At 73.3% G+C, this 57,671-nt stretch carries 44 protein-coding genes, 1 tRNA gene, 1 other RNA gene and 1 pseudogene (2 of these 47 cut by a window edge); 27 read left to right on the top strand and 20 right to left on the bottom strand.

Annotated elements, in window-relative coordinates; all coding sequences use genetic code 11:
- From IF20_RS22970 to IF20_RS22950, 5 genes are all read right to left on the bottom strand, one after another.
- Nucleotides 1-1,396, bottom strand: the 5' portion of a protein-coding gene (locus IF20_RS22970; protein WP_052867130.1) for a bifunctional glycosyltransferase/CDP-glycerol:glycerophosphate glycerophosphotransferase. It extends 947 nt beyond the left edge of the window; only the first 1,396 of its 2,343 coding nucleotides appear in the window; its start codon is at nucleotides 1,394-1,396; the stop codon falls past the left edge of the window.
- Between the two features lie 151 nt (nucleotides 1,397-1,547).
- The gene (locus tag IF20_RS22965; protein ID WP_052867129.1) at nucleotides 1,548-2,432 is read right to left on the bottom strand and encodes a carbohydrate ABC transporter permease; all 885 of its coding nucleotides are present in this window, start codon (nucleotides 2,430-2,432) and stop codon (nucleotides 1,548-1,550) included.
- Complete coding sequence (locus IF20_RS22960; protein WP_052867128.1) at nucleotides 2,429-3,778, bottom strand: carbohydrate ABC transporter permease; 1,350 nt, start codon at nucleotides 3,776-3,778, stop codon at nucleotides 2,429-2,431. Before IF20_RS22960 ends, IF20_RS22965 begins: the two co-directional genes overlap by 4 nt.
- Nucleotides 3,779-3,782: 4 nt before the next feature.
- Complete coding sequence (locus tag IF20_RS22955) at nucleotides 3,783-5,123, bottom strand: ABC transporter substrate-binding protein (protein ID WP_052867127.1); 1,341 nt, start codon at nucleotides 5,121-5,123, stop codon at nucleotides 3,783-3,785.
- Nucleotides 5,124-5,306: 183 nt separating this feature from the next.
- Nucleotides 5,307-9,461: an FHA domain-containing protein gene (locus IF20_RS22950; RefSeq protein WP_052867126.1), complete on the bottom strand. Its 4,155-nt coding sequence runs from the start codon at nucleotides 9,459-9,461 to the stop codon at nucleotides 5,307-5,309.
- Between the two features lie 538 nt (nucleotides 9,462-9,999).
- Here IF20_RS22950 and IF20_RS22945 point away from each other — a divergent pair.
- The 4 genes from IF20_RS22945 to IF20_RS22930 all read left to right on the top strand — a co-directional run bounded on the left by IF20_RS22945 (nucleotide 10,000) and on the right by IF20_RS22930 (nucleotide 15,703).
- On the top strand, nucleotides 10,000-11,721 hold the full coding sequence (locus tag IF20_RS22945; RefSeq protein ID WP_052867125.1) for a serine/threonine-protein kinase: 1,722 nt from the start codon (nucleotides 10,000-10,002) through the stop codon (nucleotides 11,719-11,721).
- 251 nt (nucleotides 11,722-11,972) lie between these two features.
- Complete coding sequence (locus IF20_RS22940) at nucleotides 11,973-13,247, top strand: serine/threonine-protein kinase (RefSeq protein WP_052867124.1); 1,275 nt, start codon at nucleotides 11,973-11,975, stop codon at nucleotides 13,245-13,247.
- Between the two features lie 149 nt (nucleotides 13,248-13,396).
- Nucleotides 13,397-14,509, top strand: coding sequence for a peptide chain release factor 2 (prfB, locus tag IF20_RS22935; RefSeq protein ID WP_052867123.1), 1,113 nt, complete (start codon nucleotides 13,397-13,399; stop codon nucleotides 14,507-14,509).
- Nucleotides 14,510-14,848: 339 nt separating this feature from the next.
- Entirely contained in the window at nucleotides 14,849-15,703 is an 855-nt protein-coding gene (locus tag IF20_RS22930) for a hypothetical protein (RefSeq protein ID WP_324605590.1), read from the top strand.
- A gap of 157 nt (nucleotides 15,704-15,860) precedes the next feature.
- On the opposite strand, the gene IF20_RS22925 is transcribed toward IF20_RS22930, so the two are convergent.
- Complete coding sequence (locus IF20_RS22925) at nucleotides 15,861-16,061, bottom strand: hypothetical protein (protein ID WP_052867121.1); 201 nt, start codon at nucleotides 16,059-16,061, stop codon at nucleotides 15,861-15,863.
- A 307-nt stretch (nucleotides 16,062-16,368) separates the two neighbouring features.
- Between IF20_RS22925 and ftsE the strand changes: the two genes are divergently transcribed.
- From ftsE to IF20_RS22900, 6 genes are all read left to right on the top strand, one after another.
- On the top strand, nucleotides 16,369-17,058 hold the full coding sequence (gene ftsE / locus IF20_RS22920; protein WP_030614506.1) for a cell division ATP-binding protein FtsE: 690 nt from the start codon (nucleotides 16,369-16,371) through the stop codon (nucleotides 17,056-17,058).
- Between the two features lie 32 nt (nucleotides 17,059-17,090).
- Complete coding sequence (gene ftsX, locus IF20_RS22915; protein ID WP_052867120.1) at nucleotides 17,091-18,002, top strand: permease-like cell division protein FtsX; 912 nt, start codon at nucleotides 17,091-17,093, stop codon at nucleotides 18,000-18,002.
- A gap of 67 nt (nucleotides 18,003-18,069) precedes the next feature.
- Nucleotides 18,070-19,293 carry a S41 family peptidase gene (locus IF20_RS22910; RefSeq protein ID WP_052867119.1) on the top strand — a complete coding sequence of 408 codons (1,224 nt, stop codon included), beginning with the start codon at nucleotides 18,070-18,072 and terminating at the stop codon, nucleotides 19,291-19,293.
- Nucleotides 19,294-19,311: 18 nt separating this feature from the next.
- A complete protein-coding gene (smpB, locus tag IF20_RS22905; protein WP_052867118.1) occupies nucleotides 19,312-19,827 on the top strand; it encodes an SsrA-binding protein SmpB in 516 nt (171 codons plus the stop codon).
- A 156-nt stretch (nucleotides 19,828-19,983) separates the two neighbouring features.
- Nucleotides 19,984-20,354: a transfer-messenger RNA gene (gene ssrA / locus IF20_RS38075) on the top strand.
- 155 nt (nucleotides 20,355-20,509) lie between these two features.
- Nucleotides 20,510-21,502, top strand: a complete 993-nt coding sequence (locus IF20_RS22900; protein WP_052867117.1) for an extracellular catalytic domain type 1 short-chain-length polyhydroxyalkanoate depolymerase — start codon at nucleotides 20,510-20,512, stop codon at nucleotides 21,500-21,502.
- A 40-nt stretch (nucleotides 21,503-21,542) separates the two neighbouring features.
- Here the strand turns inward: IF20_RS22900 and IF20_RS22895 are convergent, their stop codons facing one another.
- Both IF20_RS22895 and IF20_RS22890 read right to left on the bottom strand, forming a co-directional pair.
- Nucleotides 21,543-22,721 carry an epoxide hydrolase family protein gene (locus IF20_RS22895; RefSeq protein WP_052867116.1) on the bottom strand — a complete coding sequence of 393 codons (1,179 nt, stop codon included), beginning with the start codon at nucleotides 22,719-22,721 and terminating at the stop codon, nucleotides 21,543-21,545.
- Nucleotides 22,722-22,884: 163 nt separating this feature from the next.
- A complete protein-coding gene (locus IF20_RS22890) occupies nucleotides 22,885-24,174 on the bottom strand; it encodes an MFS transporter (protein ID WP_407702544.1) in 1,290 nt (429 codons plus the stop codon).
- Between the two features lie 131 nt (nucleotides 24,175-24,305).
- On the opposite strand from IF20_RS22890, the gene IF20_RS22885 reads away from it, so the two are divergent.
- The 7 genes from IF20_RS22885 to IF20_RS22855 all read left to right on the top strand — a co-directional run bounded on the left by IF20_RS22885 (nucleotide 24,306) and on the right by IF20_RS22855 (nucleotide 32,792).
- A complete protein-coding gene (locus IF20_RS22885; RefSeq protein ID WP_052867114.1) occupies nucleotides 24,306-25,274 on the top strand; it encodes a LysR family transcriptional regulator in 969 nt (322 codons plus the stop codon).
- Between the two features lie 147 nt (nucleotides 25,275-25,421).
- The gene (locus tag IF20_RS22880; RefSeq protein WP_052867113.1) at nucleotides 25,422-26,783 is read left to right on the top strand and encodes a nitrate/nitrite transporter; all 1,362 of its coding nucleotides are present in this window, start codon (nucleotides 25,422-25,424) and stop codon (nucleotides 26,781-26,783) included.
- A 213-nt stretch (nucleotides 26,784-26,996) separates the two neighbouring features.
- Nucleotides 26,997-28,190: a uroporphyrinogen-III synthase gene (locus IF20_RS22875; RefSeq protein ID WP_052867112.1), complete on the top strand. Its 1,194-nt coding sequence runs from the start codon at nucleotides 26,997-26,999 to the stop codon at nucleotides 28,188-28,190.
- Between the two features lie 114 nt (nucleotides 28,191-28,304).
- Entirely contained in the window at nucleotides 28,305-28,898 is a 594-nt protein-coding gene (locus tag IF20_RS22870) for a CGNR zinc finger domain-containing protein (RefSeq protein ID WP_052867111.1), read from the top strand.
- Between the two features lie 80 nt (nucleotides 28,899-28,978).
- The gene (locus tag IF20_RS22865; RefSeq protein WP_110944436.1) at nucleotides 28,979-29,518 is read left to right on the top strand and encodes a sigma-70 family RNA polymerase sigma factor; all 540 of its coding nucleotides are present in this window, start codon (nucleotides 28,979-28,981) and stop codon (nucleotides 29,516-29,518) included.
- Nucleotides 29,515-30,276, top strand: coding sequence for a zf-HC2 domain-containing protein (locus tag IF20_RS22860; RefSeq protein ID WP_052867109.1), 762 nt, complete (start codon nucleotides 29,515-29,517; stop codon nucleotides 30,274-30,276). Before IF20_RS22865 ends, IF20_RS22860 begins: the two co-directional genes overlap by 4 nt.
- Nucleotides 30,277-30,365: 89 nt before the next feature.
- Nucleotides 30,366-32,792: a HelD family protein gene (locus tag IF20_RS22855; RefSeq protein ID WP_110944435.1), complete on the top strand. Its 2,427-nt coding sequence runs from the start codon at nucleotides 30,366-30,368 to the stop codon at nucleotides 32,790-32,792.
- Between the two features lie 245 nt (nucleotides 32,793-33,037).
- Here IF20_RS22855 and IF20_RS22850 read toward each other — a convergent pair whose 3' ends face one another.
- Nucleotides 33,038-33,244, bottom strand: coding sequence for a cold-shock protein (locus IF20_RS22850; RefSeq protein WP_030250355.1), 207 nt, complete (start codon nucleotides 33,242-33,244; stop codon nucleotides 33,038-33,040).
- Between the two features lie 269 nt (nucleotides 33,245-33,513).
- Between IF20_RS22850 and IF20_RS22845 the strand changes: the two genes are divergently transcribed.
- Together IF20_RS22845 and IF20_RS22840 are read left to right on the top strand one after the other, a co-directional pair.
- Nucleotides 33,514-34,947, top strand: coding sequence for an NAD-dependent malic enzyme (locus tag IF20_RS22845; protein ID WP_052867108.1), 1,434 nt, complete (start codon nucleotides 33,514-33,516; stop codon nucleotides 34,945-34,947).
- Nucleotides 34,948-35,289: 342 nt separating this feature from the next.
- Entirely contained in the window at nucleotides 35,290-35,571 is a 282-nt protein-coding gene (locus IF20_RS22840; protein WP_004571953.1) for an HU family DNA-binding protein, read from the top strand.
- Nucleotides 35,572-35,804: 233 nt separating this feature from the next.
- Here the strand turns inward: IF20_RS22840 and murA are convergent, their stop codons facing one another.
- The gene (murA, locus tag IF20_RS22835) at nucleotides 35,805-37,142 is read right to left on the bottom strand and encodes a UDP-N-acetylglucosamine 1-carboxyvinyltransferase (RefSeq protein ID WP_052867107.1); all 1,338 of its coding nucleotides are present in this window, start codon (nucleotides 37,140-37,142) and stop codon (nucleotides 35,805-35,807) included.
- Between the two features lie 264 nt (nucleotides 37,143-37,406).
- On the opposite strand from murA, the gene IF20_RS22830 reads away from it, so the two are divergent.
- Nucleotides 37,407-38,018 carry a YqgE/AlgH family protein gene (locus IF20_RS22830; protein WP_052867106.1) on the top strand — a complete coding sequence of 204 codons (612 nt, stop codon included), beginning with the start codon at nucleotides 37,407-37,409 and terminating at the stop codon, nucleotides 38,016-38,018.
- A 130-nt stretch (nucleotides 38,019-38,148) separates the two neighbouring features.
- Entirely contained in the window at nucleotides 38,149-38,442 is a 294-nt protein-coding gene (locus tag IF20_RS22825) for a DUF3039 domain-containing protein (RefSeq protein ID WP_052867105.1), read from the top strand.
- Nucleotides 38,443-38,531: 89 nt separating this feature from the next.
- Here the strand turns inward: IF20_RS22825 and IF20_RS22820 are convergent, their stop codons facing one another.
- Nucleotides 38,532-38,993, bottom strand: a complete 462-nt coding sequence (locus IF20_RS22820; RefSeq protein WP_052867104.1) for an SSI family serine proteinase inhibitor — start codon at nucleotides 38,991-38,993, stop codon at nucleotides 38,532-38,534.
- A 783-nt stretch (nucleotides 38,994-39,776) separates the two neighbouring features.
- On the opposite strand from IF20_RS22820, the gene IF20_RS22815 reads away from it, so the two are divergent.
- The 3 genes and pseudogenes from IF20_RS22815 to IF20_RS22805 all read left to right on the top strand — a co-directional run bounded on the left by IF20_RS22815 (nucleotide 39,777) and on the right by IF20_RS22805 (nucleotide 46,907).
- Nucleotides 39,777-40,673 carry an FAD binding domain-containing protein gene (locus IF20_RS22815; RefSeq protein WP_052867103.1) on the top strand — a complete coding sequence of 299 codons (897 nt, stop codon included), beginning with the start codon at nucleotides 39,777-39,779 and terminating at the stop codon, nucleotides 40,671-40,673.
- A gap of 2,233 nt (nucleotides 40,674-42,906) precedes the next feature.
- Nucleotides 42,907-43,770, top strand: a pseudogene (locus tag IF20_RS40925) ((2Fe-2S)-binding protein); the annotation flags it as partial.
- Between the two features lie 800 nt (nucleotides 43,771-44,570).
- Complete coding sequence (locus IF20_RS22805) at nucleotides 44,571-46,907, top strand: xanthine dehydrogenase family protein molybdopterin-binding subunit (RefSeq protein ID WP_052867101.1); 2,337 nt, start codon at nucleotides 44,571-44,573, stop codon at nucleotides 46,905-46,907.
- A gap of 9 nt (nucleotides 46,908-46,916) precedes the next feature.
- On the opposite strand, the gene IF20_RS22800 is transcribed toward IF20_RS22805, so the two are convergent.
- The 5 genes from IF20_RS22800 to IF20_RS22780 all read right to left on the bottom strand — a co-directional run bounded on the left by IF20_RS22800 (nucleotide 46,917) and on the right by IF20_RS22780 (nucleotide 49,970).
- Complete coding sequence (locus tag IF20_RS22800) at nucleotides 46,917-47,108, bottom strand: hypothetical protein (protein WP_052867100.1); 192 nt, start codon at nucleotides 47,106-47,108, stop codon at nucleotides 46,917-46,919.
- Nucleotides 47,109-47,345: 237 nt separating this feature from the next.
- A tRNA-Cys gene (locus IF20_RS22795) sits at nucleotides 47,346-47,417 on the bottom strand.
- 125 nt (nucleotides 47,418-47,542) lie between these two features.
- Nucleotides 47,543-47,881 (bottom strand): hypothetical protein, encoded by a 339-nt coding sequence (locus IF20_RS22790; RefSeq protein WP_234426775.1) that lies wholly within the window; start codon nucleotides 47,879-47,881, stop codon nucleotides 47,543-47,545.
- Nucleotides 47,882-48,214: 333 nt separating this feature from the next.
- The gene (locus IF20_RS22785) at nucleotides 48,215-49,093 is read right to left on the bottom strand and encodes an alpha/beta fold hydrolase (RefSeq protein ID WP_052867098.1); all 879 of its coding nucleotides are present in this window, start codon (nucleotides 49,091-49,093) and stop codon (nucleotides 48,215-48,217) included.
- A gap of 97 nt (nucleotides 49,094-49,190) precedes the next feature.
- Nucleotides 49,191-49,970 carry a helix-turn-helix domain-containing protein gene (locus tag IF20_RS22780; protein WP_052867097.1) on the bottom strand — a complete coding sequence of 260 codons (780 nt, stop codon included), beginning with the start codon at nucleotides 49,968-49,970 and terminating at the stop codon, nucleotides 49,191-49,193.
- A 592-nt stretch (nucleotides 49,971-50,562) separates the two neighbouring features.
- Between IF20_RS22780 and IF20_RS22775 the strand changes: the two genes are divergently transcribed.
- From IF20_RS22775 to IF20_RS22765, 3 genes are all read left to right on the top strand, one after another.
- The gene (locus IF20_RS22775) at nucleotides 50,563-52,338 is read left to right on the top strand and encodes a DEAD/DEAH box helicase (protein WP_052867096.1); all 1,776 of its coding nucleotides are present in this window, start codon (nucleotides 50,563-50,565) and stop codon (nucleotides 52,336-52,338) included.
- A gap of 327 nt (nucleotides 52,339-52,665) precedes the next feature.
- Entirely contained in the window at nucleotides 52,666-53,307 is a 642-nt protein-coding gene (locus IF20_RS22770) for an IclR family transcriptional regulator (RefSeq protein ID WP_052867095.1), read from the top strand.
- A gap of 78 nt (nucleotides 53,308-53,385) precedes the next feature.
- Complete coding sequence (locus IF20_RS22765; protein ID WP_052867094.1) at nucleotides 53,386-54,165, top strand: YlbL family protein; 780 nt, start codon at nucleotides 53,386-53,388, stop codon at nucleotides 54,163-54,165.
- A 121-nt stretch (nucleotides 54,166-54,286) separates the two neighbouring features.
- Here IF20_RS22765 and IF20_RS22760 read toward each other — a convergent pair whose 3' ends face one another.
- The 4 genes in view from IF20_RS22760 to IF20_RS22745 are tightly spaced (each overlapping or abutting the next) and all read right to left on the bottom strand, a layout consistent with a single transcriptional unit that may run on beyond the window.
- Nucleotides 54,287-55,288: a glycine betaine ABC transporter substrate-binding protein gene (locus IF20_RS22760; protein ID WP_052867093.1), complete on the bottom strand. Its 1,002-nt coding sequence runs from the start codon at nucleotides 55,286-55,288 to the stop codon at nucleotides 54,287-54,289.
- Complete coding sequence (locus IF20_RS22755; RefSeq protein WP_052867092.1) at nucleotides 55,288-56,163, bottom strand: ABC transporter permease; 876 nt, start codon at nucleotides 56,161-56,163, stop codon at nucleotides 55,288-55,290. Before IF20_RS22755 ends, IF20_RS22760 begins: the two co-directional genes overlap by 1 nt.
- The gene (locus IF20_RS22750; RefSeq protein WP_052867091.1) at nucleotides 56,160-57,404 is read right to left on the bottom strand and encodes an ABC transporter ATP-binding protein; all 1,245 of its coding nucleotides are present in this window, start codon (nucleotides 57,402-57,404) and stop codon (nucleotides 56,160-56,162) included. The genes IF20_RS22755 and IF20_RS22750 overlap by 4 nt, the downstream gene beginning before the upstream one ends.
- A protein-coding gene (locus tag IF20_RS22745; RefSeq protein ID WP_052867090.1) for an ABC transporter permease crosses the window boundary here: on the bottom strand, nucleotides 57,397-57,671 show its 3' portion. 373 nt of this gene lie beyond the right edge of the window; 275 of the gene's 648 nt are visible here — the last part of the coding sequence; its start codon lies beyond the right edge, outside the window; it ends in the stop codon at nucleotides 57,397-57,399. The genes IF20_RS22750 and IF20_RS22745 overlap by 8 nt, the downstream gene beginning before the upstream one ends.

Here is a 57,671-nt window from a genome sequence, read left to right as displayed (position 1 = left end):
GGCCCATGTGCTTGAGCGGCGTGCCGCGGTGGGTCTGCAGCAGGACCTGGCCGGGCCGCTTGACCAGCCGTGGGTCGAAGTTCACGTTGTTGACCAGGTATTTCGAACGGGCCAGCGCGGTCCAGTAGGCGGCGGAGCCGGGCCGCAGCCACCGGACCCCCGGCGGCACGGTCTCCTCGTACCCGGGAGCCGCCACCCACGCCGTACGCATCTGCGGCCGCAGCTCGCGCAGCTTGGCCTCGATGGCGGCGGGGTCGCCGGCGTACTCGCGGTGCCAGTGCGCGGCGAACACCGCGTGATCGGGCCTGACCGGCAGTCGCCGCTGGAGCCCGTAGTGGAGGCCGAGCGCGGCCCGCGTGCCCTGCCGCAGCAGTCCGCGGGCCGCCCGGCCCACCGTCCGGCGCAGCCGCTGCGCCCCCGCCAGCAGCCGGAAGGGGCGGTGCCAGCCCAGCCGTACCAGGGCGTGCCGGACCCGGATGCCGAGCCGTGGCGGGGGGCCGCCGGGCTCCGCGGCCGGCGCGGGACAGCGGTACCGGCGGCAGTGCGCGGCGGCCCGCCGGAAGAACTCGGCCCGGCTGTCCCGCGGCAGCCGCCCCGGCGCCGTGTAGACGGCCGTGAGGTGGTCGGTCATCCGGCGGACCATGAGCGGCCGCCAGCGGGCCAGGTCGGCGCGGGAGTCCAGGAACGCGAAGACCCGGTCGTACTGGTCGAAGATGTCGAAGTGGCCGCGGCCCGTGGTGCGCAGGATGCTGCCCCGGCGGCGCTGCCGGTAGTGCACGCAGACCCGGTCCAGCACGGCGAGCGTCTCCGCGGTGGCCAGTGCCGGGAACGTCCAGGGCAGGTCCTCGTAGTAGCCGGGCGGAAAGGTGAGCTGCTGCCGCTGGACGAAGTCGCGGCGGTAGGCCTTGTTCCACACCACCATCAGCAGCCGCAGCAGTGCGGGCCGGTCGGTGAGGGGGAAGACCTCCGGGCCGCGCTGCGCGAGGAGGTGCGCGTACTGGTTGCGGGTGGCGGTGCCGGACCAGGAGGTGCGGGCGTAGTCGTAGACGAGGACGTCCGGGGCGCCGGTCGCGGCGAGCCGGGCGGCGATCGCGCTCAGCGCGCCCGGGGTGAGGGTGTCGTCGCCGTCCAGGAAGAGCAGGTAGTCGCCGCGGGCGCGGGCGATCCCGGCGTTCCGGGCCGGGCCGAGGCCGGTGTTGACGGGCAGGTGCACCGGCCGTACCCGGTCGTCGCGGCGGGCCGCGTCCCGGATGAGGTCGCCGCAGCCGTCCGGCGAACCGTCGTCCACCGCGATCAGCTCTAAGTCCGTCCAGTCCTGGCCGAGGACGGACTCCAGGCACTCCGGCAGGTAGGCCTGGACCTGGTAGGCGGGGACGATGACGCTGAACCGTGGCAAGAGAGGGCACATCCATAGATCGGCGACCTGCTGCGCTGTCGGTCAGCGATCGTTCCCGGCTCCGCCGCGCCGGCATGCGGCGCGGCGGCCGGTTGCGCCCGGGTGGCTGAGGAGACGCACTCGTACGAGTGAGTGCGGCCCGTGCGGTGGACTACTTCACCGCGCCCGCCATCACGCCGGACACGAACTGCCGCTGGAAGGCGAAGAAGACCGCCAGCGGAATGATCATCGAGATGAAGGCGCCGGGCGCGAGGACGTCGATGTTGTTGCCGAACTGGCGTACCTCCTGCTGGAGCGCCACGGTGATCGGCGGCTTGCCGCTGTCCGCGAAGATCAGCGCGATGAGCAGGTCGTTCCACACCCACAGGAACTGGAAGATGCCCAGCGACGCGATGGCCGGGCCGCCCAGCGGCAGCACCACCCGGGTGAACAGCCGCAGCTCGCCCGCGCCGTCCAGCCGGGCCGCCTCCAGCAGCTCGCGCGGGATCTCGGCGAAGAAGTTCCGCAGCAGGAAGACGGCGAACGGCAGGCCGAAGGCGGTGTGGAAGAGCACCACGCCGGCCGTGGTCTCGAAGAGCCCGACCGCGCCGAAGAGCTTGGCCACCGGGATCAGCGCGACCTGTACCGGGACCACCAGCAGGCCCACCACGACCATGAACCAGACGTCCCGCCCGGGGAAGTCCAGCCACGCGAACGCGTAGCCGGCCAGCGAGCCGATGACCACCACCAGTACCGTCGCCGGGACCGTGATCAGTGCGGTGGTCAGCAGCGAGTCCATGATCTTGGCGTTGCCCAGCAGGTTCCCGTACCCCGTCAGGGTCAGCTGGGCCGGCTTGGCGAACACCTCCCACCAGCCGCTCTCCGCGACGTCCGCCGGATCGCGCAGCGAGGAGATCAGCAGGCCGACCGTCGGCATCAGCCAGAACAGTCCGACCAGGATCAGGAAGACCCGCAGCGCGCCGCCGCCGGTACGGGCCGCGAGCCGCGCGGCCAGGGACTGCCGGGCGCGTACCGCCCCGTCGGCCACCGCCGTCATCGCTGCCGCTCCTTCCGCAGGCGCCGGATATTGACGATCAGTACCGGTGAGACGAGGACCAGCAGGAACACCGCGATCGCGGAGCCGATGCCCTGGTTCACGTCCGTGCCGAAGGACGACTGGTACAGCTGGAGGGCGAGTACGTTCGCCTCGTCCTGGCTGGCGCCCGGCGCGATGATGTAGACGAGGTCGAAGATCTTCAGCACGTTGATCATCAGGGTGACGAGGACGACCACCAGGACCGGCGCCAGCAGCGGCACCGTCACCCGGCGGAAGACCTGCCACTCGTTCGCGCCGTCCACCCGGGCCGCCTCCAGCAGTTCCCGGGGCACGCTGGCCAGGCCCGCGGCGATCAGCACCATGGCGAAGCCGGCCCACATCCATACGTAGCTGCCGATGATCGCGGGCGTGACCAGCGTCGGGCCGAGCCAGTCGACGCCGTTGTACGCCTCGGCGAAGTTCGCGGCGGGCAGCCGCAGGTGTGCTCCCTCGGCGCGGGCGGGCAGCGCGTAGGTGCCGTCCGCCGCGGTGGTCGCCGTGGCGACGACCTTGCCGTCCTTGACCGCCTGGACCGTCAGGCCGGCCAGCGCCTTCTCCTGCTCGTCGATCTTGTCGGGAGTGCCGCCGCCCCCGCGCGTGAAGTCCAGCCAGGCGGTGCCGGTGATCTGCCCGGGGCGCGGCGTCGCCGGCTTCGCCCGCTGTGCCGACCTCACGTCGTCCGGCTGTACGGCCACCAGCGGCAGGCCCACGGCGGTGCCGGTCCTGACCGTCGTCTTCGTGGTGAACGACCCGCCGCCGGAGGCCTTGAGATCGGCGTTGGGCCGCGGGTTGGCCCCCGGGTACGGCGCCGGCTCGGCGAAGGTGTCGTGCACGCTCACCCACACCGCGTTGGCCACCCCGCGCTCCGGGTCCTGCTCGTAGACCAGCCGGAAGATGATGCCGGCGGCCAGCATGGAGATCGCCATGGGCATGAAGACGATCAGCTTGAACGCGGTGCCCCAGCGGACCCGCTCGGTCAGCACGGCGAAGATCAGGCCCAGCGCGGTGGCCACGGTCGGCGCGACCACCACCCAGATGACGTTGTTCTTCAGCGCCGTACGGATCCGCTCGTCGGCGAAGAGCTCCCCGTAGTTGTCCAGCCCCACGAAGCCGCTGCCCGGCGCGTCGAAGAGGCTGCGCCAGACGGAGTATCCGATCGGGTAGACCACCAGCGCGCCGAGCAGCAGCAGCGCCGGGAGGAGGAACGCGCCCGCGATCCACGGGCGCGTCCCCGTCACGCTCTTGCCCGGCTTCTGCGCGCTCCCGCCGGACGCCTGCGCGGCGGCCGCGGTGCCTCCGGAGGCCATGGCGTCAGTTCCCGAACGATTTGGCGGCGTCCTTCTCCAACTGGGCCTGCGTTCCCGCGATGTCCTTCGGGTTCTTCAGGAAGTCCTGCAGGGCCTTCCACTCGCCCTGCCCCGGCTTGCCGCCGAAGGACGCCGGGGCCTGGTCGGACATGTCGAAGCGGAAGTCGTCACCGGCAGCCACCAGCGCCTTGCCGATCTCCTTGAACACCGCATTCGGGTACACCGAGGGGTCCAGCTTCTTGTTGGCGGAGACGAACCCGCCCTGCGCCGCCCAGATCCGGGCCGCGTCCGGTGAGGCCAGGAACGTCAGCAGCGCCTGCGAGGCCTTGTTGTCCTTCAGCGCCACCGCCACGTCCCCGCCCGTCACGACCGGGGACTCCTTGCCCACGGCCGGGAAGGGGAAGACCTTGGCGTCCGTGCCGACCTTCGCCTTGGTCTGGCCGATGTTGGCCGCGGCGAAGTCGGCCGAGGAGACCATCGCGGCCTTCGGCTCGTCCTTGAACGTCTCCGTCACCGACTGCGGGAACGCCGTCTGCAGCGCGCCCGCGTTGCCGCCCGCGAGGAGGCCCTTGGCGCCGAAGAGCGAGCCGAGGGTGGTGAGCGCCTGCTTCACCGACGGGTCGGTCCACTTGATCTCGTGCTTGGCCAGCTGGTCGTACTTCTCCGGCCCGGCCTGCGAGAGGTAGACGTTCTCGAACCAGTCGGTGAGCGTCCAGCCGTCCGCGCCGCCCACCGAGACCGGCTCGACGCCGGAGTCCGCGAGCGTGCGCGCGGTCTTCAGGAAGCCCTTCCAGTCCTTGGGCTCGGACACCCCCGCGTTCTCGAACGCCTTGGTGTTGTACCAGACCAGCGACTTGTTGCTGGCCTTGAAGTACACGCCGTAGCTCTTGCCGCCGTAACTCCCCAGGTCCTGCCAGCCCTTGGAAAAGTTCTTCGACAGCTCCTTCTTCGCGGCCGGGCCGAGCGGCTTGACCCAGCCCTTCTTCGCGAACTCCTGGAGCACGCCGACCTGCTGGAGCATGGCGACGTCCGGCGCGCCGCCGCCGGCGACCTTGGAGCCGATGAAGCCGGCCATGTCGTCGCCGCTCGGCACGAACTCCACCTTGGCGCCGGTGCGCTTCTCGAACTCGGCCAGGACCTTGGTGAAGTTCTCCCGCTCGGGGCCGGTCCACACGGCGGTGACCTGCAGCGTCTGCCCGTTCAGCTTCGGCAGCGAGACGGTGGGTTTTCTGTTGGTGCTGTGCTCGCCCCCGCTGCCGCCGTCGCTGCCACCCCCGCAGCCGGTCAGTGCCAGCGCGCCCACCGCGACAAGTGCCGTTGCCGTACGAAGCGTTGCGTGACGCATCCGTCGCCCTCCCGTTCGCCGTGCGACAGTCCTACCGGCGCCGGGAAGCCCGAGCAAGAGTGCGTTCGACTGCAACGCACCGTCGTGACCGGGCCGTTACCACGGCGGGTAACCCGCCTTTTCCGTACGGCGACCTATTCGTTGCACGGTTGCACGTGAAGGTGTCCACGGTGGCGCGGGAGGCTACGACACCGACTTCGCCGCCTTCTGCAGCGCGCTCGCCAGCAGGGCCAGGTCGGTCGGGCCGTTGCCCAGCTCGCGCAGCGGGCGGCGGGCCGGTGGGTCGCCCATCCGCTGCCATTCGAGGGGCACGACCGTCGGCCGCAGCGTGGACGTCCGGGGTATCCGGCCCGTCACCCGGCCCGCCTGGAAGGGCGTCGCCGAACCGTCCGCCGCCCGGAACAGCCGGCCGCGCCCCACGGGCAGCGGCTCGGCCGGGTCGACGGTCTCCGTGGACAACTCCACGCGGAGCCCGGCCCGCTCGGCGGTCGCGGTGGCCGCCGTACGGTCCGGATGGCCGGTCGTCGCGATCAGATGGACCCCGAGCGCGGCCCCGTCCCGGGCGACCGCCTCCAGCGCCCGCACCACGGAGCCGGCGGCGGGCCGGCCCGTACTGCCCAGCGCCGGGGCGACCAGCGCGTCGAAGTCGTCGACGAGCACGAAGAGCCGGGTCATCGGCGGTACGGCGGCGAACCCGTCGGCCCTCGGAGCCTCCGCTCCCTCCGTGCCCTGCGTGCCCTGCGTACGCTCCCTCGGGCGCAGCCGCAGCGTGCTGGTGGCCGGCGCGTCGAGCAGCCCCGACCGGTCGGCGCCGCTGTCGTACCCGGTGGCCCCGGCGGCCGCGGCGGGCGCGGCGGAGGTCGCGCCGCCCGCCGTCGCCGTACGGCCCTCGGCGGACCGGCGCGGGCCGATCACCCGGGGTGCCGCGAGGTGCTTCGCACGCCACTCCGCAAAGCCCGTGTCGCCCAGTATCTCCGCGCGCCGTTTCAGCTCCGAGGACAGCGCCTGCGCGAACTCCCGCATCCGCACCGGATCCGAGGCCGCCAGATGCGCCGTGACGTGCGGCAGGTCCGTACAGAGCCGCAGGCCGTCCCCGCGCTCCGTCCCCGCGCCGTCGACCAGCACCAGCGAGAGCCGGTCCGGGCGGTCGGCCGCGGCGAGCGAGGCGGCGATCGAGCGCAGCAGCTCGGTCTTGCCCGTGCCGGGGCCGCCCTCCAGCAGGAAGTGGCAGCCGTCGGCGGCCGGGTCGGCGTGCACCGGGCCATGCGGGCCCGCGCCCAGCACCGCGGGCGCCGAGGGCTCCTCGCTGTCCGCGGTGGCCGCCCAGCGGGCCATCAGGGAGGCGGGCGTGGCCCGGGCGAGCCCCATCTCGTCCAGCAGCCGGGTGGTGTCGGGCAGCGGCACCGCCGTGCGCGCACCGCGGCCGGCGCGCACGGACTCGGCCTCGCGCAGCGGCGCCAGCGCCCGCGCGAACCGCTCGGCCCAGGGCAGCGACACCGCGTCCACGGTCGCGACCGTGCCGTTCGTCCCCGCGCCGTGCGATCCGGCGACGCTCTGCGGGACGCCGTTGACGGCGATGCTGCCGGTCACCGCGGCACCCTGCGCGGCGGGGGCCAGCGGGGCGAGGGGCTGCACGACGCGCAGCGCCGTGGCCACGTCACCGCTGAGCACCGCGACGGCCCCGCACTCCCCGAAGGCGGGGGACGCCGTCCGGGCCGTCTCGTACGTGGCGGCCAGCGGATACACCGGCGACGCCGACGGCGTCTCGGCCAGCGCTAGTACGTGAATGCCGACCGACGGGCCGCCCGCCGCCAGCCGCGCCACGGTCTCCCGCAGCCCGGACGTGCCGGGGTCACCGTCGGCGATCACGAGGGTGTACGGGCCGTGGTGCCGGGTCGCCGCCGCGGCGACCGCCGACCGCTCGGCGCTCGCCCAGCCGGGTCCGAGCGGGCCGTCGTCCAGCCGGCGCACCAGCTCGGTGGTGCGCGCGGCGACCTGGTCCTTGTCGTAGGCCAGCAGCAGCCGGCAGTCCTGGGCGTGCGCCGGGCGGACGTGCGGCAGCCAGCCGAGCCAGGACCACTCCTCCAGGCGCTGCGCGGTGGTGCGCGTACGGTCGGCGGCGAGCAGGACGATCTCCAGCGTGCCCGGCGCGTGCAGCGCGGCGAGCTGGGCGACCGCCGACCGCGCCAGCCCGGCGAGGCGGGGCCGCGGCCCGGCCATGCCCAGCGACCCGGCCGAGCGCAGCCCGACCGTGACCGGCACGGCGGCCCGGCCACCGGCGCGGTCGGCGGTGCCCAGCCGGACGGCCAGCGCGTCCGGATGCTCCGCGTCCCGCTCCCACAGGCGGGGGCCGGGGCCGAGGGCGGTCAGCAGGACCGTGGCCGCGTCCGGCCAGCGTTCGTGCGCGGCCGGATCCCGGGCGTCCGCCGCGAGCGGACCGGGGACGTCGGCGGCCGGGACCTGCGCCGCGGCGCCGTACCCGCCGGCCTCCCGGGCGGCTTCCTCGTCGGCGGCGGACTCCACCGTGCCGCGCCCGCCGGCCAGCCGGCGCGCCCACGCGCTCAGGCCGCCCCGGCGGGTCGCCTTGCGGGACGGGGACGCGCCGGCGTCGGCCTCCGGATCGGCGTCGGGCTGCGCGAACGGGCCCACCAGCTGCTCCCGGCCGCCGTGCGTGGCCGCTGACCGCGGATCGGGAGCGGGGGGTCCGGCCGGGGCCCGGCCCTCGTGCCCTTCGCGTGCCGTCGGCCCGCCGTGGGCGTCCGGGCGCGGGGCCCCGCCGTGGGCGTCCGGGCCTGTGCCGAACCCGGCGGCGGTGGCCGGGGTGCCCCGCACGGGCGTGCCGCGCCGCCCTGCGGCGGGGTTCCGGGGGCCGCTCTGACCGGCGGGGGCGCCGTCGGTGGGGTGGCCGTACGCGTCCCCGGCCGGCTGCCCGGGGTGCGCGCCGTAGGTGTGACCGTGCTGCGCGCCGGGGTGCTGCTGTCCGTGCTGTGGTGCGTGCTGCTCTTCGGGGGCGGTCGGCGCGTACCGGTCCGGATTCGGGCGGCCTGCGGCGCGCGCGTCGGGGGCGTACGCCGGGGTTTCGGCGGCGTAGGCCTCGGCGCCCGGCGTCCCGGCTTCGTACGTCCTGGCCTCGTACGACCCGGGCGCGGGAGTGCTCCCGCGCGGTTCGGTGCCGGGCGTGCTGCCGTACGACCCGGTGCCGGGCGTGCTGCCGTACGACCCGGTGCCGGGCGTGCTGCCGTACGACCCGGTGCCGGGCGTGTTGCCGTACCGCTCGGTCCCTGGAGCGCCGCCGTACGGTCCGGCCGCGTGGCGGTCGTCCGGTCCGGTGGTCGGCTGCCGTGTGCCGTACGGGGCGGCCGTGGCGGAGGGCCGAGCGCCGTAGGCGTCCGCCGGGAACGCGCCGTACGCACCGGCCCCGGCGGTCCCCGCTCTGTACGGGCCCGCCGCGCCGTGGACCTCCTGCGCCGAACCGGAGCCGGCCGCCGGGCCCGCCGCCGGGCCCGCCCCGGAGGGGTACCGCCCGCTGCCGTACGAAGCGCTGGTCGAAGCGGTGTACGGGGCCGCGCTCCGGGCGCCGTGGGAGAGGGCGGAGCCCGCGGCGCCGTACGGGGTCACCGGGCCGCCGGGCGACGGGTGGTGCTCCTCGCCGGACGGGGCGCCGCCGTCCGCCGGGTGGACGCGCAGCCGGCCCTCGCCGTCCGGGGTGGCCGGGAGCGTGGCATCGGGGGAGGCGGGGGAGGGCTGCAGGCGGAGCGCCGACTCGCCGATGCGGAGCAGCGCACCCGGGGGCAGCGGCGCCGGGTGGTCGTCGATCTCGGTGCCGTCGACCGCCGTGCCGTTCGTGGAGTGGAGGTCGGCCACGGTCACCGCGCCGTCCGGAGCCACCGTGACCGAGCAGTGCATCCGGGAGACGTCGGGGTCGTCCAGCGGCACGTCGGCGTCGGCGGAGCGGCCGATGCGGATCTGGCCGCCGTGCAGCAGATGCACGCCGCCCGCGTCCGGGCCCGAGACGACCCGCAGCCGGGCGGGGCCGGCGGGCAGGCCGTGCGCCGGCGCGGGCCCCGGGCTCTGGAGGGAGAGGACCGCGCCGTCTATCAGAGGCGGCTCGCCGAGCGCGGCACGCTGGAGGTCGAGCCGCTCCTGCCCGGCGTAGAGCACGACGGGGCCGCTGCCGGCGCCGGCCCCGCCGACGTCGGCGCCCGCGCCCGCGACGGCCGCGGCGAGGCTGCTGGCCACCGCCGAGAGCGCCGTGCCGGCAGGGGCGGTCACGAGCACGTCGCAGGCCCGAGTGGAGTGGCCGCTGCGCGGCCCGAGGACGGTCAGCCGGATCTGCATCGCCGTCAACGGTCCCTTCCGCCCGGCAATGCGGCGGGGACCGACACCTCCCCCCACCGCGCCCGGACACGTCGGCACGTACAAGTCCAAGTCCGCGTGCATGCGCACGCCGCACGCCGCGGCGCAACGCCCCCGTTTCCCGCCACTGCCGTGCTGGAGAGCATCCTCGCACCTGCCACCGACAACAGGCGGGGCGACTGTCCTTCAGTGATCTTGTTCGGTCACCCATGTGTGCAAAAGTGGCTGCTTGCGACCCATGATCGGCCAAAGATCGTCCACTGAACGGTCAGTGATCGGGGTAGGGAGCAACCATCCGTCCGGAACGGGCGTCTTTCCGAGGAGCCCCGCCGGGTCCCTTACCGGACGACCCGGACGGAACGCCCCGGACCACGGGATCCGCCCGGCAGCGGCCGCGGAACACGGCACTATGGTGGGGCGGACGGGGCCGTCCGGTACACCGGAGTGGCCCACACACCCCACAGACCGACAGACAGCGCAGATCAGGCAGCTGCTCAGTGACGACCAGGGAGCGCATGACGTGCGGCCGGTAGGGAGCAAATACCTGCTCGAGGAGCCGCTCGGACGCGGCGCCACGGGCACCGTCTGGCGTGCCCGCCAGCGGGAGACGGCGGGCGAGGAAGCCGCCGTCGCCGGGCAGCCCGGCGAGACGGTCGCGATCAAGGTCCTCAAGGAGGAGTTGGCGCACGACCCGGATGTGGTGATGCGCTTCCTGCGCGAGCGCTCCGTCCTGCTGCGGCTCACCCACCCGAACATCGTCCGGACCCGTGACCTGGTCGTCGAGGGCGACCTGCTCGCGCTGGTCATGGACCTGGTCGACGGCCCGGACCTGCACCAGTACCTGCGCCGGAACGGCCCGTTCAGCCCGGTGGCGGCCGCGCTGCTGACCGCGCAGATCGCCGACGCGCTGGCCGCCAGCCACGCCGACGGCGTCGTGCACCGCGACCTCAAGCCCGCGAACGTCCTGCTCGCGGGGGCCGACGGGGCCGCCGAGATGCACCCGATGCTGACCGACTTCGGCATCGCGCGCCTCGCGGACTCCCCGGGGCTGACCCGCACCCAGGAGTTCGTCGGCACCCCCGCGTACGTCGCGCCGGAGTCCGCCGAGGGCCGCCCGCAGACCTCCGCCGTGGACATCTACGGCGCGGGCATCCTGCTGTACGAGCTGGTCACGGGCCGGCCGCCGTTCGCCGGCGCGACCGCGCTCGAAGTGCTGCACCGGCACCTCAGCGAGGACCCGCAGCGCCCCGGCAGCATTCCCGAGCCGCTGTGGACCGTCATAGAGCGCTGCCTGCGCAAGCGCCCGGAGGAGCGGCCCAGCGCCGAGAACCTCGCCCGGGGCCTGCGCGTCGTCGCGGCCGGCATCGGCGTGCACGCCTCGCCGGCCGAGGCCGAGGCCGCGCTCGGCGTCGCCGCCCTGCTCGCGCCCGACCCGGCGCCCGCGCCGGTCCCCGACACCGGGGCCGACGGCGGTGGCGGCGGTAACGCCGACCCCACCCAGGTGCTGCCTTCTACCGGCGCCGGCGGCGGTGCGTACGACCCGTCCGCCGCGACCAACGTCCTGCCGACCACCGGCGCCGCCGCGGCCGGTGCCGCCGCGGGCGCCGCTGCCGCCGGCTTCGGCGCCGACTCCGGGCGCGCCCCGGGCGACGGCGACCCGACCCGCGCCATGCCGCCCGTACCGCCGGGTCCGCCCGGCGGCGACCCGCAGCAGCCCGAGGGGCCGCACCCCTGGGAGAACCAGCTGCGCGCCGCCCGGGACCGGAACGAGCAGACCCAGGTCCAGCAGTACCTGAACCCGGACGAGGACCCGCTGCGCCGCCGCCCCCAGCGCCGGCCCGCGCAGCCCCCGCCCCCGCAGTACCAGCAGCAGCCGCAACAGCCCCCGCAGTACCGGCAGCAGCCGCCCCCGTACCAGCAGCAGCCGCAGCCGCAGCGCCGGCAGCCCCCGCCGCAGCGGTACGAACCGCGGCCGCCGGCACCGGAGCCGCGCCGCCGCGAGCGCGAGCCGCGCCGGCGCAGCGCCAACCCGGTGCACATCCCGGGCCTGGGCTGCCTCAAGGGCTGCCTGATCATGATCGTGCTGATCGTGGTCGGCTGCTGGCTCATCTGGGAGCTGACCCCGCTCCAGGAGTGGATCGGCCAGGGCCGCAGCTTCTGGAACCAGATCAGCCAGTGGTGGACCGACATCTCGGACTGGGTGTCGACGATCGGCGAGGCCAAGAAGTCGTTGGGCCAGTAGCCGCCCTCCCGTACGCGGACCCGTTGGCCGCCACGGCTCCTCCGGAAGGGCGCTGTCGTAGATTTGTCGACATCCCGGGAGATTTTCCGGCGGAGAAGTGGCGGTTGACGGCGTCCGGGGCGCCGAAAGCGCCGCGGCCCGCGTAGTTTTGTCGCCAGCATCGGCCCCGCGCACCCCGCGTCCCGGGCCGCGGCCCCCGCGCATCCGCGCCGCGGGCCGTCACCTGTCGGACAAGACCCGTCGGAGCAGTCTTGGCACGGAAGATCGGCAGCCGGTACACCGCCCACCAGATCCTCGGTCGCGGCAGCGCCGGCACGGTGTGGCTGGGCGAGGGCCCCGAAGGGGCCGTGGCGATCAAGCTGCTGCGCGAGGACCTCGCCTCCGACCAGGAGCTGGTCGGCCGCTTCGTGCAGGAGCGCGCCGCGCTGCTCAGCCTGGACCACCCGCACGTGGTCGGCGTCCGCGACCTGGTCGTGGACGGCAACGACCTCGCGCTGGTCATGGACCTCGTCCGGGGCACGGACCTGCGGACCCGCCTCGATGCCCAGCGCCGGCTGGCCCCGGAGGCCGCGGTCGCCATCGTGGCCGACGTCGCCGAGGGGCTGGCCGCCGCGCACGCCGCGCGCATCGTGCACCGCGACGTGAAGCCCGAGAATGTCCTGCTGGACATGGAGGGCCCGCTCGGCCCCGGCGGCGCCCACCCCGCCCTGCTCACCGACTTCGGCATCGCGCGCCTGGTCGACTCCCCGCGCCGCACCCGCTCCACCCGGGTCATCGGCACCCCCGACTACCTCGCCCCTGAAATCATCGAGGGCCTCCCGCCCCGCGCGTCCGTCGACGTGTACGCGCTGGCCACCGTCCTGTACGAGCTGCTCGCCGGCTTCACGCCCTTCGGGGGCGGACACCCCGGAGCGGTGCTCCGCCGGCACGTCACCGAGCGGGTGGCGCCGCTGCCCGGCATCCCGGACGAGCTGTGGCAGCTGCTCCTCCAGTGCCTGGCCAAGGCCCCCGCCTCCCGGCTCCGCGCCCCCGAGCTGGCGGCCCGGCTGCGCGAGATCCAACCGTCCCTGGCGGGCATCCCGCCGCTGGACATCGACGAGCCGGAGAGCGAGGAGGAGGCGGACGAGCCGGCCGCGGCGCCGGAGACGGCGCGCGAGGACGGCGACCCGTACCACCCCGCGCCCGAGGAGGGAGGCCGGGTCCGCGGAGCGGTGCCGCTGGTCCACGGCGCGGCTCCCGACTCCAACCGGGACACGCATACGAGCATGCGGGTGCCGGGCCCGGACGAGCTGGCCGGCGGGGCACACGGCACGGCCCGCGCGCCGCGCGCCGCGGGCGAGCGCCGGGCAGGCTCGGCCCGGCACCGCTCGGGCCCCGAAGCGGTACGCAAGCGCCGGATCCGCCTCGGCGTCGCGGCGGGCGCCCTCGTGGTGGCCGCGGGCCTGGGTACCTGGTTCGCCACCGGCGACGACGCCCCCGACGACGCCCGCCCCGGTACCCAGCAGTCCTCACCCGAGGTGCCGTAGGACACGCGCCCCGAAAGGGGCGCGGGGAACTGTGCGAGCGACCGGGACGGCGCCGCGCGCGCCCACCGTCCGGTCCGCCCGGAGGCTGCGAGAAGAGGCCGGAGACGGCCAGGGCTCAGGTCGGCTCTCCCAGCCGTTAGGCTGGAGTCGTGGCAGTCGTCGATGTATCCGAAGAGCTGAAGTCCCTCGCCTCGACCATGGCGTCGATCGAGGCCGTCCTCGACCTCGACAAGATGAGGGCCGATATCGCTGTGCTCGAGGAGCAGGCAGCGGCCCCCGACCTCTGGGACGACGTGGAGAACGCCCAGAAGGTCACCAGCCGGCTCTCCTACCTCCAGGGCCAGCTGCGCAAGGCCGAGGAGCTGCGCGGTCGGGTCGACGACCTCGAAGTGCTGTTCGAGCTGGCCGCGGACGAGGGTGACGCGGACACCCGCGCCGAGGCGGAGGCCGAGCTGACCGCGGTCCGCAAGGCCGTGGACGAGCTGGAGGTGCGTACCCTCCTGTCCGGCGAGTACGACTCCCGTGAGGCGGTCGTGAACATCCGCGCCGAGGCGGGTGGCGTGGACGCCGCCGACTTCGCCGAGAAGCTGCAGCGCATGTACCTGCGCTGGGCCGAGCGGCACGGCTACAAGACGGAGCTGTACGAGACCTCGTACGCGGAAGAGGCCGGCATCAAGTCGACCACCTTCGCCGTCAACGTGCCGTACGCCTACGGCACGCTCTCCGTGGAGCAGGGCACGCACCGCCTGGTCCGCATCTCCCCCTTCGACAACCAGGGCCGCCGCCAGACGTCGTTCGCCGGCGTCGAGGTGCTCCCGGTCGTCGAGCAGACCGACCACATCGAGATCGACGAGTCGGACCTGCGGGTCGACGTGTACCGCTCCTCGGGCCCCGGCGGCCAGGGCGTGAACACCACGGACTCCGCGGTCCGCCTGACGCACATCCCGACCGGCATCGTGGTCTCCTGCCAGAACGAGCGCTCGCAGATCCAGAACAAGGCCACCGCCATGAACGTCCTCCAGGCGAAGCTGCTGGAGCGGCGCCGCCAGGAGGAGCAGGCCAAGATGGACGCGCTCAAGGGCGACGGCGGCAATTCCTGGGGCAACCAGATGCGTTCGTACGTCCTGCACCCGTACCAGATGGTCAAGGACCTGCGGACCGAGTTCGAGGTCGGCAACCCGCAGTCGGTGCTGGACGGCGACATCGACGGCTTCCTGGAGGCCGGCATCCGCTGGCGCAAGCAGCAGGAGCAGCAGAGCTAGCGCAGCTCGCGCCCGGCACACCAACGAGCAACCGTCGCCCTCGAGGCGGCGGTTGCTTTTCGTTGTGGTGATTTGGTTACAGTCGTACGCCGCCGACCCCCGCAAAGCATGGCAATACGGTCATCCGCTCTTTATTTGACCTTGACGATCCGTTGGGATCTGAGAAGGGTAGGGCGCGGCATGCGTATGTCTGGGGCGCGTGTGAAACGGGGATCTGAGGTAACCGCCTGCGAGAGACGGAGCGGACTCGTGTCCCGCATCGGCCGTTGCCCCGCACAGCGATGCCCCAATGACACATGTAGCTACTGGGGGTAGCACTAGATGACCAAGAAGACGCGCGTGCGTGTGGCACGTGTTGCGGCCAGCGCCGTGATCGCGGTGGGTGCTTCGCTGACGGTGACGGGCGTTGCTTCGGCCGCTCCGGCGGACGGCGAGACCTCGAGCGACGGCGGCATCATCGGTGGCCTGATCGGCGGCATCATCGGCGGCGGTGACGGTGGCCAGGACAACGGCGGCCAGGACGGCGGCCAGGACGCCGGCGGCCAGGACGGCGGCCTGATCGGCGGCGGCGACGGCGGCGAGGACAACGGCGGCGCCATCGGTGGTGGCGACGACAACGGCGGCCAGGACAACGGCGGCGCCATCGGTGGCGGCGACGACAACGGCGGCGCGATCGGCGGTGGCGACGGCGGCGACGGCGGCTCGGACGACGGTGGCGCCATCGGTGGTGGCGACGACAACGGCGGCCAGGACAACGGCGGCCAGGTCGGCGGCGGCGACGGCAACGGTGGCCAGGTCGGCGGCGGTAACGGCGGCGACAACGGCAACGGTGGCCAGGTCGGCGGCGGCAACGGCGGCGACCACGGCAACGGTGGCAACAACGGCGGCGGCGACAACGGTGGCGGCAACGCCGGTGGCTCCGACAACGGCGGCGACACCGGCCCCGGCCCCGACAACGAGGGCCAGACGCCGGTCGAGCAGCCGGGCGACTCCAAGGAGGACATCGCCAACACGCCGGGTCAGGCGCAGGACACCCCGCAGGGTGGCCAGCAGCAGGCCGGTGGCGAGCTGGCCGAAACCGGTTCGTCCGGTACCACGTTCCTGCTCATCGGTGCCGCGACGATGATCGCCGGCGGCGTCGGCTTCCGCATGCTGCCCCGCCTGATCAACAAGGGTGGCGCGGCCGCGGCCTGAGGCCGTGACGTGACTCCGTAGCGAGTCACACAGCGCGACAGCCGCACAGCGCAACAGTCACACAGCGCAAAAACAGCACAAAAACAGCACAAGAGAGGGCCCGGCGCGGATTCCGCGCCGGGCCCTGGTGCGTCCTGCACAAGATCAGTCGGGGACTTCAGGCCACCCGCTCGCACAGCAGGCCCACCGCGACCAGCGCCACCAGCAGCGCTATCAGCGCAGCCGGGGTGACCTGCGCGAGGAGCCCGGTCAGGCCGCTCTGCTGCTGCAGTCGCTCCCTGCTGGCCCGGCACACCGGGCAGCGGCCCTCGCTCACGGGGGCCGCGCAGTTGGCGCACACCAGCCGGTCGTACGTCATGCGACCTCCTTCTCACCAGCTCCAACGCGCGGGCCGGCGCATTGGTTCCCTCTTCTACTGTGCCAGCTCGGCCGGACATCGGCGCGCCTACCGGAATCCTCCCAGCACACGGCGTATTCAGGCCGTCCGTGAGCTCTCGACCGGAGCCGGAATGTGCTCGTTTTGTCCCCGTAGGTGCCGTGAATAAACGCACCAAGACCGGACGCCGACTGCGCCGCGGCTCGTGCTTCGCGTATGGTCACGCTCACCGACGGGAGCCGCAACACGGCAAACCGTGCCCCCTACCCAGGTCGACCGTGGTGCATCAGTGATCCGATTCGACAACGTCTCCAAGACCTACCCGAAGCAGAACCGCCCCGCGCTCCGGGACGTCTCGCTCGAGATCGAACGAGGCGAGTTCGTCTTCCTGGTGGGCTCTTCCGGCTCCGGCAAGTCCACCTTCCTGCGGCTGCTCCTCCGGGAGGAGCGGGCCAGCCACGGTGCGGTGCACGTACTGGGCAAGGACCTCGGGAAGCTCTCCAACTGGAAGGTCCCGCAGATGCGGCGCCAGATCGGGACCGTCTTCCAGGACTTCCGCCTGCTGCCGAACAAGACCGTCGGGCAGAACGTCGCGTTCGCCCTGGAGGTCATCGGCAAGCCGCGCGGCCAGATCCGCAAGACCGTGCCCGAGGTGCTCGACCTCGTCGGGCTCGGCGGCAAGGAGGACCGGATGCCGGGCGAGCTGTCCGGCGGTGAGCAGCAGCGCGTCGCGATCGCCCGGGCGTTCGTCAACCGCCCGATGCTGCTGATCGCCGACGAGCCGACCGGCAACCTCGACCCGCAGACCTCGGTCGGCATCATGAAGCTGCTGGACCGCATCAACCGCACCGGTACGACGGTGGTCATGGCCACCCACGATCAGCAGATCGTCGACCAGATGCGCAAGCGGGTCATGGAACTCGAAAAGGGCCGGCTCGTACGCGACCAGTCGCGCGGCGTGTACGGCTACCAGCACTAAGCGTGTACGGCCCCCAGCACTGAAAGGACGCCATGCGCGCCCAGTTCGTCCTGTCGGAGATCGGCGTCGGTCTCCGCCGAAACCTCACGATGACCTTCGCCGTCATCGTCTCCGTGGCTCTCTCGCTCGGCCTCTTCGGCGCCTCGCTGCTGATGCGCGACCAGGTCAGCACGATGAAGGGCTACTGGTACGACAAGGTCAACGTCTCCATCTTCTTCTGCAACAAGAACGATGCCGACTCCGGTGCCAACTGCGCCAAGGGCGCGGCGACGACGCAGCAGAAGAACGACATCCGCGCCGAGCTGAACCGGCTGCCGATCGTCGAGAAGGTGAGCTACGAGTCCAGCGACCAGGCGTACAAGCACTACAAGGAGCAGTTCGGCGACACGCCCGTCGCGGGCCTCGTCACCCCCGACCAGCTGCCGGAGTCCTTCCGGGTCAAGCTGAAGGACCCGACCAAGTTCGCGGTCATCAAATCGGCCTTCAGTGAACGGCCGGGCGTCCAGGAGGTCCAGGACCAACGGGACACCGTCGAGCCGCTGTTCAACCTGCTCAACGGCATGAACATCGCCGCGCTGTGCGTGATGGGGCTGATGCTGGTCGTTGCGCTGTTGCTGATCGTCAACACCGTCCGGGTGTCGGCGTTCAGCCGAAGGCGCGAGACCGGGATCATGCGCCTGGTGGGCGCGTCCAGCTTCTACATCCAGATGCCGTTCATCCTGGAGGCCGCGATCGCCGGCCTGATCGGCGCCGCGTTCGCGTGCGTCCTGATCGTCGGCGGCAAGTTCGTTCTCGTGAACAACTGGCTGGCGGAGAAGATCCAGGTGATCAACTTCATCGGCTGGGACTCCGTGGTGGCGGTCCTCCCGTTGGTCCTGCTCATCGGTCTTCTGATGCCGGCGCTCGCCGCGTTTTTCGCGCTCCGCAAGTATCTGAAGGTGTGAGTTATGCCAAGAGCGCCGTACGGGCAACTGCCCGTACGGCGCTTCTTTCTGGCCTAGACTCACCGGCATGTCGGGCCGATTGCACTTTGTCCGGCCCCGCCGCATCCGCCGCGGGGCGGCCATGACGTTGGTGATCGCGAGCGTGCTCGGAACCGGCGCAGCGGCCGGCACCTGGAGCGGCGAAGACCCGGAAGGGGCGGCGCAGCGCATACCGGCGCGGACCGTCGCCGACGGCCGGGCCGCGGCGGACGGCACCGCGGACCGCGAGGCCGTCGAGGAGGCCGCCGCCGAGGCCGCCGAGTCCGGCAAGTCCGGTAGCCAGGCCGCCGCCGACGTGGTCAGCCGCAGCGGCGACCGCTGGTCCACGGTCTACACCGCGGGCGAGTACGAGGACTTCCGGCGCGAGCTCGACGGCGAGTACGTCGGCGTCGGCCTGTGGCTGCGCCAGGGAGCGGACGACCGCGTCGTGGTCTCCCGGGTCCGGCCCGACAGCCCCGCCGCACGGGCCGGCATCGCGCCCGGTGACGACCTGCTCGCCGTCGACGGCCGCACCACCCGCCACCGCCCCGTCACGGACGTCGTGGCCGGGCTGCGCGGGGACGCCGGCAGTACGTCGAAGCGCGCGGGCGGCGCGGCAGCGCCCGGCACCCCCGTCGCCCTGAAGCTGCGGCGCGCGGGCCAGGACCGGTCGGTGACGCTGCACCGCGCCCGGCTGCGTACGGCGAACGTCACCGTGGAGCGGCCGGCCGCGCCCGGGGGCATGACCCGGATCAAGGTGGAGGCGTTCGCCAAGGGCACCGGCGAGGAGGTGCGCGAGGCGGTCCGCTCGGCCCCGCCCGGCGGCATCGTGCTGGACCTGCGCGGCAACACCGGCGGCCTGGTCGGGGAGGCGGTCACGGCGGCCGCCGCGTTCCTCGACGGCGGCCTGGTCGCCACGTATGACGTGCGCGGCAGCCAGCGCGCGCTGTACGCCGACCGCGGCCGGGCCACGAAGTCGCCGCTGGCCGTGCTGGTCGACGGCGGCACGATGAGCGCGGGAGAGCTGCTGGCGGGGGCGCTGCAGGACCGCGGCCGGGCGGTGGTGATCGGCTCGCCGACCTTCGGCAAGGGCTCGGTCCAGATGCCCAGCAAGCTCGCGGACGGCTCGGTCGCCGAGCTGACCGTCGGCCACTACCGCACGCCGTCCGGTCGCGGCGTCGACGGCCGGGGCATCAAGCCCGACATTCCCGCCGACGACCGCGCGGAGAGCCGGGCCAGAGCGGTAATGAGTGGCCTCGGAGGCGGGTCGTAGTGCGAAAATGGCCGCACTATGGCTAAGGCGAACGCGAAGACGAAGGCGAAGCGGCAGGCCGCGGAGGCCGGGCGCAAGCTCATCGCGCAGAACAAGAAGGCGCGGCACGACTACCTCATCATCGACACCTACGAGTGCGGCCTCGTGCTCACGGGTACGGAGGTGAAGTCGCTGCGGCAGGGGCGGGCTTCGCTCGTGGACGGTTTCGTCCAGATCGACAACGGCGAGGCCTGGCTGCACAACGTGCACATCCCGGAGTACGCGCAGGGCACGTGGACCAACCACGCGGCGCGCCGGAAGCGGAAGCTGCTGCTGCACCGGGTGGAGATCGACAAGCTGGAGTCCAAGTCGCAGGAGACCGGGCACACGATCGTGCCGCTCCAGCTGTACTTCCTGAAGGGCCGCGCGAAGGTCGAGATCGCGCTCGCCAAGGGCAAGAAGGAGTACGACAAGCGGCAGACGCTCCGTGAGAAGCAGGACCGTCGCGAGGCGGACCGCGCGATCTCGGCGGCGCGCCGCCGGCAGCGGGCCTGACCTGGTGGAAGGACCCGGCCGGGGCCCTCGGGAATATGCTGGCACGGTGCCACGTTGTTCCCGTACGATGGCAGACGTAACCCGCTGGACGGGGTGCACGGTCTCCGCGGAAGCGGCGGCCACCGTTGAGCTGGTTCTTAATTGAATAGAGAACATGGGGATGATCGGTTTCGACAGCGGATGTCGAAGCAGGGGAAGCGTGTCGAGGAAGCGGCAATGATCTCGTTAACCATGTGTCGCAACCAATAATCGCCAACACCAAGCGCGATTCCTTCGCCCTCGCTGCCTAAGTAGCGACCTGCGAAGTGTCAGCCCGGGGATGATCCCGACCCGGATCCTGGCATCAGCTAGGGGTCTTATCCACTGAGCCCGGTCACGGGGTTCTGTGGAGACATCACACAGTGACTGAGCCCGTCGGAGACTTGTCCGCGTGATCTCCGGGGCCGAGAAAATCGCAGCGGACTGCACACGGAGAAGCCCTGATTCCGCACCGTTGGACGCGGGTTCGATTCCCGCCATCTCCACCGACCGGAGGCCCAGGCCCCCGGACATCCCATGTGAGGCAGAGCCCCGCAGCCGTCAGGCAGCGGGGCTCTTGCCGTGCCGTCCCCATGTCGCGGCGGGCGGATGTGGCGGCCCGCGCCATATCAGGGCGTGCCGTCCGCTCCTACCGTCCTCGGGCATGTACAAGACAATCAAAGGTGCGCTGAGCACCCTCCTGGCGGCCCTGCTGGCCGCCCTCTTCCTGCCCGCGAGCACCGCGCAAGCGGCCACCGGTACCCCGCGTGCCACCGGCACCATCGAGGAAGTCACCGGCTTCGGCAGCAATCCGGGTGCGCTGCGGATGTACCGCTACGTGCCCGCCGGGCTGCCCGCCGGCCGCCCAGTGGTCGTCGCGCTGCACGGCTGCACGCAGAACGCCACCACATACGGCACGCAGAGCGGCTGGACCGAACTGGCCGACCGCTGGGGCTTCTCCGTCGTGCTGCCCGGCCAGACCAGCGCCAACAACCTCAGCAACTGCTTCAACTGGTTCCAGGCCGGGGACATCGAGCGCGGCCGCGGCGAGGCGGCCTCCATCCAGCAGATGACCGCGCGCCAGCTCGCCGACACCGGCGGCTCCCGCGCGTACGTCACCGGGCTGTCGGCCGGCGGCGGCATGACGGCGGTCATGATGGCCGCGTACCCGGAGACGTACGCGGCGGGCGGCGTCGTCGCGGGCCTCCCGTACGGTTGCGCCCAGGCCGCGGGCTCCCCGTACGTGTGCATGTACGTCGGCGCCACCCAGACGCCCGCGCAGTGGGGCGACCGGGTGCGCGCCGCCCGGCCCGGCTACACCGGCCCCTGGCCCCGGCTCACGGTCTTCCAGGGCACGTCCGACACGACCGTGAAGCCGGTGAACATGGCCGACCTCGTCGAGCAGTGGACGAACGTGCACGGCACCGATCAGACCGCGGACACCAAGGACACGGTGGGCGGTTACCCGCACGCGGTGTACCGGGACGCGGCGGGCGGCGTGGCCGCCGAGACGTACACGATCACCGGCATGGGCCACGGACAGCCGCTGGACCCCGGCAGCGGCCCCGCCCAGTGCGGCACGGCCGGCGCCTACATGCTCGACGTGAACCTCTGCGCCGCCTACGAGATGGGCAAGAGCTGGGGCCTGGCCGGCTGAGCCACCGGCCCTACCGCCTCACCGGCCGGTCCTGCCCGCCTCACCGGAAGGCCCGGAAGAACTCCCGCAGGTCGTCCAGGAGCAGGTCCGGCACCTCCAGGCCGGGGAAGTGGCCGCCGCGCGGGTACTCCGTCCAGCGCACCACGGCGTCCGACCGGTCCGCGAGATGGCGCACCGGGCGGGCCAGGTCGGCGGGGAGGACCGCGACGGCGGTCGGGGTGGTGGACGGGACGGCGGTGCCACCCCAGCCGGCCCCGGAGTGCATCGTCTCGTAGTACAGCCGCGCCGAGGACGTGGCCGTGCCGGTGAGCCAGTAGAGCATCACGTTGGTCAGGAGGCGGTCGCGGTCGACCGCCTCCTCGGGCGTGTGCCGGGAGTCCGTCCACACCTTGAACTTCTCGGTGATCCAGGCGAGCTGGCCCACGGGGGAGTCGGTGAGCGCGTACCCGAGGGTCTGCGGACGGGTGGACTGCAGGATGCCGTAGCCCATCTCCTCCTTCTGGACGTGCGCACGCTGCTCCAGAGAGGCGTGCACCTCCGCCAGCTGCCCTTCGAGGAGACCCGCGCGCTCCTCTTCAGTGGGCTCGGCCGTGGCCACCGCGGAGGGCAGCAGCGTCAGATGGACCGCGGCCACCGCCTCCGGGTGCTCCCGCCCCCACTCGCGGGCGATCATCGCGCCCCAGTCGCTGCCGTGCAGCCCGTACCGTGCGTAGCCCAGCCGCCGCATCAGCTCGGCGAAGGCGGCGGCGATGCGCTGGATGCCCCAACCGGGCTTCTTCGGCGGCCCGGAGAAGGCGTATCCGGGCAGGGACGGCACGACGACGTCGTACCCCGCCTCGGTGAGCGGCCCGATCAGGTCGAGGAACTCCACGAAGGAGCCCGGCCAGCCGTGCAGCAGCACGAGGGGAAGGGCGTCCGGGGCGCCGGAGCGCACGTGGAGGAAGTGCACGGTCGTGCCGTCGACGGTGGTGGTGAACTGCGGAAAGCGGTTCAGCTCGGCCTCGTGCCGCCGCCAGTCGTAGGTGTCGCGCCAGTGGGCGGTGAGCTCCTTCAGGTACCCGAGCGGCACGCCCTGGCTCCAGCCGACGCCCGGCAGCTCGTCGGGCCACCGGGTCCGGGCCAGCCGGTCGCGCAGGTCGGCGAGGTCGGCGTCGGGGATCTCGATACGGAACGGGGTGACGGCGGTGGCGAACTCGGTGTGCGGTCGGTCGGAGGTCATGGGCCGACCGTAGAGGCCGGTGCGGACGGCGCGGGACCGCGACGCGGGATCGCGCGTACCGGACCGCCGGGCGGTCCCGCGGCACGCGTTGCGGGGCCGCCGCGTCGGCCCCGCGGCCCCTCGTCACGCGCCCCGGGCCGCCGCGTCGGGCCCGCGGCGCCGGTCACCGTGCCCGGACCGCCCGGAGGCGCCCTGACAGCGTCACGGCCGCCGCCAGGGCCGCAGCGGCGGCCGGTACGGCGTACCCGGCGCCGCCGCTGCCGAGGTGGTCCGTGGCCCAGCCGCCCGCGGCGGAGCCGGCCGCGATGCCGGCCAGCAGCGCGGTGACGGCGAGCGTCAGGCCCTCGTTGACCTGCCCGGCAGGGGTCAGGGCCTGCACCCGGCCCATGCCGGTGACCATGGTCGGCGCGGTCGCCATGCCGGCCACCAGCAGGGCGGCCGCCAGCACCGCGAGGCTGCCGCTCACCGCCCCGAGGAGCGGGAGCAGCATCAGGGCCGCCATGGCCGTCACGCAGCCGGCGAAGCGCACGGCGGGCCGGCCCGCGGGCGGCAGCAGTCCGTACAGCAGGCCCGCGGCGCACGAGCCGGCCGCCTGCAGCGCCAGGATGCCGCCCGCCGCCGCCCGTACGCCGTGTCCGTCGGCGAACCCGATGGTGACGACCTCCAGCGAGCCGAAGACCGCGCCCGTGCACACGAAGGTGAGCAGGAGCGGGGGCAGGCCGCGGCGGCGCAGCGGGGAGCGGACCCGGCCCGTACGGGGCGCGGGCGGCGGCTCCGTACGGCGCTGCAAGGCGAACAGCACCATCCCGGTCAGCAGCAGTACGGCCCCGACGAGCGTGCCCGCCTCCGGGAACAGCGCCGTGCACAGGAAGGCCGCGAGCACCGGCCCCAGCATGAAGCACACCTCGTCCGCCGCCTGCTCGAAGGAGTGGGCGGTGTGCAGGGCACGAGGGTCGTCGCGGAAGAGGTGCGCCCAACGGGCCCGGGACATGCCGCCCGTGTTGGGCGTGGTCGCGGTGCACACGTAGGCGGCGAAGAGCGTCCAGGCGGGCGCGTCGAGCCGGACGCACAGCACGAGGGCCAGCGAGCCGGCGACGGCGAGGAGCGCGGCGAGCGGCGCGACCCTGCCCTGTCCGTAGCGGTCGGCCAGTCGTGCCGTCCAGGGCCCGACGACGGCCGTCGCCGCGAGCCCGGCCGCGGTCACGGCCCCGGCCAGCGCGTACGAGCCCCGCGAGCCGGCGATCATGAGCACCGCGCTGACGCTGAACATGCCCATCGGCAGCCGGGCCAGCAGGTTGGCCGCGGTGAAGGCACGGGCGCCGGGCACCGCGAAGATCCGGGCGTACGGGCGGAGGAACGGCAGGCGCGGACCGGCGCCGGCCGGACGGCGGGGGCGGCGCGGGCGGGCAGGGGCGGTCGGTGCGGTCACGGGCCGGGCGGCGAGGAAGAGGATCACCCGTCCACGATCGGGCCGGCGTCCATGGGGCGTCCAACACCTTCCCGTCGCCCATTCACCGCTCACTGTTGTCAATCTGTTCCCATCAGGTCTGGGGTGCGCAGGCCCGGCTTTGTCACCATGGGTACGTGCCCCACGACATAGAGCCTCGATTGCTGCGCGCCTTCATGGCCGTCGCCGACGAGCTCCACTTCACCCGTGCCGCAGCCCGCCTGTACGTAGCCCAGCAAGCCCTCAGCCGGGACATCCGCCGCTTGGAACGCGACCTCGGCACCGTGCTGTTCCTGCGCACCACCCGGCAGGTGCGGCTCACCCCTGAGGGCGAGCGGCTGCTCCCGTACGCCCAGCGGGTGCTCGCCGCGCACGACGAGCTGTCCGCCGCGTTCGCCGACGGCGCCGAGCGCGCGCGTCCGCTGCTGGTCGACGTGGGCGCGCCGGTGGGGACCGCGTACCGGGTGCTGGAGCGGGCCCGGGGCGCGGCGCCCGACCTGGAGTTCGCCGCGCGCTTCCACAGCGGCCTGACCGGCGCGGCGGAGGGGCTGCTGACGGGCGGCCTGGACGTGTCCTTCGGACGGATCGCGGGGCTGCCGCGCGGGGTGCGGAACCGGCTCTCCCACCACCCGGTGCGGTACGAGCCGATGGCCGTCCTGCTGCCGGCGGAGCACCCCTTGGCGGCGCGCACCGCCGTACCCGTGGCGGCGCTCGCCGGGGAGACGCTGTACACGGGGGCGGGCAACGCGCACACCGCGGAGTGGACAGCGCTGGCCGCGCGGCTCTTCGAAGGGCGCGGCATCGAGGCGGCGGCGCCGTACCCGGAGATCGACGGGCCGGCCGAGTTCCTCCGCGTCGTACGGAAGCGCGGCTGGTCCGTACTGGCCAGCGTGGAGTTCATCGAGGTGCCCGGGATGGTGCTGCGGCCCCTCGTGGACCCCGTACCGCTGTCCCCGGTGTCGGTGGTCTGGCGGCGGGGGCTGCGCCACCCGGGCCTGGACGTGCTGCGGGCCGCGGCGCGCGAACTGGGCACGGAGGGCGGCTGGCTGTCCCGCCCCCGAGACGCCTGGCTGCCGCCGGAGGACGCCCGGCTGATGGCGGGGTGAGTTCCGTGGAGCGCGGCACGGGCGGTACTCACCGCGCCCCGCGGCGCCGGGTGAGCGCGATATTGCGTCGGTGACACCTGGCGGCACCGCCGTGAAACGCGCCGTCCCTAGCGTCGAAGCGGGTGACTACGACAGCCGGGAGGCGCGATGACGGTGGCACGCAAGGGCAAGCGGTGGATCGAGGAATGGGACCCCGAGGACGCGGCGTTCTGGGCGGGCGGTGGCGAGCGGATCGCGCGCCGCAATCTGTGGTTCTCCGTGCTCTCCGAGCACATCGGCTTCTCCGTGTGGAGCCTGTGGTCGGTGATGGTGCTCTTCATGGGACCCGAGTACGGCGTCGACCCGGCCGGTAAGTTCTTCCTCGTGGCGATCCCCACGCTGGTCGGCGGGGTGCTCCGGGTCCCGTACACCTTCGCGGTGGCGCGCTTCGGAGGACGCAACTGGACGGTGATGAGTGCCGCGCTGCTCCTCGTGCCGACCGTCGCGGCGGCCTTCGTGATAACGCCGGGCACCTCGTACACCACCTTCATGGTGGTCGCGGCGCTCACCGGGGTGGGAGGCGGCAACTTCGCCTCCTCCATGACCAACATCAACGCCTTCTTCCCGCTGCACAGGAAGGGGTGGGCGCTGGGCCTGAACGCGGGCGGCGGCAACATCGGCGTGCCCGTCGTCCAGCTGCTGGGCCTGCTGGTCATCGGTACGGCGGGTGCCGCGCACCCGCGCATCGTGCTGGGCGTCTACCTCCCGCTGATCGTGCTCGCCGCCCTGTGCGCGGCGCTGTTCATGGACAACCTGGCGCCCGTCACCAACGACACCGGCGCGGCCAAGGAAGCGGCGCGCGACCCGCAGACCTGGATCATGTCGCTGCTCTACATCGGCACCTTCGGGTCGTTCATCGGCTACAGCTTCGCCTTCGGGCTCGTCCTGCAGAACCAGTTCGCGCGGACCCCGCTGCAGGCGGCCTCGCTGACCTTCATCGGGCCGCTGCTCGGCTCGCTGGTCCGGCCCGTCGGCGGGTGGCTCGCCGACCGCTTCGGGGGCGCGCGGATCACGCTGGGCACCTTCGCCGCGATGGCCGTCGCGACGGGCGTCGTGATCGCCGCCTCGGTGCGGGAGTCGCTGCCGGTCTTCCTCGTCGGCTTCATCGCTCTCTTCGTGCTCAGCGGGCTCGGCAACGGCTCCACGTACAAGATGATCCCGGCGGTCTTCCATGCCAAGGCGGTCTCCCGCGGGCTGGCCGGCGAGGCGGCAGCGGCGTACGGGCGGCGCCTCTCGGGCGCGGCCATGGGGCTGATCGGCGCCGTCGGCGCCCTCGGCGGCCTGGGCATCAACCTCGCCTTCCGGCAGGCCTTCGCCACCGCGGGCTCCGGCACGCCCGCCTTCGTGTCCTTCCTCGCGTGCTACGCGCTGTGCGCCGCGGTGACCTGGGTCGTATACCTCCGGCCCACGGCGCCGGAGCCGGCGGCGCAGACCGATGAGGCGCAGCGCCCGGCGTACGCCGAGGTGTGATCGTCCGTGCCCCCGGTGCGGCCCGGCGGGAACGTCCGGGGCCGCCCGGGCGTAACACTGGAGAAATGCCGGTGAACCCGGGCCGACACGGACTCTTGGCAGCATCAGGGGGCCGATCGGTCCGCCGGACCGCCCGGGACGGACGCTCGGGGACGGCAAGGCCCGGCCGCCGTAGAGCCGGCGCACACCACTGCGGAGCGGGACGAGAGCCACATGCACGACGGACAGCGAAACGAGCGACAGGACGACAACGGCCCCCAGGAGCGCAGCGGCGGGCAGCCGCTGGCCGGGTTCACCGTCGGAGTGACCGCGGCCCGCCGCGCCGCCGAGCTGGGCACGCTCCTGGAGCGCCGCGGCGCCGAGGTCGTGCACGCGCCCGCGCTGCGCATCGTGCCGCTGACCGACGACACCGAGCTGCTGGCCGCCACCAAGCAGCTGATCGACGACGCGCCGGACATCGTGGTGGCCACCACCGCCATCGGCTTCCGTGGCTGGGTGGAGGCCGCCGAGGGCTGGGGCCTGGGCACGGCGCTGCTGGAGCGGCTGGGCGGCGTCCGGCTGCTCGCCCGCGGCCCGAAGGTGCGCGGCGCGATCCGCGCGGCCGGCCTCGACGAGGAGTGGTCGCCGGCCTCGGAGTCCATGGCCGAGGTGCTGGACCGGCTGCTGGCGGAGGGCGTGGCGGGCAGCCGGATCGCGCTCCAGCTGCACGGCGAACCGCTGCCCGGCTTCGTGGAGTCGCTGCGCGAGGCGGGTGCCGAGGTGGTCGGCGTGCCGGTCTACCGCTGGATGCCCCCGGAGGACATCGGCCCGGTCGACCGGCTGCTGGACGCGGTGCTGGCCCGTACGGTCGACGCGGTGACCTTCACCAGCGCTCCGGCGGCCGCTTCGCTGCTGCGCCGCGCCGAGGAGCGGGGCGTGCACGCCGAAGTGCTGGCCGCGCTGCGGCAGGACGTCCTGGCCGCGTGTGTGGGCCCGGTCACCGCGCTGCCCTTGGAGAACCACGGCATCGCGACCGTCCAGCCCGAGCGCTTCCGGCTCGGCCCGCTCGTCCAGCTGCTCTGCCACGAACTGCCGGGCCGCGTCAAGGCGTTGCCGGTCGCCGGGCGGCGGCTGGAGATCCGCGGACACGCGGTGCTCATCGACGGCGAGCTGCGTCCCGTGCCGCCCGCCGGCATGTCGCTGCTGCGCACGCTGGCACGGCGGCCCGGCTGGGTGGTCTCCCGTGGTGACCTGCTGCGCGCCCTGCCCGGTGCGGGCCGCGACGAGCACGCCGTGGAGACGGCGATGGCCCGGTTGCGGGTGGCGTTGGGCGTCCCGAAGCTCATCCAGACGGTGGTCAAGCGCGGTTACCGGCTCTCCCTGGATGCGCATGCGGAGACCAAGTACGGGGCCGACGAGCCGCGTTGACGTACGGGGGCGGTGGGGCCGGCCGGCGCCGCGAGGACGGTACCGAGGGTTCCGGCGAGGCGCCCGGCCGGGCACTCTGGAGGGAGACGTTGTTCCCGAAGGAGTGACAGGCACATGGCGGCCCCTTACGACCTGCGGTTCGACTGCGGGCGGATCTGCCTTGACCTGGTGGCCACGACCGGCGACGCGCCGGCCGAACGGCTCCTCGGCCCAGAGCACTTGAGAGCCTGGCTCGTCGGCGCGGGGGTCGTACCGCGCAGCGCGCCGCTCGACGCCGTCGACGGCAGCTGGGTCGCGCGCTTCCGTGCGCTGCGCGAACTGCTGCGGCGCATCGTCCACGACGAGATCCGCGGCCGGGCCGCCGACCGCGACCTGGCGCTGCTCAACGCCACGGCCGAGGCCCCGCCACCGCCCGAGCGCGCCGTACGGGGCGTGGACGGCGTGCTGGAGCGCCGCTGCGCCCGCGCACCGGACTGCGCCGGGCTGATGGCCGCGGTCGCCCGGGACGCGGTCGGCATGCTGACCGACGCGGTGGCCCGCGGCCAGCTGCGCCAGTGCGAGGGCGAGACGTGCTCGCGGATCTACCTGGACACCTCGCGCGGCCGGCGGCGGCGCTGGTGCTCCAGCGAGGTGTGCGGCAACCGCGAGCGGGTCGCCCGGCACCGCCGTCGCGCCACCTTGGGACCCGCCTCCCGCGTCACCGGCTGAACGCCGCAGTCCCCGCCTCCGTACTCCCCGGGGCAGGCCCGCACACAGGGGCCGTCCGTCCTATCGACCGGGGAGTGGCGTTGCGCGAGGATGCCGTCGTGGCCGACCGGACGACGCCCGACGAAGAACTCATGCGGGCCTTGTACGAGGAGCACGCGGGACCGCTCCTCGCCTTCGTCCTGCGACTGGTGGCCGGCGACCGCCACCGCGCCGAGGACGTGGTCCAGGAGACCCTGCTGCGCGCCTGGCGCAACGCCGACCAGCTGCAGCGCGCGACCGGGTCGGTACGCCCCTGGTTGGTGACCGTGGCCCGCCGCATCGTCATCGACGGGCACCGCAGCCGCCAGGCCCGCCCCCAGGAGGTGGACGCGGCGCCCCTGGAGTCGCTGCCCGCCGCCGACGAGATCGACCGCGCGCTGCGCCTGATGACGATCTCCGAAGCGCTGGCCGACCTGAGCCCGGCGCACCGGGAGGCCCTGATCGAGACGTACTTCAAGGGACGTACGGTCAACGAGGCCGCGGAGGTGCTGCGGGTGCCGCCCGGGACCGTGCGGTCGCGGGTGTTCTACGCGCTGCGCTCCCTGAAGCTCTCCCTGGAAGAACGAGGAGTCACGGCGTGAACCGGCCCCACCCGTCCGCCGAGCCGGCGGACCACACCGACGTCGGCGCCTACGCGCTCGGCGTGCTGGACGCCGCCCACGCCGCCCGCTTCGAGGAACACCTGGCCGGCTGCGACCGCTGCGCCGCCGAGCTGGACGGGCTGCTCGGCCTGGGCCCGCTGCTGGCCGGTCTCGCCGACGACGGCACGGGCACCCCGCCGTCCGAGGCCACGCTCGTCCCGACGCCCTCACGGCGCGTCCTGAGCGGCCTGCTGTCCGAGGTCGCCGCGGTCCGGCGGCGCGGGCGCCGGCGCCGGCTCGCCCTCGTGGCCGCGGCCGTCGCGCTGATCGTCGGCGGGCCGCTCGCCACCCTGGCCGTGACCGGCGATGCCCCGCAGCAACCGACGCGGGCCGTCGGCCCGGCCGAGCAGATGTACGACAGCGGCCGGGACAAGCACACCGCGGTCGACCCGGTCACCAAGGTCGCCGCGGGCGTGGCCATGGCCGACCGCCCCTGGGGGACCTCCGTCGCGCTCCGCCTCGGCAACGTCAAGGGCCCGTTGACCTGCTCGCTCATCGCGATCGGCAAGGACGGCGCGGAGCAGACCGTCACCACCTGGGCGGTGCCGTACGGCGGGTACGGCATCAAGGGCGGCACCACGAAGTGGAGCCGGCAGCCGCTCTACACGAACGGCGGCGCCGCCATGAGCCGTGCCGCCATCGACCGCTTCGAAATCCGCACCCTCACCGGCAGGCGGCTGGCCGCCGTCGACGTCTGACCGGACACCCGCGCTGCCTCGCAGGTGCGCCCGCGACCTGCTTCGCGTACGGTTGACGGCTGCCCTACGCACAGCAGAAGGGGGCCTGGGTGGCCGCGCAGAACGCCACGCACGCGCCGGATGACTCCACGCACGCGCCGGATTCCGTACCCGACAGCGACTCCGTCCGCGACCGCGAGATCGCGGGCGAGCAGACGCACCTGGACCGGGTCTACCGGCGCCTGGAGGAGAAGATCCACGAGGCACAGTTCCTGATGGACGACGCCGCCAAGCGCGGCCAGGTCGGCACGCCCGGCGCGCTCGCCGAGCGCGACGCGCAGGTCTTCCAGGCCGGCGTCCATCTGCACCGCCTCAACTCCGAGTACGAGGACTTCCTCTTCGGCCGCATCGACCTGCTCCTGGGCAAGGACGGCAAGCGGGGCCCGGACGGCGCGTACACCTCCGTCGACCCCGCCGACGGCGCGATCACCGAGGACAACCGTGCGGCGATCGCCGAGACGCTGCACATCGGACGGCTGGGCGTCCTGGACGCCGACTACAGCCCGCTGGTCATCGACTGGCGGGCCCCGGCCGCCGCGCCCTTCTACCGCGCCACGCCGGTCTCCCCGGGCCGCGTCGTGCGCCGCCGCGTCATCCGCTCCAAGGGCCGCAAGGTGCTCGGCGTCGAGGATGACCTGATGCGCCCGGAGGTCACCGCCACCCTGGACGGCGAGGAACTGCCGGCGGTCGGCGACGGCGCGCTGATGGCGGCGCTCGGCCGGGCCCGCAGCCACTCCATGCGCGACATCGTCGCCTCCATCCAGGCCGAGCAGGACATGGTGATCCGGGCGCCCGCCGCCTCCGTCACCGAGGTCGAGGGCGGCCCCGGCACGGGCAAGACCGCGGTCGCCCTGCACCGCGCCGCCTACCTGCTCTACCAGGACCGGCGCCGCTACGCGGGCGGCATCCTCATCGTCTCGCCCACCCCGCTGCTGGTCGCCTACACCGAGGGCGTGCTGCCCTCGCTCGGCGAGGAGGGCCAGGTCGCCATCCGTGCGCTCGGCTCGCTGGTGGAGGGCGCGGAGGCCACCGCGTACGACCCGCCCGAGGTGGCCCGTATCAAGGGCTCCTCGCGGATGGTGAAGGTGCTGCGCAAGGCGGCCCGGGGCGCCCTGGAGCTCGCCGCCGACACCACCCCGGCGGCCGGGCCGGAAGGCCAGCTGGCCTTCGGCGACCCGGACGAGGACGAGGCGGCCCCGGCCGTACGCACCGACCGCCTCCGCGTGGTCGCCTTCGGGTCCCGCCTCGAACTGGACGCCGCCGAACTGCGCCGCATCCGTACGGCCGTGCTCGGCGGCACCGCGCCGGTCAACCTGCTCCGCCCGCGCGCCCGCCGGCTCATCCTGGACGCGCTGTGGGCGAAGACCGGCGGGGACCGCCGCTACAGCGACCCGGAGCTGGCCGCCGAGGCGCGCTCCGGATTCGACGAGGACATCACCACCGAGCAGGACTTCGCCGACTTCCTGGACGCCTGGTGGCCGGAGCTGACGCCGCGCCGGGTACTGGCCGCCATGGCCGACGAGAAGCTGCTGGGCCGCTGGTCGCGCCGGGTGCTCCAGCACCGCGAGGTACGCAAGCTGGCCCGCTCGCTGGGCGGCCGCCTGGACGCACAGGGCCAGGGCCCGCTCTCCGTCCACGACGTGGCGCTCCTGGACGAACTGCAACTGATCCTGGGCGCCCCGGCTCGCCCCGCCCGGCCGCGCGAGGCCGACCCGCTGGACCAGCTCACCGGCCTGGAGGAGCTGACCACGTTTGCGGATCGCAACTCCTCCGGGCGCAGCCGCCGGGAGCGGCTCGCGGAGGAGCGCACGGACTACGCGCACGTCATCGTCGACGAGGCGCAGGACCTCACGCCCATGCAGTGGCGAATGGTCGGCCGCCGCGGCCGGCACGCCACGTGGACCGTGGTGGGCGACCCGGCGCAGTCCTCGTGGTCGGACCCGGACGAGGCCGGCGAGGCGCGCGACGAGGCGCTGGGCACCCGCCCGCGCCGCCGCTTCACCCTCACCGTGAACTATCGCAACCCCGCGGAGGTCGCCGAACTGGCGGCGCGTGTCCTGGCGCTGGCCATGCCCGGCATGGTCGCGCCGGAGGCGGTGCGCTCCACGGGCCTGCGGCCGCGGTTCGCCGTCGCCGGGGGCCGGCCGGGCGACGCCGTACGGGAGGAGGCGCGCCGGCTGCTGGACGAGGTGGACGGCACGGTCGGCGTGGTCGTGGCCATGGAGCGCCGCGAGGAGGCCCGCGGCTGGCTCGCCGGCCTGGGCGACCGCGTGGTGGCGCTGGGCTCGTTGGAGGCCAAGGGGCTGGAGTACGACGCGACGCTGGTGGTCTCGCCCGCCGAGATCGCGGACGAGTCGCCGGCCGGATTGCGGGTGCTGTACGTGGCGCTGACCCGGGCGACGCAGCGCCTGACGGTGGTCTCCGGGGCCCGTGACGAGCCGGACGCGGACGGGGTGCCGGACCTGCTGCGCGACTGAGGAACCGGGGCCGTGCTGCCGCGCCCCGCGCTACGGGATCCGCTTGCGGAGATCGGTGGTTCGGGGGAATTGCCCGAGACGGCCGCAGTGTTAGCCTGTAGGTGGCACCGGCCCGATCCAAGCCCCCGGGCCCAACCATAGTCGCTTCGAGCGACCACTTGCCGCGAGGCGAGCATGGCGGGTCGGTGCCACCTCAACTTCTCCAACGCCACGGACAGGTCCGTGTCACCGGCAGGGCCGAAAGGTCAGCCGATGACACGGACCTGTTCCGCTTGCGGGCCCTTGCGGCCCTGGGCGATCTCGAATTCCACCCGCTGGGTGTCCTCCAGATTCCGGAAGCCGTCGCCGCTGATCGAGCTGTAGTGGACGAAGACGTCGGGTCCGCCGTCCTCCTGTGCGATGAATCCGTAACCCTTCTCGGAGTTGAACCACTTCACGGTGCCCTGAGCCATATCGCCCGTCCTTGCGTGTTTTTGGGGTGCTGCGGGCCAGATCCTAAGTGCGGTACGGCAGAATTCCTCCCCATTAAGGCCGTTTTTCGCGCGAAGGAGTGGGGGGTTCCGCCGAGCTGACTAGCTCTCGTATGGTGGAAGAGTCTTTCCGAAACTTGTGGCTGGTTACCGTGTACTGGCTGGTAGGTGGGACGATCGGACGATGCGCAGGACATCCGAGCTCCTGGGGCAGCGCATAGGGAAATAAGCGAAAGCAGAGGAAGTCGGCCATGGCAACGGCGCCTAGCGTCTCGTATTCGATGACGGTGCGACTGGAAGTTCCCGCGAGCGGCACCGCCGTCAGCCAGCTCACCACGGCCGTGGAGTCCTCCGGCGGGTCGGTCACCGGCCTGGACGTGACCGCTTCCGGCCACGAGAAACTCCGGATCGACGTCACCATCGCCGCGACGTCCACCGCGCACGCGGACGAGATCGTCCAGAAGCTGCGCGAGATCGAGGGCGTGTCGCTGGGCAAGGTCTCCGACCGTACGTTCCTGATGCACCTCGGCGGCAAGATCGAGATGTCGTCGAAGCACCCCATCCGCAACCGTGACGACCTGTCGATGGTCTACACGCCCGGCGTCGCCCGCGTCTGCCAGGCCATCGCCGACAACCCCGAGGACGCCCGCCGCCTGACCATCAAGCGCAACAGCGTCGCGGTGGTCACCGACGGCTCCGCCGTGCTCGGCCTGGGCAACATCGGCCCCAAGGCCGCGCTGCCCGTCATGGAGGGCAAGGCGGCCCTCTTCAAGCGCTTCGCCGGCATCGACGCCTGGCCGATCTGCCTGGACACCCAGGACTCCGACGCCATCGTGGAGATCGTCAAGGCCATCGCCCCCGGCTTCGCGGGCATCAACCTGGAGGACATCTCCGCGCCCCGCTGCTTCGAGATCGAGGCGCGGCTGCGCGAGGCCCTGGACATCCCGGTCTTCCACGACGACCAGCACGGCACCGCGATCGTCGTGCTCGCGGCCCTGACCAACGCGCTGCGCGTGGTCGGCAAGCGCATCGAGGACGTCCGCGTCGTCATGTCCGGCGCGGGCGCCGCCGGTACGGCCATCCTCAAGCTGCTGCTGGCCGCCGGCGTCAAGCACGCGGTCGTCGCCGACATCCACGGCGTGGTGCACGCGGGCCGCGAGGACCTGGTCTCCGCCGACCCCGACTCGGCGCTGCGCTGGATCGCGGACAACACCAACCCCGAGGGCGTCACCGGCACCCTCAAGCAGGCCGTGGTCGGCGCCGACGTGTTCATCGGCGTCTCGGCGCCCAACGTCCTGGACGGCGCGGACGTGGCGCGGATGGCCGAGGGCGCGATCGTGTTCGCACTCGCCAACCCCGACCCGGAGGTCGACCCGGGCGAGGCCCGGCAGACCGCCGCCGTCGTGGCCACCGGCCGCTCGGACTTCCCGAACCAGATCAACAACGTGCTGGTCTTCCCGGGCGTCTTCCGCGGTCTGCTGGACGCGCAGTCGCGTACGGTCAACGAGGACATGATGCTGGCCGCGGCCCGCGCGCTCGCCGACGTCGTGCTGGAGGACGAGCTCAACGCGAACTACATCATCCCCAGCGTCTTCAACGACAAGGTCGCCGGGGCCGTCGCCGGCGCCGTCCGGGACGCCGCACAGGCCGCCGGGGCCGCTGTGACGGCCGGCACGACCGCCTGACACGGCGCGTCGCACGACACGCGGCCCTCAGGCCCCCCATAGGGTGGCGGACAGCGCATGACTGGCCGCTGCCCCATGGGCGGGGCCCCGGGGCATGGTGCGGAGCGTCACCGGTGCGTCACCCTCCCGGGGCGATGGCGCTCTTCGTGTGACCCTCCAGGGCGCCGGATTGGCTTTACCGCCGCAGGTGGGGGCAGGATGCGTTACCGGGCGCGCGGGTCTGAACGGCAGACCCGGGTCCGGGGACTGTCCGAGGGCCCTGGCAGCATCGGCTTCGCTGTGCTTGATATGCGGCTCCGCCGCGTGGCACGCCCATTGGCAAGAAGAACACGGGAGTAATACATGAACCGCAGTGAGCTGGTGGCCGCTCTGGCCGACCGTGCCGAGGTGACCCGCAAGGACGCCGACGCCGTTCTGGCCGCGCTCGCCGAGACCGTCGGTGAGGTCGTCGCGAAGGGCGACGAGAAGGTCACCATCCCCGGCTTCCTCACCTTCGAGCGCACCCACCGTGCCGCTCGCACCGCGCGCAACCCGCAGACCGGCGACCCGATCCAGATCCCGGCCGGCTACAGCGTGAAGGTCTCCGCGGGCTCCAAGCTCAAGGAAGCCGCCAAGGGCAAGTGATCCGGCACCGTGCCTCCGGGACGACGGGGCACGGACGGGACATCACAGGAGAGGCAGCCATCCCGAGCCGGATGGCTGCCTTTCGCATGCCCGGCCGTACCCGGCGTACGCCGCCGTGAGCCGGCCTGGACGGGCACGAGAACGCCGAAGGGCGGCCACCGGGTCTTGGTGGCCGCCCTCCAGCGGTACGGGCCTCAGGCCCCGCCCACACGGACGTGGGCCCCGATCCGCGCCTAACCCTGCTTGGGTCCGTTCGGGAGCTCGACGTTGGCGCCGAGGCTCACCAGCTTGTCCATGAAGTTCTCGTAGCCGCGGTTGATCAGGTCGATGCCGTGGACGCGGGACGTGCCCTGCGCCGCCAGCGCCGCGATCAGGTACGAGAAGCCGCCGCGCAGGTCGGGGATGACCAGGTCGGCGCCCTGGAGCTTGGTCGGGCCGCTGACGACCGCGGAGTGCAGGAAGTTGCGCTGGCCGAAGCGGCAGGCCGAGCCGCCCAGGCACTCGCGGTAGAGCTGGATGTGCGCGCCCATCTGGTTCAGCGCGGAGGTGAAGCCGAGCCGGGACTCGTACACCGTCTCGTGGACGATCGACAGGCCCGAGGCCTGCGTCAGCGCGACCACGAGGGGCTGCTGCCAGTCGGTCTGGAAGCCGGGGTGCACGTCGGTCTCCAGGGCGATGGCGTTCAGCGAGCCGCCCGGGTGCCAGAAGCGGATGCCCTCGTCGTCGACCTCGAAGGCGCCGCCGACCTTCCGGTAGGTGTTCAGGAAGGTCATCATTTCGCGCTGCGAGGCGCCGCGCACGTAGACCTGGCCTTCGGTGGCCAGCGCCGCGGACGCCCAGGAGGCGGCCTCCAGGCGGTCCGGCAGCGCCCGGTGGTTGTACCCGCCGAGCTTGTCGACGCCGGTGATCCGGATCGTGCGGTCCGTGTCCATCGAAATGATCGCGCCCATTTTCTGCAGGACGCAGATCAGGTCCTCGATCTCCGGCTCCACCGCGGCGTTCGACAGCTCGGTGACGCCCTCCGCCAGGACGGCGGTCAGCAGCACCTGCTCGGTCGAGCCGACGGACGGGTACGGCAGCCGGATCTTCGTACCGCGCAGCCGCTGCGGCGCCTCCAGGTACTGGCCGTCCGCGCGCTTCTCGATGACCGCACCGAACTGGCGCAGCACGTCGAAGTGGAAGTCGACCGGCCGGCCGCCGATGTCGCAGCCGCCCAGGCCCGGGATGAAGGCGTGGCCGAGGCGGTGCAGCAGCGGGCCGCAGAAGAGGATCGGGATCCGGGAGGACCCGGCGTGCGCGTCGATGTCGGCGACGTTGGCGCTCTCCACGTGCGACGGGTCGAGGATCAGCTCCCCGGACTCGTCGCCCGGTCGTACGGTCACGCCGTGCAGCTGCAGCAGGCCGCGCACGACGCGCACGTCACGGATGTCGGGCACGTTGCGCAGCCGGCTCGGCTCACTGCCGAGCAGCGCGGCGACCATGGCCTTGGGCACGAGGTTCTTCGCGCCGCGGACCTTGATCTCGCCCTCCAGCGGGGTGCCGCCGTGGACAAGCAAAACGTCGTCGGTCATGGATCTCGCGTTCCTGGAGACGGACAGGGGGCAAGCTGAAATGGTAAGGGCGGTGCGGGGGTAGTCCGTAGGGCCGAGCGGCCCCAGTTCATGTAATAGCTCTGTCACAACACGTACGGTTTATCTGCCGGAACGGACCGTGATGTGCGAGTGGGCCCGGATGCGCCGGGTCGGTCGCCGTACGTCCCGTCCGCTCCGGAGTGCGGGCATACGGGTGCGCCCAATGGCTCCCCGCACCGGCCCGAAGTGCGGGATCATGTCGCCATGACCGAGGTGTCCTCGCTCACCGGCCGACTGCTCGTCGCGACCCCGGCGCTCGCCGACCCGAACTTCGACCGGGCCGTCGTGCTGCTCCTCGACCACGACGAGGAGGGCTCGCTCGGCGTCGTGCTGAACCGTCCCACCCCCGTCGGCGTGGCCGACATCCTCCAGCCCTGGGCCGAGCTGGCCGGCGAACCGGGCGTGGTCTTCCAGGGCGGCCCGGTCTCGCTGGACTCCGCGCTCGGCGTCGCGGTGGTCCCGGGCGAGGCGGGCGAGCACGCCGAGGGTCCCACGGGCGACGGCGCCGACACCGGCGGTGACGGCCCCCTCGGCTGGCGCCGCGTCCACGGCGCGATCGGCCTGGTCGACCTGGAGGCCCCGCCCGAACTGCTCTCCGCCGAGCTCGGCTCCCTGCGCATCTTCGCCGGCTACGCGGGCTGGGGCCCGGGCCAGCTGGAGGAGGAGCTGGCGGAGGGCGCCTGGTACGTCGTCGAGTCCGAGCCGGGCGACGTCTCCTCGCCCGCCCCCGAACAGCTCTGGCGCGCCGTGCTCCGCCGTCAGCGCAACGAGCTGGCGATGGTGGCGACGTATCCGGACGACCCCTCGCTGAACTAGCCGGACCGCCGCCGGGTCACCGCCGGACCGGCCCGCCGCCCGACCGGCGAGCGGGCGGGCCGCCGGGTCGTTCAACTTCGTACGGGCCGCGGCGCCCGGTACGGCGTGCGCGTGAGTACCCTTGGCAGTTATGAGCACTCTTGAGCCCGAGCGCGGGGCAGGTACGGGCACCCTCGTGGAGCCGACACCGCAGGTGTCGAACGGCGACGGTGACCACGAGCGCTTCGCCCACTACGTCCAGAAGGACAAGATCATGGCGAGCGCCATGGACGGCACGCCCGTCGTCGCGCTCTGCGGCAAGGTCTGGGTCCCGGGCCGTGACCCGAAGAAGTACCCGGTCTGCCCCATGTGCAAGGAGATCTACGAGTCCATGGGCGCCGGTGGCGACAAGGACAAGGGCGGCAAGGACGGCGGCAAGAAGTAAGCCCCGGCCCGCCCTCCCCGTACGGTGACGCCCGGCCCGCTCCCCCCGAGGAGAGCGGGCCGGGCGTCGTGCTGTCCGCCGGTGCCGGCTCAGTCGCCGGCGCGCCGGGAGAGGTCGAAGACCCCGGCGCTGTCCGCCCCGGCGACGCACAGGTTGGGGTAGCCGCGGACGACGAACGTGGCGTTGCCCTGCCAGATGCTCTTCGCGGCGACCGTCACGGGCCGGTGGATCTTCGGGCAGGGCCGGGGCAGCGCCCGGAGTCGCTCGAAGTCGCCGTTCACCCCGGCCAGCGCGCGGCAGGCCGATTCCGGACGGGGGTGGGTGCCACCGGTGGGGAAGCAGTGCAGGGTCGCCCGGCCGATCACTTCGCCTCCCGTGCCCTCGCCCGCGTGGATGACGATGCTCGCCTCGTGGGGCCCCGCCTGCGACGGCGCGGCGGCGGCCGGGACCGTGGCGGCCGTGGCCGCCGTGAGGGGCAGCAGACCGAGGGCGGCGACGGCGAGCAGGGCGGCGCGGCGGCGTCTCTTGCGCACCGGCGGGTTCTGTCGCATGAGCGGTTTCCTTACGTCGGATGAAAGTTGGGTGAGACGGACATCTCGCCTCATGGATAGCCCTGCCGCGCCGCGGGGCGGCTGATTGTGGGCCGCCGGTGGCGTGTCGGGCGGCTGCCGCCGTGCGCCACCCGCCGCCGGACAATCCGCCGCGCGCCGCCGGGAGTTGCGGCCGTCCGGAAGGGCGGCGGTTTTCCCGGGCGTTCTCCGGGGTGTCACCAGGGCTTCCCGCCGGGTTTTCCGGGCGGCGCCCGCGCCGCGGTCAAGTGCCCGCCCGGGCAGGCGGATGACGGCCTGTCACGACCGCGACAGGCGCGCGGGGCGGCGCCGGCGCCCGCTCGGACGTCCGATCGACGGATCGCCCCCAAACGTGTGAGCCACCCCGAAAGGCGGACGCGGTACGGCCGGGCCCCTGGCACCGTGTATCCACGCTGCGGGAGCGGGCGGCCCGGTCCGGTGTGCCGGCCGGTACGCCGAACATCCGCACGGAACGCCCGTACGGGAAGGTGTACGACGTCAAGTGGCGTCAAGGGCGCGGTGCGTGCGGTACGTGCCGTAACGCACGGTGCTTGAGAAAGGTGGCAATACGCTCTCTTCGGAGGTCCAGGACGGGACGGGGCGAACCAGGAACTTCGCGTCGGTCGGTGACGGATCCTGCCTTCATGGACCCTCGCGTCGCGGGCCTGCGAAGATGTGCCAGAGTTGCCACGTCCGGGCCGTGAGCACGTACCGTACGGCGAGGCGGAACAGCACAGCCGGGACACCGGGGAAGGGGCAGCTGGGTTGACCACGCACGCACCGCAGGCGTCGCATTCCGTGACGCTGCCGGCCTCGCTCGACGAGGCCGTGGCGGCGCTGGCCGCCATGCCCGCCGCCGTGCCTGTGGCCGGTGGCACCGATCTGATGGCCGCCGTCAACTCCGGGCTGCTGCGCCCGGCGGCGCTGGTCGGCCTGAACCGGATCAGCGAGATCCGCGGCTGGCAGTACCAGGACGGCCACGCGCTGCTCGGCGCCGGCCTCACCCTCGCCCGCATGGGGCGCCCCGACTTCGCCGCGCTGATCCCCGGCCTGGCCGCGGCCGCCCGCGCCGCGGGACCGCCGCAGATCCGCAACGCCGGGACGCTCGGCGGCAACATCGTCACGGCCGCGCCGACCGGCGACACCTTGCCGGTCCTCGCCGCCCTCGAAGCCACCGTGATCATCGCGGGCCCGGGCGGCGCCCGCCGCGAGGTCCCGGTCAGCCACCTGCTCGCCGGCATGGAGATGCTGCGCCCGGGCGAGATCGTCGGTTTCGTGCGCGTACCGCTGCTGCACGCGCCGCAGACCTTCCTGAAGGCCACCGGGCGGACCGGGCCGGGGCGCGCGGCCGCATCCGTCGCGCTGGTCCTCGATCCCGCACGCCGGGGCGTGCGATGCGCGGTCGGGGCGGTCGCGATGATGCCGCTGCGCCCGCTGGAGGCCGAGCAGTGGGTGGCCTCCCTCATCGACTGGGACAACGACCGCGGCCTGGCCCCCGAAGCGCTGACCGCCTTCGGTGACTACGTGGCCGCCGCATGCATCCCGGACCCCGCGCCGCCGGAGGACGGTACCGAGGCGGCCACCCTGCCACCCGCCGCCCTGCACCTGCGCCGTACGGTGGCAGCACTGGCGCGCCGAGCACTTGGGAGGGCGCTCTCGTGAGTGAGCGCAGCGAGCGAACCGACTACGGGCAGCGAACCGACGTGAACCGGCAGCGATCCGACCAGAGGCGCGCGCATGGCGCATGCGTGCCCGCCGAGCGAGCCGAGCGAAGCGAGGCCGGCGCATGAGTGACGGGGACACCCCGCGGCAGCCCCAGCACGGACACGGCTGGGAGCCGCTGCCGCAGGGCGAGTACGACCAGGAGGCCACGGCCTTCGTCCAGCTGCCCGACGACCTGGAGGCGTACGGGCTGAACGGGGCGTACGGCGCGGGCGCGCACGGTGCGGGCGGCTACGCCCCCGGTGCGTACGGCGCGGCCATCTACGGGACGCAGGGCGCGGCGGGCCCTCAGGGCACGGGCGCCGGCGAGGCACACGGCGGGTACGGCGTACCGGGCGCGGGCCACGAGGGCGAGGCGAACGCCGCGCCTGGTTACGGCTACGGCGCCGACCCGCTCGCGGCCCCCGGACACGGCTACATCCCCCCGGACCACTTCCCGGGCGCGGCGGCGGGTGGCGACGCCACCACGGGCACCGCGGACGCGGCGCACGACGGTGCGGCGGCCTCGCCGTACGCGTCCCCGGCGGGCGGCGCGAGCACGGACCCCGCGGCGACCGGCCAGTGGACCATGCCCTTCGTGGACCCGGCGGCGGACGCCCCGGCAGCCCTGTCGTACGGCGGCGGAGCCCATGGCGGCGTGTCCGGCGACGGCGAGCACGGCGCCTCCGAGCGTGGCGACGGCGGCCAGGACGCCGATGGGCCGGACACGGTGGAGTGGCCGGTCGCGGGCGCGGCCGGCGTGCCGGGGCAGCCCGGCGCGGGCGGTGCTCCTGACGGCGGCGCGGGCCACGGCGCGGACGGGACGTTCGGCGCGGGCGCCGGCCAGTGGGCGGTCCCCGCGGCCGGCGACGAGGCGCTGGAGGAGTCCGGCGAGTACCTGGTCGGCGACGACCGCCGGGGCCCGCACGGCGGCTACCCGGTCCAGGACACCGACCCGGCCCACCGGACCATGCCCGGCACCCCGCAGCCCACCGGACACTGGGACTTCTCGGGCATCGGCGTCCCGACGGACGAGACGGCGCCCGCACCGGACGCAGCCGCCGGACCGGGCGCCGCAGCCGACGGCCGGGCGCAGGACGGCGACGGAACCGGGACGGGGCACGCGGGTGGGGCGGGACTGCCGCAGCCCGCGGCGCCGCAGCACGTCGGGCCGTACCACGTGGGGCCGCACCCCGCGGCGCAGAACGCCGTGCAGCAGGGCGCCTACGGGGCGAGCGACGCACCGGGGGCGCCCGGCGCCGCCGTGCAGTGGCCGCTCCCCGGTGACGCGCACGCCGCGCAGGGCTTCACGGGCCACGCGCCCGCGCCGCACGGCGTCCCCCCGGTGCAGGGCGAGCAGTGGCCCAACCCTGGGCAGAGCACCCAACCCCCTTCGTACCAGAGCCTGTTCGGCACGCCCGGTGGTGGCGGCATCGCGGACGGCATCGCCCTCGCCGACGCCCTCGTCTCGGGCCGCCGCACCACTCCGAAACCGCTGGCCGAGTCGGCCCCCGCCGAGACCGAGACCGCGCCGGCGGAGTCCGAGTCCGCGCCGGCGGAGTCCGAGTCCGCGCCGGCGGGGTCCGGCACGGTGCCTGCGGAGGACGGGGCCGCGCCCACGGAGGACGGCCGTACGGAGGCGGCTGACGCGCGTACGGACGCGGGGGCCGAGCCCGTGCCGGCCCCGGCGGAGCCCCTGACGGCCCCGGTGGAGACCGCGCCGGAGAGCCCCGCTCCGGCGGAGCACCCGGCGGTGGCCGCGGACCCGGAGACGACGCCGGACGGTGTGGCGGCTCCGGTCGACGAGGTGCCGGCCGCCGGGACGGCCCCCGAGGCGAGCGTCGAGACGCCCCCCGAGGAAGAGCCCGTCGCAGCGTCCGAGGGCGCCCCTGCCGAGGCCCCTTCGGAGGCTGCTCCCGAGAGCTCGGAGGGTGCTTCTGAGGGCTCGGAGGCTGCTCCTGAGGAGCCGATCGCCGAGGCCGAGGTGGCTGCCTCCGAGGTGGCCACTCCCGATGCGGCCGAGAGCGGGACGGCCGCCTCCTCGACGGACCAGGCGCCGGACGCTGCCGAGGCCGACGCGTCGGCGGAGCCCGCCGAGGCAGGCGCCCCGGCGGAGCCCGCCGCAGCCGGAACGGCTCCCGAGACCGATGCCGGTCCGCAGGCCGAGGCGCCTGCCGAGACCGCCGCCGACCCCGAGGCCACCGAGGAGGCCCCCGCCGCGCCTGCCGACGCCGGGGCGTCTGCCGACTCCGCGGCGCTTGCCGACTCCGCGGCCCCTGCCGACTCCGCGGTGCCGGCCCCCGCCCCCGAAGGAGCGGTCGCCGCCCCGGAGGAGGCGCCCGCCGCTCCCGAAGAGGCGCACTCCGCCGCCCCCGAGGAGGCGGCGGCCGTCGCGCCTCCCGTGGATCCGGCCCCGCACGCCGACCTGGAGCACCCCCGCGCCTCCTACGTGCTGGCCGTGAACGGCATCGACCGTCCGGTCACGGACGCCTGGATCGGCGAGTCCCTGCTCTACGTGCTGCGCGAGCGGCTCGGCCTCGCGGGCGCCAAGGACGGCTGTTCCCAGGGCGAGTGCGGCGCCTGCTCCGTACAGGTCGACGGCCGCCTCGTGGCGTCCTGCCTGGTGCCCGCCGCGACCACCGCGGGCAGCGAGGTCCGCACGGTCGAGGGGCTGGCCAAGGACGGCACGCCGTCCGACGTGCAGCGCGCACTGGCCGCTTCCGGCGCCGTGCAGTGCGGCTTCTGCATCCCGGGCATGGCGATGACCGTGCACGACCTGCTGGAGGGCAACCACGCCCCCACCGAGCTGCAGGCCCGCCAGGCGCTGTGCGGCAACCTCTGCCGCTGCTCCGGCTATCGGGGCGTCCTGGACGCCGTGCAGGAGGTCGCCCGCGGCCGTGCCGAGGCGGCGCGGGCCGCGGCCGAGGCGCACGACGCGGAACACGCCCAGCCGCACGACCAGGGCCACGGCCAGGACCCGGACCAGGCACCGGGACAGGGGCCGGACCAGCAGGAGCCGACCGCCCGTATCCCGCACCAGGCGGGCCCCGCCGACCCCGGCGCGTACACGGCGGAGCAGTACACCGGCGAGCAGTACGCCGATCAGGGCTATGCCGAGCAGGGCTACGGCGAGGAGCCGCCGCACCCCGAGGCGGCGTACCAGGAGCAGCCGTACGGCGACACCGCAGCCGACGCCGCGTCCTACGGGGACCACGGCCACGCGCACGACACCGGCACCGAAGCGCTCCACGACGCCTCCGAAGGCCGAGGCATCGCCACCCCCGAAGGCCTGCACACCCACGGCGCCCCCGAGGACACCCTCGGTGGCCGGCCCCCGTACGCCGACCAGCCCGGCGCCTACGCCGATGGCACGTACACCGACGGCACGTACCCCGAGGCCCCGTACGCCGGCAACGGCTACCCCGAGGGCGGCTACCCCGAAGGCACGTACCCCGAGGCCCCGTACGCCGAGGGCGGTTATCCCGAGGGCGGCTACCCCGACGCCGGCGGCACGTACGCGGAAGGCGTGCCCACCGCCGACCAGTACGCCACGCCCGGATTCACCGGCGACCCGTACGGCAGCGCCGACGCGTACGCCGGGGCCGACCCCGCGTACAACGGCGACCCGTACGCCACGCACGACTCCTACGGCCGGGACGCGCTCGCCGGGCACGACTCCTACGGCCGCGACGCGCTCGCCGGACACGATTCCTACGGCCGCGACGCCCTCGGGGGCCAGGACGCGCTGGTCGAGGACCTGGACCCGCACCCCGACCCCTCCGCGCACCGCCGTCCCCACCACCCCCACGACCCGAACACCCAGGGCCCGGGGGCCGACCCGCACTCGGGAGGCCTCGCATGACCGGCACGCACGAGGGCGCCGGCGCCGTGACCGTCACCGCCGCGCCGGGCACCGCCCCGGCCACCACCGAAGCCGAACCGGCGCCGCACGGACTGGGCGTATCGCTGCCCTCGGCCGACGCCCCGGCCAAGACCCAGGGCACCTTCCCGTACGCGGCCGACCTGTGGGCCGAGGGGCTGCTCTGGGCCGCGATCCTGCGTTCCCCGCACCCCCGCGCCCGCATCCTCTCGATCGACACCAAGCACGCCGCCGAGATGCCGGGCGTGCGGGCCGTCGTCACGCACGAGGACGTCCCCGGGGACGCCGGGCACGGGCGCGGCACGCCCGACCGGCCGGTCTTCGCCAAGGACGAGGTGCGCCACCACGGCGAGCCGATCGCCGCGATCGCCGCCGACCACCCCGACACCGCCCGCCTCGCGGCCGCCGCCATCGCCGTCGAGTACGAGGTGCTGGAGCCGGTCACCGACCCGCAGCTGGCCTTCGAGGCCGAGCCGTTGCACCCGGACGGCAACCTCGTGCGCCACATCCCGCTGCGCTTCGGGGACCCCGAGGCGACCGGCGAGGTCGTCGTCGAAGGGCTGTACCGGATCGGCCGCCAGGACCCGGCACCCATCGGGGCCGAGGCCGGGCTCGCCGTGCCCCGCCCCGACGGCGGCGTGGAGATCTACACCGCCGCCACCGACCCGCACACCGACCGCGACCTGGCCGCCGCCTGCTTCGGACTGCCCCAGGACAAGGTCAAGGTGGTGGTGACCGGCGTGCCCGGCGCGACCGCCGACCGCGAGGACCCGGGCATCCAGCTCCCGCTGGGCATGCTGGCCCTCCGTACCGGCTGCCCGGTCAAGCTGGCCGCGACCCGCGAGGAGTCCTTCCTCTCGCACGCCCACCGGCACCCGACGATCCTCCGGTACCGCCACCACGCCGACGCCGAGGGCACGTTGGTGAAGGTCGAGGCGCAGATCCTGATGGACGCGGGCGCGTACGCCGACACCTCGGCCGACGCGCTGGCCGCCGCCGTCTCCTTCGCCTGCGGCCCGTACGTCGTCCCGCACGCCTTCGTAGAGGGCTGGGCGGTGCGTACGAACAACCCGCCCGCCGGACACCTGCGAGGCGAGGGCGCGATGCAGGTGTGCGCCGCGTACGAGGGCCAGATGGACAAGCTGGCGGCGAAGCTGGGGCTGGACCCGGCCGAGCTCCGGCTGCGCAACGCCATGGCCACCGGCGACATCCTGCCGACCTCCCAGACCGTCACCTGCCCCGCGCCGGTCGCCGAGCTCCTCCAGGCCGTCAAGGACGCCCCGCTGCCCGACCTGCCCAAGGACGCGCCGCAGGAGGAGTGGCTGCTGCCGGGCGGCCCCGAGGGCGCGGGGGACCCGTCCGCGGTGCGCCGCGGGGTCGGGTACGGCATCGGCATGGTGCACATGCTCGGCGCGGAGGGCGCGGACGAGGTCTCCACGGCCACGGTCAAGGTCAGCGGCTCGGTGGCGACGGTCATCTGCGCCGCGGTGGAGACCGGCTCCGGCTTCTCCACCCTCGCGCGCCAGATCGTCCAGGAGACGCTCGGCGTCGAAGAGGTGCACGTCGCGGCGGTCGACACCGACCAGCCGCCGGCCGGCGCTGCCTGCCACAGCCGGCACACCTGGGTCTCGGGCGGAGCGGTCGAGCGCGCGGCCAAGATGGTCCGCACGCAGCTCCTCCAGCCCCTCGCCCACAAGTTCGGCATGTCCACCGAGCTGCTCCAGATCGCCGACGGGAAGATCACCTCGTACGACGGCGTGCTGAGCACCACCGTCGCCGAGGCGCTGGACGGCAAGGAACTGTGGGCCACGGCGCAGTGCCGCCCGCACCCCACCGAGCCGCTGGACGACACCGGACAGGGCGACGCCTTCGTGGGCCTCGCCTTCTGCGCGATCCGCTGCGTCGCCGACGTGGACATCGAGCTGGGCACGATCCGCGTCGTCGAGCTGTCCGTCGCCCAGGACGTCGGCCGGGTACTGAACCCCGCCCAGCTCCGCGCCCGCATCGAGGCCGGCGTCACGCAGGGCCTGGGCGCGGCCCTGATGGAGAACCTCCGCACCACCCGCGGCCTGGTCCGCCACCCCGACCTGACCGGCTACCCCCTGCCCACCTCCCTCGACGCGCCCGACATCCGCATCGTCAAGCTCATCGAGGAACGCGACGTGGTGGCCCCCTTCGGCGCCAAGCCGGTCTCCGCGGCCCCGGTCGTCGCGGCCCCGGCGGCGGTGGCCTCCGCCGTCCGCGCCGCCACCGGCCGCCCGATAGGCCGCCTCCCCATCCGCCCCCAGGCGGCGGCCCTCACCCCGCTGTCCTGAGAAGGCGGGCTACTCGCCGCTGTCGTCGCCCTCGCCGTCCCGAGCCGTCCCGTCGGCCCGGGGCGGCAGGGTGACGTCCCCGGCGGCCTCCTGGGCCACCTCCGCCTCCCGACGGTCCTTGTCCGCCTTCTCCAGCTCGTCCTTGTCGACCCCGTCCACCGCCTCAGCGCTGGACCCACCGGGTCCGTACGTCTCACCCATCGCACACTCCTCACGGCTGACAGCATCTCGTCCAGCCACTGAGTACCGCGCATCCCCACTGATCATGTCCGCGCGCCCGCGATCAGCCCGGACAGGGAGACGCCCGCTCCTCCATCCGGTCCCGCAGCCGAAGCCGCTGCGCTCGGTACGGGAGAAGGCGGAAAACGAGCCGGACGCGCGGCAGGGCGGCAGCTCCGAAGAGCTGCCGCCCTGCCGTCCCGCACGAACAGGCACCAGAGGCCGTGGCGGGAATCGAACCCGCGTAACTCGCTTTGCAGGCGAGTCCCTGAACCACTCGGGCACACGGCCGGGAGGAGGCGATGTCCTGACCATAGGCCGCGGGGTGGGGGAGTGGGCAAGGGACGGGCGGGGGTGGCCACAAGGTTGCAACACGGGGTTCATGAATCCGGTTGCGGCGGCCCTGCGGGCCCCGGTCAGCCGGCGGTGTTGGTGTGCCAGATGGCCTTGCCCTCGTGGTAGATGACCACGTTGCCGTCGTCCTGGACGACGAGTTCGGCGCCGGGGTTGCCGTGGGTCTCGGAGGCCCAGACCGGCTGCTGGTCGGAGGTGTAGACGACGAGGTTGCCGTCGTTCTGCATGACGGCGTAGTCGCCACGGGGGTAGGCGCCTTCGCCCTGCCAGGCGGCCTTGCCGTTGCGGTAGACGCAGAAGTTGCCGTCTTCCTGGAGCCGCAGGAGGGTGCTGCCGTTTCCGGAGGTCCAGGCCATGTTCCGGGAGATCCGGGACTCCGCGGGAAAGCTTGCGTTCGCCAAGGCCGTGCCCTTTCGCGTCGCGACCGGGGACGTTCCCCGGTGAGAGGCCACGCTAGGGCCGGCAGGACGGGGCATTTCAGGGGAAAAGGCGTCATCCGGATCGCGTGGTGGAGCGGGCGAAAGCAGCGGGGCGGAGCGCCGTGTGTGCGTCCGGAGGCGCGGTGCGCGCCCTGTTCCCGGGCCCGGCGGCGCGGACCGGCCACCGCTGGAGCCGGCTGCGGGCGGGGGCTCTGGCGCGTGTGCGGCCTTGCGGCGGAGGGCGGCTCCGTGCGCCGGTCCCGGACCGCGCTCGTGCCCCGGCCACCGTGCTCGCGAACGAGCTGGGTGAACGGGTCAGGAGAGGGGGGTCTCGCCTGTGCGGAGGAAGGTGTCGAGCAGGGGGCGGAAGCGGTCGGGGTCGTCGATCCAGGGGTAGTGGCCGACCAGGTGGAGGGGGCGGAGCTGGGCGTGCGGGAAGGAGGCGGCGACCAGTTCGCCGGCGCGCATGCCGGAGAGGGCGTCGCGGTCGCCGGTGACGACGAGGACGGGGCAGGTGACGTCGCGGAGGGCCGTCAGCAGGGTTTCGCGGGCGCGGTCGTCGACGGACTGCCAGAAGCCGGCGCGGGGGACGGGGTTGAGCTGGCCGCTCTCGGTGGCGGCGTGGGCGCGCTGAGGCTCGTCCCAGTGGGCGTAGGCCAGCGGGGCGGCGCGCTGGAGGAGTTCGCGTACCTCGTCCATGTCGCCGGTCTCGGCGAGCCGCTGGACGGCGACGGAGGCGTCCGGCCACCACTCCTCGTGAGCGCGGGACTCGAAGATCTGCCGGGCGTCGTCGGGGAGTTCGCCCTGGAGGCGGGAGCCGGGGCAGACGAGGACGAGGCGGCTGAGCCGGTCGGGGTGGGCGGCGGCGTAGGCCTGGGCGGTGGCCGCGGCGGCGCTGTGCGCGAGGAGGGCGAAGCGTTCCAGGCCGAGGTGGGTGCGGAGCGCTTCGAGGTCCTCGGCGAGCCGGGGGAAGGCGTACGCGGCCGGGTCCTCGGCGGCGGGGGAGTCGCCGGTGCCGCGGCTGTCCGGGACGATGAGCCGGCGGTCCGCGTCGAGGCCGCCCAGATCGCCGAGGTAGGCGGCGTCGCGCGCCGGACCACCGGCCAGGCAGACCAGGGGCGGGAGCCCGGAGTCGGCCGGGCCGAGCGTGCGGTAGTGGAGTTCGGCGTCGTCGTACGAGCGGTATGTGGGCATGGCGACAGCTTGCCGGATCGTGTGCCGTCGACCGGAGCAGCGGGTCCGGCGGGTGCACGTGGCCGTCGGCGCTTCCGCGGTGCAGGTCCGGGCGCGCTCAACGCGGTTGAGTGCTGTAGCGCTCCAGCGTCGCCTTACTGGTCGAGGTGTCCATGAGTCGCAGCTCCCACGGCCCCGTGTTGACGTCGAAGTCCTTGCCGAACCCGGCCCACTTCCCGGCCATCCTGCGGCCGGTCGGCTCCACCAGCATCTGTATCGCTCCGTGGTACCGGGCGCCCTGGTAGTAGCCGTCGCTTGCCGTCTGCTCCGTCCACGAGCCTGTGACGACGTTTCTGTCGACGGTCAGTTCCAGGGACAGTGGGCTGTCGGGGTTGGACGACGCTCCCGGCAGGCTTCGCCCGGTCAGCCGGTTGCCGTGCTGCACGAGCACGACATAGTGCCTGCCTTCGTAGGTCTCGTCCCGGCCCGACGAGTAGAACTCGTATCTGGACAGCCATACCCCGCTGAAGTTCTCGGCTGTGGACTGCGTGGCTGTCTGTGGTGTTCCGGATGCCGGAGCCACACCCTCGGAACTGGCGTCCATGTCGTGTCCTCCGGAGCCGTCGTCGTGGACACGTGCCATGGGTACGGGCAGGGCGAATCCCAGGGCTTCGATCGGGCGTCCCGTCACCTGTTCCAGGGCACGGGCGTACACCGGCCGGGGTGAGCGACTGACCCCCGCCTCCCACCGCTGGACGAGTCGCTTGCTGGCCTCGTTGGGCTCGCCCAGTTCCTCGCCTACGCGCCGAAGGGCCTTGGCCAGGTCCTCCTGGCTCATCCGCAGACCGATACGCACGGCCCGCAAGGCATCGTTCGGTACCTGCACGGCAGTCGTCATACGAGGCACCATAGACCCGGCCGCCTGGGTAATGACACCCATTTGACGCCCTGTGGGTGACGCCTGAGCGACGTCCGGTCCGTCGTCGCAGTGACCGGCGTGGGCCGGGACGATCGGCAGTATGAACCGATCCACTCAAGGAGAGCCCGTCACTCTGGGCCCACCCGGCGAGGACGCGTTACCCGGAGACGACTGCGGAGTCTGCGCGGCCCTGGTCGCGCAACGCACAGCGACGCGAACCAGAGGCGATCACTCGGCGGCGTCGGACTGCAACGTGGAGATCCGCAACCATCCGCACGAGGGGCGGCCGCGCACGACCCGCGCGGTCTTCCGGACCAGGCCGGACGGCTGAGAGTGCGGTGCGCGATGCCCTGCCTCTCCCGGCAGGGCATCGCGCCGCCGGAGGCCGGCGCTGCGGCCGGCTCCGCCCCCGGATCGGCGGTGTGAGCTCCGGGTCGGCGGTGTGAGCTGAGTCGCACCCGCTCCGCCGTCCGGCCGGAATTCCGCGACCGGCCGGGCGGCACGGGTACCCTGACGCGGTTGCCGATCGCCGAGCCAGCCGACGGAGACCGTGAGTACTACCACCAGCGCCATGAACAACCAGCACCTGTCCCCGGCCTTTCCGGGACGGGCCCCCTGGGGTACCGCGAACAAGCTGCGCGCCTGGCAGCAGGGTGCGATGGACAAGTACATCGAGACCCAGCCGCGGGACTTCCTCGCGGTCGCGACCCCCGGCGCGGGTAAGACCACCTTCGCGCTCACCCTCGCCTCATGGCTGCTGCACCACCACGTCGTGCAGCAGGTCACCGTGGTCGCGCCCACCGAGCACCTGAAGAAGCAGTGGGCGGAGGCGGCGGCCCGGCTGGGCATCAAGCTGGACCCGGAGTACAGCGCCGGGCCGCTGAGTCGCGAGTACCACGGTGTCGCCGTGACGTACGCGGGTGTCGGCGTCCGGCCGATGCTGCACCGCAACCGCGTCGAGCAGCGCAAGACTCTCGTGATCCTCGACGAGATCCACCATGCCGGTGACTCCCGGTCGTGGGGCGAGGCGTGCCAGGAGGCGTTCGAGCCGGCGACCCGGCGGCTCGCGCTGACCGGTACGCCCTTCCGGTCGGACACCAACCCGATCCCCTTCGTGACGTACGAGGAGGGCAACGACGGCATCCGGCGCAGCTCGGCGGATTACACGTACGGCTACGGGAACGCGCTGGCGGATGGTGTTGTCCGGCCAGTGATCTTCATGTCGTACAGCGGCAACATGCGCTGGCGGACCAAGGCCGGTGACGAGATCGCGGCGCGGCTGGGCGAGCCGATGACCAAGGACGCCGTCTCGCAGGCGTGGCGCACCGCGCTGGACCCGCGCGGTGAGTGGATGCCGAATGTGCTGCGCGCTGCGGACCAGCGGCTGACGGAGGTCCGGAAGTCCATTCCGGACGCGGGCGCGCTCGTCATCGCGTCCGACCAGGAGCAGGCGCGCGCGTACGCGAAGCTGATCCGGGAGATAACGGGGCACAAGGCGACGCTCGTCCTCTCCGACGACACCGGCGCCTCGAAGCGTATCGACGACTTCTCGCACTCCGACGACCGCTGGATGGTCGCGGTCCGGATGGTGTCGGAGGGCGTCGACGTGCCGCGGCTCGCGGTCGGCGTGTACGCCACGACGATCTCCACGCCGCTGTTCTTCGCGCAGGCCGTGGGTCGCTTCGTACGGTCCCGGCGGCGCGGCGAGACGGCCTCGGTCTTCCTGCCGACCGTGCCCATGCTGCTCGGCTTCGCGAACGAGATGGAGGTCGAGCGCGACCACGTGCTCGACAAGCCGAAGAAGGACAGCGAGGACGACCCGTACGCCGAGTCCGAGAAGGAGATGGACGAGGCGAACAAGGAGCAGGACGAGGACACCGGCGAGCAGGAGCAGTTCTCCTTCGAGGCGCTGGAGTCCGACGCGGTCTTCGACCGGGTGCTCTACAACAGCGCCGAGTTCGGCATGCAGGCGCACGCGGGAAGCGAAGAGGAGCAGGACTACCTCGGCATCCCCGGCCTGCTGGAACCGGACCAGGTGCAGATGCTGCTCCAGAAGCGGCAGGCCCGGCAGATCGCGCACAGCAAGAAGCGGCCCGCCGAGGAGGCGGACCTGCTGGAGCTGCCGGCCGAGCGGCGCCCCGTGGTCACGCACAAGGAACTGCTGGAGCTGCGGAAGCAGTTGAACACGCTGGTCAGTGCGTACGTCCACCAGAGCGGCAAGCCGCACGGCGTGATCCACAACGAGCTGCGCCGGGTGTGCGGCGGGCCGCCGAGCGCGGAGGCCACGGCCGGGCAGATCCGGGAGCGGATCAAGAAGGTCCAGGAGTGGGCCACGCGGATGCGCTGAGGTGCGCCGCGCGTACGCGGGTGGTGCAGGGCGGTCCCCGGGCGGGGGCCGCCCTCCCTTCTTCCTGCGGCGCCTCCCTTTTTCCCGGCACCCAGTGCCGTTACGGCAGGATCAATGGGGATAGAGCGGGCAGTGACGACCGGATTCTGGACGGACTCTTCCGCTCACCGGACTGGATCGCTACTGTCCCCAGTCACGAACACGCCCCGTGGCAGCGCCGCCGCGGAGCGCAGCCGGTGCCACTGACCGGCGGCCTCGTCAGCGCTGCCGTGGGACCGGCGGCGCTACCTCCCCCTAGAGCCGCCACCCACCCGAGGAGGAGGCGTCGTGACCGCGGAGACCTCCCAGACGCTCGACCGAGGACTGCGTGTCCTCAAGCTGCTCGCCGACACCGACCACGGCCTCACCGTCACCGAGCTCTCCCACAAGCTCGGGGTGAACCGGACCGTGGTCTACCGACTGCTGGCCACCCTGGAACAGCACGCGCTGGTCCGCCGCGACATCGGCGGCCGGGCCCGGGTCGGCCTGGGCGTCCTGCGCCTGGGTCGGCAGGTGCACCCCCTGGTGCGCGAGGCGGCGCTACCGGCGCTGCGCTCGCTGGCCGAGGACCTCGGCGCCACCGCCCACCTCACGCTCGTCGACGGCACCGAAGCGCTGGCCGTCGCCGTCGTGGAGCCGACCTGGACGGACTACCACGTCGCGTACCGGGCCGGGTTCCGGCATCCGCTGGACCGCGGGGCCGCCGGCCGCGCCATCCTGCACGCCCGCCAGGGCTGCACGGAGGGCGACGGGCTCGCGCTGACCCACGGCGAGCTGGAGGCCGGGGCGAGCGGGGCCGCCGCGCCGCTGCTCGGGGTGAGCGGCATCGAGGGCAGCGTCGGTGTGGTGCTGCTCGCCGACACCGTGCCCGAGCGGGTCGGTGCCCGGGTGGTGGCGGCGGCCAAGGAGGTCGCCGAGGCGCTGCGGTAGCGGGCCGGGAGGTTTCCCGCTGCTTCCGGAGCGCGGCTCGGTGGGATCTTCCGTACGGAGGTCATCTAGGGTGGCGGGGTGTCTTCTCGCGCCCGCACCCTGGCGGTCTGCTCCGCCCTCGTCATCGCGCTCCTCGCCGTCGCGGCCTTCGCGCCGCTGCCGTTCTCGATCGCCTATCCGGGGCCGGCCGCGAACGTCCTCGGCGAGCACAAGGGCGAACCGGTCATCACCGTCCACGGCGCCAAGGCCCGCAAGACCAGCGGTGAGCTGCGGATGACGGCCATCGTCGCCACCGGCCCCCAGGTCTCCGCGCACCTGCCGCAGGTACTCAAGGCCTGGTTCCGGCGGGACGAGGCCGTGATGCCGCGCGACACGGTGTACCCGGTCGGCGACAACACCGAAGAGGTGGCGAAGCACAACGCGACCCAGATGAAGCAGTCGCAGGACGCGGCGGTCGGCGCTGCGCTGCGCTACCTGCACCGCTCCCCGAAGGACGTGCAGGTCGATTTGGAGCTGGCGGACGTGGGCGGCCCGAGCGCCGGGCTGATGTTCACGCTCGGCATCATCGACACCATCGACGGGGACGGCGCGGGCCACGACCTGACCGGCGGCCACTCCGTCGCCGGCACCGGCACGATCACCACCGACGGCAAGGTCGGTCCGGTCGGCGGCGTGGCGCTCAAGACGCAGGCCGCACACCGCGAAGGTGCGAAGTTCTTCCTCGTGCCGCGGGACGAGTGCTCCGACGCGCAGGCCGAGCTGTCCAAGGACATGCGGCTGATCCCGGTCACCACGCTGACCGGCGCGGTGGACGCGCTCAAGGCCCTGAACTCCGGCGGCAAGGTGCCCAGCTGCTGACCTGAGGCCCGGCCGACCGGCTGCGGCCCCGGCCCGACCGGCTCCGGCCCCGGCCGACCGGTTGCGCACCCGGCCGACCGGAGCCGATGCGGCCGGGCACCCCCGCCCCGCTCGCGACGGCTCAGCCCTTCGCCTTGATGAAGCCCTCCTGCACCAGCCAGTCCTTCGCGACCTGGTGCGGGTCCTCGCCGTCCACGTCGACCTTGCCGTTGAGCCGCTGCGCCGTCTTGTTGTTCAGCGCCTTGGTGATCGGATCGAGCACGTCGGCGATGGCCGGGTACTTCTTCATCGTCGGCGCGTACATCTGCGGCGCCACGTTGTAGTTCGGGAAGAAGTGCTTGTCGTCCGCGAGCGTCTTCAGGCCCATCGCCTGGATGCGCCCGTCGGTCGTGTAGACCTCGCCGAAGGTGCAGATGCCGCCCTTCTTGACCTGGGTGTAGATGACGCCGGCCGACATCCGCTTCACGTTCCCCGACGGGATCTTCAGTCCGTACTTCTTGACCATGCCGGGCAGGCCGTCGTTGCGGGTGGCGAACTCGTTCTCCACGCACAGCGTGACCGCGTCCGGGTTCTTCTTCAGCAGCCCGGCCAGGTCCGAGAGGTCGGAGACGCCGTACTTCTTCTGGTCGGACGGCTTGAGCGCCAGCGCGTAGGTGTTGTTCAGCTCCGAGTACGGGAGCCAGACCAGGTCCTTCTTCTTGTCGGCGGCCTTCACCGCCTCCCACTGCTTGCGCTCGTCGGGGATGGGCTCGGTGTTGCCGAGGTAGGTGATCCAGCTCGTGCCGGTGTACTCGTAACTGCCGTCGGCCGTGCCGGAGGTCACCGCCTCGCGGGCGCCGATCGACCCCTGGATGTTGGTCTTGTCCACGACCGTGGCGCCGGCCGCCTTCAGGGCCAGGCCCATGATCTGGCCGAGCACGATCTGCTCGGTGAACTCCTTGGACGTCACGGTCAGCTCCGCGCCCTTCAGCGGCTGCCCCTGATAGCCCGCGTCCTTGCCGGGCTTGACGTCGTCGGTCATCGGGCTGCCGCTGACCAGGCCGCAGCCGCCGAGCGCGAGCGCCGCGAGCAGCGTGCCGGCCGCCGCGAGCGCGGTCGTCCGGTACGTACGCCGGTTCCCCATCAGGTCGTCCCCTCCAGGCCGCGCGGCCGCAGCAGCAGTTCGGCGAGCGATGCCAGCCAGTCGACCAGCAGGGCGAGCGCCACGGTCAGTACGGAACCCAGGATCAGGACCGGCATGCGCTGGGTCACGATGCCGGCCGAGATCAGGTCGCCCAGGCCCCCGCCGCCGCCGAAGGTGGCAAGGGTGGCGGTGCCGACGTTCAGGACCAGCGCGTTGCGCACACCGGCCAGGATCAGCGGTACCGCCAGCGGCAGCTCGACCTTGGTGAGTACGCCCATCGGCGACATGCCGACGCCGCGGGCGGCCTCGGTGAGGGTGGGGTCGATGGCCTGGAGTCCGGCGATGGTGTTGGCAAGTACGGGCAGCACCGCGTAGATGATCATGCCGATGATCGCGGCCTTCGCGCCCACGCCCAGCCAGATGACCAGCAGCACCAGCAGACCCAGGGCCGGGACGGCCTGGCCGAGGTTGGCCACGCCCACCGCCACCGGGGTCGCCTTCCGCAGCTTCGCCCGGGTCAGCGCGATGCCCAGCGGGATCGCGATGATCAGTACGAAGAAGGTGGAGACCGCGGTGAGGTAGATGTGCTGGCGCAGCGCCATCCACACCTTGCCGTCGTCGACCGCCTGGTGGGCGATGGAGTCCAGGCGCGCGCCGCGGAACCACAGCCAGGTGGCGAGCAGTGCCACGAGCAACACGAACGGCAGGAAGGTCGCCTTCTGCCAGGTGATCCGGCGCTGCTGCCGGGACGGCGGCGCGGGCGGCTCCTCCTCGCGCTCGCCGCCGCGTACCTCGTCCCGGAAGGCCAGGCCTCCGACCTCGTGCTCGCCCGGCGGCCGCTCGTCCTGCCGGTGCTGCTCCTCGCGCGGGCTCACGCCGAGGCCCCGTGGGAGGTGTCGATGCCCTCCTGCTCGCGGTGGGTCTGCTGGGCGCGCTGTTCCGCCAGCTCGTGCCGGTGCTCGATGGCCTCCATCCGGTCCGCCTCCAGCAGCTCGTGCACGTTGTTCATCAGCGTCTCCATGTCGACGACGCCGGTGTACTCGCCGCGCCGCCCGGTGACCGCGACGCGGCCTGTGTTGTCGGTGAGGACGGCCTCCAGCGCGTCCCGCAGCGTGGCGTCGCGGGTGACGGTGTCGTGCACGAGCGTGCCGGCCCGGGCGAGCGAGCCTTTGGCGAGCGTGAGGTCGCCGCGGCGCAGCCACTTGTACGGCCGGTTGTGCCGGTCCAGCAGCAGCAGTTCGTTGGCGGCGCCTTCGCGCAGCTTGTCGAAGATGGACTGCAGCGGGTCCTCGACGGTCGCGGTGGGGAAGTCGACGATCTCCACGTCGCGGACGCGGGTGAGGTTCAGGCGCTTCAGGGCCGCGCCCGCGCCGACGAAGCCGGAGACGAAGTCGTCGGTGGGGTTGGTGAGGATGGCCTCGGGGGTGTCGAACTGGGCGATGTGCGAGCGCTCGCGCAGGACGGCGATCCGGTCGCCGAGCTTGATGGCCTCGTCGAAGTCGTGGGTGACGAAGACGATGGTCTTGTGCAGCTCGTGCTGGAGCCGGATCAGCTCGTCCTGGAGGTGGTCGCGGGTGATCGGGTCGACCGCGCCGAAGGGTTCGTCCATCAGGAGGACGGGCGGGTCGGCGGCGAGCGCGCGGGCCACGCCGACGCGCTGCTGCTGGCCGCCGGAGAGCTGGCGGGGGTAGCGGCCGTGGAACTCGCGCGGGTCCAGGCCGACCAGGTCCAGCATCTCCTCGACCCGGTTCTTGATCTTCCCCCGGGACCAGCCCACCATCTTCGGTACCAGCGCGATGTTCTGCGCCACCGTCATGTGCGGGAAGAGGCCGGAGGACTGGATGGCGTAGCCGACCTTGCGGCGCAGCCGCACGGGGTCGATGTTCGTGACGTCCTCGTCGCCGATGGTGATGCGGCCCGCGGTGGGCTCGATCAGCCGGTTGATCATCTTCAGGGTGGTGGACTTGCCGCACCCGGAGGGCCCGACGAGGATCACGATCTCGCCGGCCTTGATGTCCATGGTCACGTTGTCCACTGCCGGGACCGCGCCGCCGGGATAGCGCTTGGTGAGGTTCTCCAACTGGATGGCGGCGCCCGTGGTGGTCTGCTCAGGCACGGATCCCCCTGGGGATGGTCAGGCGTCCGATGAGGACGTACGCGGCGTCGAAGAGGAGCGCGAGGATCACGATGCCGAGGGTCCCCGCGAGGACCTGGTTCAGCGCGTTGGCGCTGCCCAGGGAGGCGATGCCGCGGAAGATCTCGTTGCCGAGGCCGGGGCCCGAGGCGAACGCGGCGATCGCGGCGATTCCCATCAGCATCTGGGTGGCGACCCGGATGCCGGTCAGGATGGGCGGCCAGGCGAGCGGCAGTTCCACCTTGACCA

The organism is Streptomyces niger (assembly GCF_000718305.1).
Lineage (GTDB): Bacteria > Actinomycetota > Actinomycetes > Streptomycetales > Streptomycetaceae > Streptomyces > Streptomyces niger.
Note: the sequence above shows the minus strand (reverse complement) of the source record. Positions and strands in the feature narration are given on the sequence as shown.

Bases quoted from the DNA above. Each gene is read 5' to 3' on its own strand.
- IF20_RS22900 (WP_052867117.1), top strand. From the start codon at position 20,510: ATGTACAAGACAATCAAAGGTGCGCTGAGCACCCTCCTGGCGGCCCTG.
- IF20_RS22825 (WP_052867105.1), top strand. From the start codon at position 38,149: ATGAGCACTCTTGAGCCCGAGCGCGGGGCAGGTACGGGCACCCTCGTG.
- IF20_RS22895 (WP_052867116.1), bottom strand. From the start codon at position 22,721: ATGACCTCCGACCGACCGCACACCGAGTTCGCCACCGCCGTCACCCCG.
- smpB (WP_052867118.1), top strand. From the start codon at position 19,312: ATGGCTAAGGCGAACGCGAAGACGAAGGCGAAGCGGCAGGCCGCGGAG.
- IF20_RS22870 (WP_052867111.1), top strand. From the start codon at position 28,305: ATGGCGGCCCCTTACGACCTGCGGTTCGACTGCGGGCGGATCTGCCTT.
- IF20_RS22760 (WP_052867093.1), bottom strand. From the start codon at position 55,288: ATGGGGAACCGGCGTACGTACCGGACGACCGCGCTCGCGGCGGCCGGC.
- IF20_RS22965 (WP_052867129.1), bottom strand. From the start codon at position 2,432: ATGACGGCGGTGGCCGACGGGGCGGTACGCGCCCGGCAGTCCCTGGCC.
- IF20_RS22925 (WP_052867121.1), bottom strand. From the start codon at position 16,061: ATGACGTACGACCGGCTGGTGTGCGCCAACTGCGCGGCCCCCGTGAGC.
- ftsX (WP_052867120.1), top strand. From the start codon at position 17,091: ATGCGCGCCCAGTTCGTCCTGTCGGAGATCGGCGTCGGTCTCCGCCGA.
- IF20_RS22955 (WP_052867127.1), bottom strand. From the start codon at position 5,123: ATGCGTCACGCAACGCTTCGTACGGCAACGGCACTTGTCGCGGTGGGC.
- IF20_RS22780 (WP_052867097.1), bottom strand. From the start codon at position 49,970: ATGACGACTGCCGTGCAGGTACCGAACGATGCCTTGCGGGCCGTGCGT.
- IF20_RS22875 (WP_052867112.1), top strand. From the start codon at position 26,997: ATGCACGACGGACAGCGAAACGAGCGACAGGACGACAACGGCCCCCAG.
- IF20_RS22820 (WP_052867104.1), bottom strand. From the start codon at position 38,993: ATGCGACAGAACCCGCCGGTGCGCAAGAGACGCCGCCGCGCCGCCCTG.
- IF20_RS22830 (WP_052867106.1), top strand. From the start codon at position 37,407: ATGACCGAGGTGTCCTCGCTCACCGGCCGACTGCTCGTCGCGACCCCG.
- IF20_RS22800 (WP_052867100.1), bottom strand. From the start codon at position 47,108: ATGGGTGAGACGTACGGACCCGGTGGGTCCAGCGCTGAGGCGGTGGAC.
- IF20_RS22775 (WP_052867096.1), top strand. From the start codon at position 50,563: ATGAACAACCAGCACCTGTCCCCGGCCTTTCCGGGACGGGCCCCCTGG.
- IF20_RS22910 (WP_052867119.1), top strand. From the start codon at position 18,070: ATGTCGGGCCGATTGCACTTTGTCCGGCCCCGCCGCATCCGCCGCGGG.
- IF20_RS22785 (WP_052867098.1), bottom strand. From the start codon at position 49,093: ATGCCCACATACCGCTCGTACGACGACGCCGAACTCCACTACCGCACG.
- IF20_RS22840 (WP_004571953.1), top strand. From the start codon at position 35,290: ATGAACCGCAGTGAGCTGGTGGCCGCTCTGGCCGACCGTGCCGAGGTG.
- IF20_RS22960 (WP_052867128.1), bottom strand. From the start codon at position 3,778: ATGGCCTCCGGAGGCACCGCGGCCGCCGCGCAGGCGTCCGGCGGGAGC.
- murA (WP_052867107.1), bottom strand. From the start codon at position 37,142: ATGACCGACGACGTTTTGCTTGTCCACGGCGGCACCCCGCTGGAGGGC.
- IF20_RS22850 (WP_030250355.1), bottom strand. From the start codon at position 33,244: ATGGCTCAGGGCACCGTGAAGTGGTTCAACTCCGAGAAGGGTTACGGA.
- IF20_RS22880 (WP_052867113.1), top strand. From the start codon at position 25,422: ATGACGGTGGCACGCAAGGGCAAGCGGTGGATCGAGGAATGGGACCCC.
- IF20_RS22845 (WP_052867108.1), top strand. From the start codon at position 33,514: ATGGCAACGGCGCCTAGCGTCTCGTATTCGATGACGGTGCGACTGGAA.
- IF20_RS22950 (WP_052867126.1), bottom strand. From the start codon at position 9,461: ATGCAGATCCGGCTGACCGTCCTCGGGCCGCGCAGCGGCCACTCCACT.
- IF20_RS22805 (WP_052867101.1), top strand. From the start codon at position 44,571: ATGACCGGCACGCACGAGGGCGCCGGCGCCGTGACCGTCACCGCCGCG.